The sequence below is a fragment of the Streptomyces sp. NPDC021100 genome (assembly GCF_044333095.1).
Lineage (GTDB): Bacteria > Actinomycetota > Actinomycetes > Streptomycetales > Streptomycetaceae > Streptomyces.
This window is the reverse complement of the sequence record NZ_JBIRQH010000031.1, coordinates 1-57,506: the sequence shown is the minus strand read 5'-3', so window position 1 is coordinate 57,506 and position 57,506 is coordinate 1. Positions and strand designations below refer to the sequence as shown.

General features: G+C 70.4%; 49 protein-coding genes (1 of these 49 running past the window's edge). 21 read left to right on the top strand and 28 right to left on the bottom strand.

Features of this window, described 5'->3' with window-relative positions; genetic code table 11:
- The 3 genes from ACH4PU_RS34305 to ACH4PU_RS34295 form a co-directional block, all read right to left on the bottom strand.
- Positions 1–2,314, bottom strand: part of the annotated coding region (locus ACH4PU_RS34305) for an amino acid adenylation domain-containing protein (protein WP_398281293.1) (this coding region is incomplete at its 3' end). The annotated region extends 5,773 nt beyond the left edge of the window; 2,314 of its 8,087 annotated nt are in view.
- Positions 2,315–2,328: 14 nt separating this feature from the next.
- Positions 2,329–5,619 (bottom strand): amino acid adenylation domain-containing protein, encoded by a 3,291-nt coding sequence (locus ACH4PU_RS34300; protein WP_398281289.1) that lies wholly within the window; start codon positions 5,617–5,619, stop codon positions 2,329–2,331.
- A 103-nt stretch (positions 5,620–5,722) separates the two neighbouring features.
- Positions 5,723–5,941, bottom strand: coding sequence for an MbtH family protein (locus ACH4PU_RS34295; protein WP_398281286.1), 219 nt, complete (start codon positions 5,939–5,941; stop codon positions 5,723–5,725).
- A 1,152-nt stretch (positions 5,942–7,093) separates the two neighbouring features.
- Between ACH4PU_RS34295 and pabB the strand changes: the two genes are divergently transcribed.
- From pabB to ACH4PU_RS34280, 3 genes are all read left to right on the top strand, one after another.
- Entirely contained in the window at positions 7,094–9,226 is a 2,133-nt protein-coding gene (pabB, locus tag ACH4PU_RS34290) for an aminodeoxychorismate synthase component I (protein WP_398281283.1), read from the top strand.
- A gap of 56 nt (positions 9,227–9,282) precedes the next feature.
- Entirely contained in the window at positions 9,283–10,158 is an 876-nt protein-coding gene (locus ACH4PU_RS34285) for a prephenate dehydrogenase dimerization domain-containing protein (RefSeq protein ID WP_398281280.1), read from the top strand.
- 70 nt (positions 10,159–10,228) lie between these two features.
- Positions 10,229–10,534, top strand: coding sequence for a chorismate mutase family protein (locus tag ACH4PU_RS34280; protein ID WP_398281277.1), 306 nt, complete (start codon positions 10,229–10,231; stop codon positions 10,532–10,534).
- Positions 10,535–10,564: 30 nt separating this feature from the next.
- Here ACH4PU_RS34280 and ACH4PU_RS34275 read toward each other — a convergent pair whose 3' ends face one another.
- The gene (locus ACH4PU_RS34275; RefSeq protein ID WP_398281274.1) at positions 10,565–11,095 is read right to left on the bottom strand and encodes an aldo/keto reductase; all 531 of its coding nucleotides are present in this window, start codon (positions 11,093–11,095) and stop codon (positions 10,565–10,567) included.
- A gap of 161 nt (positions 11,096–11,256) precedes the next feature.
- On the opposite strand from ACH4PU_RS34275, the gene ACH4PU_RS34270 reads away from it, so the two are divergent.
- Positions 11,257–11,394 (top strand): hypothetical protein, encoded by a 138-nt coding sequence (locus tag ACH4PU_RS34270; protein ID WP_398281271.1) that lies wholly within the window; start codon positions 11,257–11,259, stop codon positions 11,392–11,394.
- A gap of 1,226 nt (positions 11,395–12,620) precedes the next feature.
- Here ACH4PU_RS34270 and ACH4PU_RS34265 read toward each other — a convergent pair.
- The 3 genes from ACH4PU_RS34265 to ACH4PU_RS34255 are packed head-to-tail and all read right to left on the bottom strand — an operon-like array spanning position 12,621 to position 16,380.
- Positions 12,621–14,288: an ADP-ribosylglycohydrolase family protein gene (locus ACH4PU_RS34265; RefSeq protein WP_398281299.1), complete on the bottom strand. Its 1,668-nt coding sequence runs from the start codon at positions 14,286–14,288 to the stop codon at positions 12,621–12,623.
- Between the two features lie 17 nt (positions 14,289–14,305).
- Complete coding sequence (locus tag ACH4PU_RS34260; RefSeq protein WP_398281268.1) at positions 14,306–14,989, bottom strand: DarT ssDNA thymidine ADP-ribosyltransferase family protein; 684 nt, start codon at positions 14,987–14,989, stop codon at positions 14,306–14,308.
- Positions 14,986–16,380, bottom strand: coding sequence for a 3'-5' exonuclease (locus ACH4PU_RS34255; RefSeq protein WP_398281265.1), 1,395 nt, complete (start codon positions 16,378–16,380; stop codon positions 14,986–14,988). The genes ACH4PU_RS34260 and ACH4PU_RS34255 overlap by 4 nt, the downstream gene beginning before the upstream one ends.
- A gap of 583 nt (positions 16,381–16,963) precedes the next feature.
- Here ACH4PU_RS34255 and ACH4PU_RS34250 point away from each other — a divergent pair.
- Positions 16,964–17,245 (top strand): hypothetical protein, encoded by a 282-nt coding sequence (locus ACH4PU_RS34250; protein WP_398281262.1) that lies wholly within the window; start codon positions 16,964–16,966, stop codon positions 17,243–17,245.
- An 86-nt stretch (positions 17,246–17,331) separates the two neighbouring features.
- Here ACH4PU_RS34250 and ACH4PU_RS34245 read toward each other — a convergent pair whose 3' ends face one another.
- Positions 17,332–18,429: a GNAT family N-acetyltransferase gene (locus ACH4PU_RS34245; RefSeq protein ID WP_398281259.1), complete on the bottom strand. Its 1,098-nt coding sequence runs from the start codon at positions 18,427–18,429 to the stop codon at positions 17,332–17,334.
- 56 nt (positions 18,430–18,485) lie between these two features.
- On the bottom strand, positions 18,486–19,001 hold the full coding sequence (locus ACH4PU_RS34240; RefSeq protein WP_398281256.1) for a type II toxin-antitoxin system RatA family toxin: 516 nt from the start codon (positions 18,999–19,001) through the stop codon (positions 18,486–18,488).
- 579 nt (positions 19,002–19,580) lie between these two features.
- Here ACH4PU_RS34240 and ACH4PU_RS34235 point away from each other — a divergent pair.
- The 4 genes from ACH4PU_RS34235 to ACH4PU_RS34220 all read left to right on the top strand — a co-directional run bounded on the left by ACH4PU_RS34235 (position 19,581) and on the right by ACH4PU_RS34220 (position 26,115).
- Complete coding sequence (locus ACH4PU_RS34235; RefSeq protein ID WP_398281253.1) at positions 19,581–20,564, top strand: SDR family oxidoreductase; 984 nt, start codon at positions 19,581–19,583, stop codon at positions 20,562–20,564.
- Entirely contained in the window at positions 20,561–21,814 is a 1,254-nt protein-coding gene (locus tag ACH4PU_RS34230; RefSeq protein ID WP_398281250.1) for an aspartate aminotransferase family protein, read from the top strand. The genes ACH4PU_RS34235 and ACH4PU_RS34230 overlap by 4 nt, the downstream gene beginning before the upstream one ends.
- Positions 21,815–23,052: 1,238 nt before the next feature.
- A complete protein-coding gene (locus tag ACH4PU_RS34225; RefSeq protein WP_398281247.1) occupies positions 23,053–24,258 on the top strand; it encodes a PP2C family protein-serine/threonine phosphatase in 1,206 nt (401 codons plus the stop codon).
- Between the two features lie 582 nt (positions 24,259–24,840).
- Positions 24,841–26,115, top strand: coding sequence for a phosphatase PAP2 family protein (locus ACH4PU_RS34220; protein WP_398281296.1), 1,275 nt, complete (start codon positions 24,841–24,843; stop codon positions 26,113–26,115).
- A gap of 692 nt (positions 26,116–26,807) precedes the next feature.
- Here the strand turns inward: ACH4PU_RS34220 and ACH4PU_RS34215 are convergent.
- The 6 genes from ACH4PU_RS34215 to ACH4PU_RS34190 form a co-directional block, all read right to left on the bottom strand.
- A complete protein-coding gene (locus ACH4PU_RS34215) occupies positions 26,808–27,146 on the bottom strand; it encodes a hypothetical protein (RefSeq protein WP_398281244.1) in 339 nt (112 codons plus the stop codon).
- 547 nt (positions 27,147–27,693) lie between these two features.
- Positions 27,694–29,052, bottom strand: a complete 1,359-nt coding sequence (locus tag ACH4PU_RS34210; RefSeq protein ID WP_398281241.1) for a cytochrome P450 — start codon at positions 29,050–29,052, stop codon at positions 27,694–27,696.
- Positions 29,053–29,113: 61 nt separating this feature from the next.
- Positions 29,114–30,160, bottom strand: a complete 1,047-nt coding sequence (locus tag ACH4PU_RS34205) for a terpene synthase family protein (protein ID WP_398281238.1) — start codon at positions 30,158–30,160, stop codon at positions 29,114–29,116.
- Positions 30,161–30,912: 752 nt separating this feature from the next.
- The gene (locus tag ACH4PU_RS34200) at positions 30,913–31,962 is read right to left on the bottom strand and encodes a MalY/PatB family protein (RefSeq protein WP_398281235.1); all 1,050 of its coding nucleotides are present in this window, start codon (positions 31,960–31,962) and stop codon (positions 30,913–30,915) included.
- A 294-nt stretch (positions 31,963–32,256) separates the two neighbouring features.
- Complete coding sequence (locus tag ACH4PU_RS34195; RefSeq protein WP_398281232.1) at positions 32,257–33,234, bottom strand: aldo/keto reductase; 978 nt, start codon at positions 33,232–33,234, stop codon at positions 32,257–32,259.
- A gap of 10 nt (positions 33,235–33,244) precedes the next feature.
- Positions 33,245–34,207: an alpha/beta hydrolase fold domain-containing protein gene (locus ACH4PU_RS34190; protein ID WP_398281229.1), complete on the bottom strand. Its 963-nt coding sequence runs from the start codon at positions 34,205–34,207 to the stop codon at positions 33,245–33,247.
- Between the two features lie 132 nt (positions 34,208–34,339).
- Here ACH4PU_RS34190 and ACH4PU_RS34185 point away from each other — a divergent pair, with 132 nt between their 5' ends.
- Both ACH4PU_RS34185 and ACH4PU_RS34180 read left to right on the top strand, forming a co-directional pair.
- Positions 34,340–34,993, top strand: coding sequence for a TetR/AcrR family transcriptional regulator (locus ACH4PU_RS34185; RefSeq protein ID WP_398281226.1), 654 nt, complete (start codon positions 34,340–34,342; stop codon positions 34,991–34,993).
- A gap of 1,084 nt (positions 34,994–36,077) precedes the next feature.
- Positions 36,078–36,974 (top strand): hypothetical protein, encoded by an 897-nt coding sequence (locus tag ACH4PU_RS34180; RefSeq protein ID WP_398281223.1) that lies wholly within the window; start codon positions 36,078–36,080, stop codon positions 36,972–36,974.
- Positions 36,975–37,302: 328 nt separating this feature from the next.
- Here ACH4PU_RS34180 and ACH4PU_RS34175 read toward each other — a convergent pair whose 3' ends face one another.
- The 3 genes from ACH4PU_RS34175 to ACH4PU_RS34165 all read right to left on the bottom strand — a co-directional run bounded on the left by ACH4PU_RS34175 (position 37,303) and on the right by ACH4PU_RS34165 (position 39,882).
- The gene (locus tag ACH4PU_RS34175; RefSeq protein WP_398281220.1) at positions 37,303–37,845 is read right to left on the bottom strand and encodes a hypothetical protein; all 543 of its coding nucleotides are present in this window, start codon (positions 37,843–37,845) and stop codon (positions 37,303–37,305) included.
- Positions 37,842–38,432, bottom strand: a complete 591-nt coding sequence (locus ACH4PU_RS34170; protein WP_398281217.1) for a hypothetical protein — start codon at positions 38,430–38,432, stop codon at positions 37,842–37,844. The genes ACH4PU_RS34175 and ACH4PU_RS34170 overlap by 4 nt, the downstream gene beginning before the upstream one ends.
- A gap of 73 nt (positions 38,433–38,505) precedes the next feature.
- Positions 38,506–39,882, bottom strand: a complete 1,377-nt coding sequence (locus ACH4PU_RS34165; RefSeq protein WP_398281214.1) for a hypothetical protein — start codon at positions 39,880–39,882, stop codon at positions 38,506–38,508.
- Between the two features lie 149 nt (positions 39,883–40,031).
- Here ACH4PU_RS34165 and ACH4PU_RS34160 point away from each other — a divergent pair, with 149 nt between their 5' ends.
- On the top strand, positions 40,032–40,166 hold the full coding sequence (locus tag ACH4PU_RS34160) for a lasso RiPP family leader peptide-containing protein (RefSeq protein ID WP_398281211.1): 135 nt from the start codon (positions 40,032–40,034) through the stop codon (positions 40,164–40,166).
- A 225-nt stretch (positions 40,167–40,391) separates the two neighbouring features.
- Positions 40,392–41,519, top strand: coding sequence for a hypothetical protein (locus ACH4PU_RS34155; protein ID WP_398281208.1), 1,128 nt, complete (start codon positions 40,392–40,394; stop codon positions 41,517–41,519).
- Positions 41,520–41,568: 49 nt separating this feature from the next.
- Here ACH4PU_RS34155 and ACH4PU_RS34150 read toward each other — a convergent pair whose 3' ends face one another.
- The gene (locus tag ACH4PU_RS34150; RefSeq protein ID WP_398281205.1) at positions 41,569–42,366 is read right to left on the bottom strand and encodes a hypothetical protein; all 798 of its coding nucleotides are present in this window, start codon (positions 42,364–42,366) and stop codon (positions 41,569–41,571) included.
- A gap of 114 nt (positions 42,367–42,480) precedes the next feature.
- Entirely contained in the window at positions 42,481–43,416 is a 936-nt protein-coding gene (locus ACH4PU_RS34145) for a hypothetical protein (protein WP_398281202.1), read from the bottom strand.
- Between the two features lie 992 nt (positions 43,417–44,408).
- Between ACH4PU_RS34145 and ACH4PU_RS34140 the strand changes: the two genes are divergently transcribed.
- The 4 genes from ACH4PU_RS34140 (at position 44,409) to ACH4PU_RS34125 (ending at position 47,099) form a co-directional block, all read left to right on the top strand.
- The gene (locus tag ACH4PU_RS34140) at positions 44,409–45,044 is read left to right on the top strand and encodes a LysE family translocator (RefSeq protein ID WP_398281199.1); all 636 of its coding nucleotides are present in this window, start codon (positions 44,409–44,411) and stop codon (positions 45,042–45,044) included.
- 588 nt (positions 45,045–45,632) lie between these two features.
- Entirely contained in the window at positions 45,633–45,890 is a 258-nt protein-coding gene (locus tag ACH4PU_RS34135) for a hypothetical protein (RefSeq protein ID WP_398281196.1), read from the top strand.
- Between the two features lie 623 nt (positions 45,891–46,513).
- Complete coding sequence (locus tag ACH4PU_RS34130) at positions 46,514–46,711, top strand: helix-turn-helix transcriptional regulator (protein ID WP_398281193.1); 198 nt, start codon at positions 46,514–46,516, stop codon at positions 46,709–46,711.
- A complete protein-coding gene (locus ACH4PU_RS34125) occupies positions 46,695–47,099 on the top strand; it encodes a hypothetical protein (RefSeq protein WP_398281190.1) in 405 nt (134 codons plus the stop codon). The genes ACH4PU_RS34130 and ACH4PU_RS34125 overlap by 17 nt, the downstream gene beginning before the upstream one ends.
- 482 nt (positions 47,100–47,581) lie before the next feature.
- Here ACH4PU_RS34125 and ACH4PU_RS34120 read toward each other — a convergent pair whose 3' ends face one another.
- The 5 genes from ACH4PU_RS34120 to ACH4PU_RS34100 all read right to left on the bottom strand — a co-directional run bounded on the left by ACH4PU_RS34120 (position 47,582) and on the right by ACH4PU_RS34100 (position 52,506).
- Positions 47,582–48,253, bottom strand: a complete 672-nt coding sequence (locus ACH4PU_RS34120) for a hypothetical protein (RefSeq protein WP_398281187.1) — start codon at positions 48,251–48,253, stop codon at positions 47,582–47,584.
- Positions 48,254–48,534: 281 nt separating this feature from the next.
- Positions 48,535–49,002, bottom strand: coding sequence for a hypothetical protein (locus ACH4PU_RS34115; protein ID WP_398281184.1), 468 nt, complete (start codon positions 49,000–49,002; stop codon positions 48,535–48,537).
- Positions 49,003–49,103: 101 nt separating this feature from the next.
- Entirely contained in the window at positions 49,104–51,143 is a 2,040-nt protein-coding gene (locus tag ACH4PU_RS34110) for a hypothetical protein (RefSeq protein ID WP_398281181.1), read from the bottom strand.
- Positions 51,140–52,300 (bottom strand): hypothetical protein, encoded by a 1,161-nt coding sequence (locus ACH4PU_RS34105; RefSeq protein ID WP_398281178.1) that lies wholly within the window; start codon positions 52,298–52,300, stop codon positions 51,140–51,142. The genes ACH4PU_RS34110 and ACH4PU_RS34105 overlap by 4 nt, the downstream gene beginning before the upstream one ends.
- Positions 52,297–52,506 carry a hypothetical protein gene (locus ACH4PU_RS34100; RefSeq protein ID WP_398281175.1) on the bottom strand — a complete coding sequence of 70 codons (210 nt, stop codon included), beginning with the start codon at positions 52,504–52,506 and terminating at the stop codon, positions 52,297–52,299. The genes ACH4PU_RS34105 and ACH4PU_RS34100 overlap by 4 nt, the downstream gene beginning before the upstream one ends.
- Before the next feature lie 207 nt (positions 52,507–52,713).
- On the opposite strand from ACH4PU_RS34100, the gene ACH4PU_RS34095 reads away from it, so the two are divergent.
- Entirely contained in the window at positions 52,714–54,036 is a 1,323-nt protein-coding gene (locus ACH4PU_RS34095; protein WP_398281172.1) for a tetratricopeptide repeat protein, read from the top strand.
- A 13-nt stretch (positions 54,037–54,049) separates the two neighbouring features.
- Here the strand turns inward: ACH4PU_RS34095 and ACH4PU_RS34090 are convergent, their stop codons facing one another.
- From ACH4PU_RS34090 to ACH4PU_RS34080, 3 genes are read right to left on the bottom strand one after another with little or no spacing between them, the layout of a single operon-like run.
- Positions 54,050–54,466: an arsenate reductase ArsC gene (locus ACH4PU_RS34090; protein WP_398281169.1), complete on the bottom strand. Its 417-nt coding sequence runs from the start codon at positions 54,464–54,466 to the stop codon at positions 54,050–54,052.
- A complete protein-coding gene (arsB, locus tag ACH4PU_RS34085) occupies positions 54,459–55,559 on the bottom strand; it encodes an ACR3 family arsenite efflux transporter (RefSeq protein ID WP_398281166.1) in 1,101 nt (366 codons plus the stop codon). Before arsB ends, ACH4PU_RS34090 begins: the two co-directional genes overlap by 8 nt.
- Positions 55,556–55,951, bottom strand: a complete 396-nt coding sequence (locus tag ACH4PU_RS34080) for an ArsR/SmtB family transcription factor (protein WP_398281163.1) — start codon at positions 55,949–55,951, stop codon at positions 55,556–55,558. The genes arsB and ACH4PU_RS34080 overlap by 4 nt, the downstream gene beginning before the upstream one ends.
- Before the next feature lie 80 nt (positions 55,952–56,031).
- On the opposite strand from ACH4PU_RS34080, the gene ACH4PU_RS34075 reads away from it, so the two are divergent.
- From ACH4PU_RS34075 to ACH4PU_RS34065, 3 genes are read left to right on the top strand one after another with little or no spacing between them, the layout of a single operon-like run.
- The gene (locus ACH4PU_RS34075; protein ID WP_398281160.1) at positions 56,032–56,535 is read left to right on the top strand and encodes an ArsI/CadI family heavy metal resistance metalloenzyme; all 504 of its coding nucleotides are present in this window, start codon (positions 56,032–56,034) and stop codon (positions 56,533–56,535) included.
- A 47-nt stretch (positions 56,536–56,582) separates the two neighbouring features.
- Positions 56,583–56,909: a hypothetical protein gene (locus tag ACH4PU_RS34070; RefSeq protein WP_398281157.1), complete on the top strand. Its 327-nt coding sequence runs from the start codon at positions 56,583–56,585 to the stop codon at positions 56,907–56,909.
- Between the two features lie 42 nt (positions 56,910–56,951).
- A complete protein-coding gene (locus tag ACH4PU_RS34065) occupies positions 56,952–57,398 on the top strand; it encodes a hypothetical protein (RefSeq protein ID WP_398281154.1) in 447 nt (148 codons plus the stop codon).
- Positions 57,399–57,506 lie beyond the last annotated feature (108 nt).

Here is a 57,506-nt window from a genome sequence, read left to right as displayed (position 1 = left end):
GCGGACCACTGTGCGACACAAACACGGTCGACTCGGTCGGCCCATAGCCATTGATGACCCGACGACCGCCCACCGCCCACCGCGCCACCAACTCCGGAGGACACGCCTCCCCTGCCAGCTCCACCGTCAGAAGATCCGGCAGCCGGTCCTCCACACCAGCCGGCACCGACGCCAGCACCGACGCCGGCATCAGCACATGCGAAACCCGCTCTTCAAGCAGCACACGGCCGAGTCCCTCACCGGCCAACTGGTCCGGACGCGGGACGACGAGCGTCGCGCCACTGCTGAAAGCCATCACCAGTTCCGATACCGCCGCGTCAAAACTCGGCGACGAGAACTGCAGGATCCGACTCTCCGCGGTTGCCTTGAGCCCCTCCCGCATGGCCACGGCCAGACTCGCCACTCCACGGTGCGAAACCACCACGCCTTTGGGCCGGCCTGTCGAACCGGAGGTATAGATCACATACGCCGGATGATCCAGATGCAGGGGGCCGGTCCGTTCGGCATCCGCGAGTGCGTGCTGCGGCAGGGCGGCGATCGCGGCGATGGTCTGCTCATCATCGAGTGTGAATGTGCCCCGTACGGCGTCCCCGACGGGCAGTGCGGCGCGGGTACGACTGTCGGTGAGCAAGACGGCAGCCCGGGCGTCGGCGAGCAGGAATCGGATCCGTTCGGCGGGATAGCCGGGGTCCACGGGAAGATAGGCGCCGCCTGCCTTGAGGACCGCGAGGAGCGCCACCAGCAGCTCCGGGGAGCGGGGCAGCACCAACGCCACCACCGACTCCGGGCCGACGCCTTGTCGGATCAGCCATCGCGCCATCTGGTTGGCCCGCGCGTCCAGCTCCGCATAGGTCAGGCTCGCGTCCTCGCTCGCGACCGCGATCCGGTCCGGAACGCGGGCGGCGCGGAGCTCGAACAGCTCCGGCAGCGTGGTGTTCGGCGGTTGCGCCACGGTCGCCATCCCTGCGGCCAGGAGGCGTTCCCGCTCGCCGGGCAGAAGGATCCCCGTGTCGCCCACCGCGGTGTGAGGGTCGGCGGCGATCTGCTCCAGTACCCGTACCAGCCGCTCGGCGATCTCCGCTACGGCGGCCCGGTCGAAGACGTCCGGCCGGAAGAAGAAGCGCAGCGTCAGGAGGTCTCCCGGCTGTACGTCCAGGGAGAGGGGATAGTGAACGGCTTCCCGGACGGTGATGCCGATGTCGAGCTCGCCCCGCGCCGGATCCGATGGTGTGAGGCTGTCCATGGGGAAATTGCCGAACACCACGCTCGTGTCGAACTGGCCGCCGTCCGAATCATGGAGGCTCTGGATTTCGGCCAGCCCGAGGTGGTCGTGGTCCAGAAGCCCGAAGCGCTGCTGCTGAATGCGCTCGAAAAGATCTCGCAGAGAATCGTCGCACCGCAGCCGCGCCCGCACCGGCACCGTGTTGATCAGCATCCCGATCGCGGATTCGGCGCCTGGCAGTTCCGCCGGCCGCCCGCTGACCGTGGCGCCGAAGACCACGTCGTCGCGGCCGGTCAGCCGGCCGAGCAGCAGAGCCCAGGCCCCCTGGAAGACGGTGTTGAGGGTGACATCGCTCTGCCGGGCCTGTTGTTTCAGACGTGCGGTGAGCTCCGGTGCCAGCTCGAGGGTGATGTCCTGGGAGGCGGAGCCGGAACGCCTCGGGGCGCCTGGTGCGAGCAGGGTGGGCTCGTCCACGCCGTCCATGACGGCGCGCCAGGCGTCCCGGGCGGCGGCGCGGTCCCGGGCCGCCAGCCAGGCCAGGTAGGAGCGGTACGGGAGCGTGTCCGGCAGGACAGAGCTGTCACCGTCGTGCGCGTGGAGCAGGAACAGCTCACGCAGAAGAAGGGTCATGGACCAGCCGTCCAACACGAGGTGGTGGTGGGTCACCACCAGCCGGTGCCGTCGCGGACTCCGCCGGATCAGGGTGAAGCGCAGCAGGGACGACGCCTCGGCGTCGACGCCCTGGGCCCAGTCCTCGTCGGTCAGTTCGGAGCATCGGGCCTCGGCCGCCGTCGGTGGCAGCCCGCCCAGGTCGTACTCGTTCCACTGGAGCGGCACATCGCGCCGGATCACCTGGATGGGCTCGCCGGTCTTCCGGCTCCGGAAACCGGCGCGCAGATTCGCGTGGCGGTCCAGCAGGGCGGCCGCGGCCGCGCGGAGCGCCTTCGCGTCCAGCTCCCCGCGGAGCTCGATGGTGTACTGCGCCACGTAAAGGTTCTTCGACGCGTTCTCGAGCCGTGCGTGGAAGAGCAGTCCCTCCTGCAGCGGGGAGAGCGGCAGGATGTCTTCGATGATCGAGGGGGTATCCGTCATGATCTTCTAACTCCCTACCGGGCCTTCAACTCGGCTTCGAGATCGTCGATCTCGCTCTGGCTGATGGAGGACAAGGTCACGTCGGACGGCGTGAGCCCGATGGATTCCGGCCGTTTCGCACAGGCGGTGAGCGCCCTGAGCATGAACAGCCATGAATCGGCCAGTTCATGCGCCTCGGATGCGGCCGGATCGCCGTCCGCCGCCCAGGTCCAGGTGGTGCGCAGCACTGGTCCGCCGGGGCCGTCACAGGCCGCCGCGTGGACCTCGACGCGCTGGGTCATGGCCGTACCGCCGGCTTCGTCCGGTCCGATGTCGTATGCGGGGTCGACGGACCAGGGGCCGTGCTGCCCGTCCGTGAAGCGGCCGAGGTAGCCGAACTTCAGCTCCGGACGGTGGTATGCGGCCGGTTCGGCGGCGGTTCGCGCGTTCGGCTGGTGCGGGAGGCCGTGGCCGAAGCCGTGCCGCAGCCAGTGTCGCACCTGTCGCAGTGCTCTGCCCGCGGCCGGCCCGCCCCTGCGGATGTCCTTCCAGTCCAGGCGGCCCATGGGGAAGGGGACGGGGAAGGAGGTGGCGAATCGGCCGAGGGTGCGGGAGAGGTCCGCGTCCTCGCCGATGACCGGCCGGCCGCTGTCTTCGAGGTCGATGACGACGGTTTCGCCGCCGTCCCGGCCGTGTCGCTGTCGCCGCTCCGCGATCGCGAGTACCAGCCCCGTCAGCAGCAGGTCGCCGGTATCGGCGCCGAGTGCCGCGGGCGCGGTGGTCAGCAGTGCCTCGGTGAGATCGGCGGGCACGGTGAGCCGGTGTATCCCGCCACGGGCCTGGCTCTGTCCGTGGGCCGGTGCCGCGGCCACCGTCCCGCCAGCCGCCCGTGTCCGGTCCGGCAGGTCGGCGATCCGTCGCGTCGCTCGTGCCTCCGACGCCCGCAGCCGCGACCAGCGCCGGTAGGAAACGCGGCCGCCGGAGAGCCTCGGCCGGTCGTCCCCGGCGGCCGCCGCGTCCCAGACGGTCCGCAGGTCGGCGAGGAGGATGCGCCATGAGGCGCCGTCGATCGCCAGTTGGTTCACGACGAGCGCCAGGTAACCGGAGGATTGCGCGCCGCGGTCGAACCACACCGCTTGGACGACCACTCCGTCCTTGAGGGACAGCCGGTCCCTGGCGGCATCGATGCCCTCGGCGACGAGCGGCGCCATGTCCGCATCGTCGACGCCCCGCGCGTCGGCCCGTGTGAGACACGCGTCCGCGTCCGCGGCGCCGACCGACAGGACGGTCGGATTCCACGGCTCGGCGCCGGTGGTCTCCATGCGCAGCCGCAGCGCGTCGTGGCCGTCCAGCAGCGCCTGCAGTACGGCCAGGAGGGCGGACCGGGTGAGCCCGGCGGGCGCCCTCAGCACCAGGGACTGGCTGAGCCGGTCGAGGGGGCCGCCTCGACCGCACACCTCCCGCATGGCCGGCGTCAGGTGAAGGGGGCCGCCGGCCTGGTCGTCGCACTCGTCCGGTGCCGTGTCGAGCGGTGCGGAGACGGCGGCCAGGTCGGCCAGGCTGCGCTGTCCGAGCACGTCGCGGGTGGTGAGTGACAGACCGGCCCGGCGGGCCCGGCCCACCAGTCGGACCGCGGTGATGCTGTCGCCGCCCAGGCTCACAAAGCCGTGATCGGTGCCCACCGCCGGTACGCCGAGCAGTTCGGCGACCACTCCGCAGAGGATCTCCTCCTGCCGGGTGCGCGGTGCACGGCCGGCGGCGACGGCGCTCAGATCGGGCGCGGGCAACGCACGCCGGTCCAGCTTGCCGTTCACGGTCAGGGGAAGGGCGTCCACGGTGACGAACGCGGACGGCACCATGTGCTCCGGCAGGCTCCTGCCCAGGTGATCGCGCCATCCGTGCGGGTCGCCGGCGCCGCGTCCCCCCGACGCGACGACGTAGGCGACCAGCCGCGTACCGCCCGAGCCGGGCTCCCACGGCAGTACGACCGCCTGGTCGACACCGGGGTGAGCGGTCAACGCGGCCTCGATCTCGCCCGGTTCGACGCGGAAGCCGCGTACCTGGATCTGCGCGTCGGCGCGGCCCACGAACTCCAACTGGCCGGCGGCGGTCCGGCAAGCGAGATCACCGGTCCGGTACATCCGCCGGCCAGGCTCGTGGGGAGAGGCCACGAAGCGCTCCGCGGTCAGGCCCGGGCGGCCCAGATAACCGCGGGCCAGCCCCGGGCCGGACACGTACATCTCGCCGACGCTCCCGGCGGGCAGGCGCTCGAGGCCGGGCCCCAGGACATCGATGGTGAGGTCGGACAGGGCTTTCCCGATGGGACTGCGGTCGACCGATCCGGGTGTACGGCTGTCCAGCTCGGCGTAGGTGGCGTGTACGGCGGCCTCGGTGACGCCGTACATGTTCACCATCACCGGCGCGTCGTCGGGATGCCGCTCGTACCATTCGGCCAGACGCCGCATGTCGAGGATCTCACCGTCGAACACCACCACACGCAGGCTGAGCGCACGCCCTGCCTCCGGGTTCTCTCTTTCCGCCTGTATCAGCTGGTAGAAGGCCGACGGAGTCTGGCTCAGCACCGTGACGCGTTCCGCCGCGAGCAGCTCGAGGAATTCCCAGGGCGACCTGGAGACCTCATGGCTGACGACCACCAGGCGTCCGCCGTACAGAAGCGGACCCCACATTTCCCACACCGAGAAATCGAAGGAGAAGGAATGGAACATCGTCCAGACGTCGTCGGGCCCGAACGCGAAATGGTTCTCGGTCGCGGAGAACAACCGCACCGCACCGTGGTGCGCCATCACCACGCCCTTGGGCTTGCCCGTGGAACCCGAGGTGTAGATCACATACGCCGGGTGGGCCGCCGAGGCCGGCCGTCTCCGGTCGGCGTCCGTTGGATCGGTGTCGGGCCGCAGGCGCAGGGCCGCGACGGTCCCCGGCGCACCCAGGTCCAGCCGGAGCGGATGGGCCGCCCGCACATCGCTGCCGGTGTCGCCGGTCACCAGCACAGCCGTGGGCCGGGCGTCGGCGAGCAGGTAGTCGATGCGCTCGGCGGGGTAGTTCGGGTCGACGGGGAGGTAGGCGGCCCCGGCCTTGGCCACGGCGACGATCGCCACGACCATCTCCGGCGATCGCGGCAGGACGACGGCGACGATGTCCTCCGTGCCGAGGCCCTGGCCGATCAGATGGTGTGCGAGGCGGTTCGCCGCCCGGTTGAGCTCGTCGTACGTCATGCGTTCGCCGCCATGGACAATCGCCACACTGTCCGGCGCTGACCTCGCCTGGAACTCGAACAATTGAGGAAGGGTGTGGTGCACAGTCATGCGGTCCCCGTAGTGACGGATGCTCTGGATACATCGAGCGGAAAATGAGGCCGAGGCCCCGGATCAGGCGAGCTCCATCACGGCAAGCCCACTCGCGTCTCTCTCAGTCACGACTGTTCATGGCGTTTTGCAGACTGACCGGCCGCATGTCAGTCCAGTGCGTCTCGACATAGTCGAGGCATTCCTGCCGGCCCGCACCTTCCAGGGCGACCGCCCATCCCTCCGGGACGTCGATCGAAGCGGGCCACAGTGAATGCTGGCCTTCGTCGTTGACCAGCACCGAGTAGATGCCGTCAGGGTTTTCGAACGGATTTGATGCCACGGAGATCTCCCCCTTGCTCGATTCGGGATGCGCGAACGCTCGGGATTACACACATGGTTGGGCCAGGGCTGATACCGCTACTCGGTTCGGACAGGCCGTCACGGTCCGCGAAACGGCGGTCCACCAGGGCGACGGGGCGAGCAGCCCGCACCCCCGCACTGCACAGCCGTGCATGCCGTGCGGACGCATAAGAGCGCAGCGCGTCGCGACGGTGTGCGCTCGGCGCCTCGGCCTCGGGGGGATTCCCGACGACGGGGACGTGAAGACTGGTTTCCGTACAGCGATGGCCGACACGGCGGCAAAGGCCATACACCCGGCGGTGAGCCCGTGGGCTCACTACGCCACGCGGCTCTCGCAGCGTGCCGCCTTACCGTTCGGCGCCGCCAGAGCCCGGTCGGCCCGAGCGGGGCGTCACGTCGCCCGTACGGCCTGAAGCCCGCTCACCCTGGAGATCAGGACGGCGGCGGCGTTCACCTGCCGTGCCGGCGGTACCGGTCGCCGCGTAATGTGCGCATGTTCACGTGCTGTTCCTCGTTCTTGGTCGATGTCGACGTCCCTCGTGGACCGCACGACCCAACCGTGCCGTCGCGTCCACGAAAGTGACACCTCGATGCCTCGTCGCACTCTGCCGTCTCACACCGGCGAGCGCCCTCTTCACGATGCCGGAACGTGACGGCGAGGTCATGAGCACTGAGTCCACAACCGCCTTGGCAATGCCTCCACTTGCGCCGTAAAGGGTCTGGTCCGGTGATTCTTGGGCGCCGTGCCGTACGCGGTCCGGGCGGCTCGGCCGAAGTCGGTCGCACGGGGCGCACGGGTCACACGGTGCGCTGGATGCACTGAACGCACTGGGGAACTGGGGCACTGGGACCACGACCGCCGGAGCGCCCACGCGGTGTCAAAGGCACCCACACACCACGCTCCCGCCGCTCGCGACGGCCAGCAGTGAACTCATTGCCAACACAGTTGTGGACTCAGCGCTCATGACGTCGCGTCATATTCCGGCATCGTGGAAGGGCGTTCGCCGGATGCCCATCAGCGCGTGCGGAATCAGTGCTGCGCGTTCCCGTACACCGGCGCACCGCGACCCGTGAGGCCGAGCACTCCCTCGACGCCCCTCCAGTAACTCCTCATCAGAAGGTGCCGGTCGCCATGCGCACTCTCCTCATCGACAACCACGACTCCTTCACTTACAACCTGTTCCAGATCATCGGCGAGGTGAACGGCCGGCCGCCGGTGGTGATCCGCAACGACGACGACTGGTCGCGGATCACGGTCGAGGACTTCGACGGGATCGTCATCTCGCCCGGCCCCGGGCACCCCGGCCGCCCCCGCGACTTCGGCATCAGCCGACAGGCCATCATGGAGAGCGGCCTTCCCCTCCTGGGTGTCTGCCTCGGACACCAAGGCATAGCCCGGCTCTTCGGCGCGAGCGTCGGCCTGGCGCCCACTCCCATGCACGGACGAGTCTCCGACATCCGGCACACCGGTACCGGACTGTTCAAAGGGCTGCCCTCACCACTGCCTGTCGTGCGCTACCACTCGCTGGCCGTCTCGGACCTGCCGCCGGAGCTCGAAGTGGTCGCCTGGACCGATGACGGTGTGGTGATGGGACTGCGGCACCGTGAGAGACCCCTCTGGGGCGTGCAGTTCCATCCCGAATCCATCGGCAGCGAGGGCGGCAGGGAACTACTGGCCAACTTCCGGGACCTGGCCCTCGCCACCGCGCGGCGCTCCGCGCCGACCGCCTCCACCGCATCCTGTGACGCCGAGCCGTATCCGTACGAGGTGCACGTCCGCCGGATACCCGGGATACCCGACGCCGAACTGGTCTACCGCACCTTTGCCGCGGACTCCGACTCAGCCTTCTGGCTCGACAGCAGCGCGGTTCTCGACGGGCTCTCACGCTTCTCCTTCTTCGGCGACGGAGACGGCCCGCTGGGCGAATACCTCACCTATCGTGTCGCCGACGAGGCTGTGACCGTGCGCCACTCCGACGGCCGGTGCGTCGAGATCCGCCAATCGTTCTTCTCGTACCTGGAGGAACAACTGGGCCGGCGCCGCGTTCCCGTCCCGGACGGGCTGCCCTTCGAGTTCAACCTCGGCTACGTCGGGTATCTGGGATACGAACTGAAGGCCGAGACGATCGGTGACGCCGCACACCGCTCCGACAGCCCGGACGCCGCCCTCGTGTTCGCCGACCGGCTGATCGTCCTGGACCATCAGGAACGGCAGGCGTTCGCTCTCTGCCTCGGCCTGCGGGGCCAGGACGAAGCACCCCGGGCCTGGCTGGACGACACCGCACAGCGGCTGACCGCACTCGTGAACCGGGATGTCCCGACCCCGGCCACCCCCGCGTTGTCCGGCGGCGACCTCGGATTCGGCAGCACCGTGACCGTACGCCACGACAAGGACGCCTACCTCAAGCGCATCGACGAGTGCCTGGCGGAGATCCGGAACGGCGAGTCGTACGAGATCTGCCTGACCAACATGGCCTCCGTGCCCACCGAAACCGCCCCACTGCCGCTGTATGCGTCGCTGCGCCGCATCAGTCCGGTGCCCTACGGCGCGCTCCTCGAATTCCCCGGCATGGCTGTGCTCAGCGCCTCCCCCGAGCGGTTCCTGACCATCGACTCGTTCGGCGGCGTGGAATCCAGACCCATCAAGGGCACCCGGCCACGCGGTGCCACCCGCGAGGAGGACGAAGCGCTCCGGCAGGACCTCCTCACCCGGGAGAAGGACCGCGCCGAGAACCTGATGATCGTCGACCTGATGCGCAACGACCTCAACATGGTCTGCGAGGTCGGCTCCGTCCACGTGCCCCGGCTGTTCGACGTCGAGACCTACGCCCCGGTGCACCAGCTGGTCTCGACCATTCGCGGCACGCTCCGTCGGGGTCAGTCCGCCGTCGGCTGCGTCCGCGCGGCCTTCCCCGGCGGTTCGATGACGGGTGCGCCCAAGAAGCGCACCATGGAGATCCTCGACCGGCTGGAATGCGGCCCGCGAGGAGTCTACGCGGGGGCGCTCGGCTGGTTCTCCCTCAGCGGCGCGGTGGACCTCAGCATCGTGATCCGTACCCTGGTGGTGAAGTCCGGGACGGCGGAGTTCGGTGTCGGCGGCGCCATCACCGCGCTCTCCGATCACGAGGAGGAGTTCACCGAGACCCTCGTCAAGGCGCGTGCGCTGCTGGCCGCGATCGACGCGGCCGCGGAGGCGGCCGACACGGCCGGAAGCGCCGTGCCGGTCCCGGCGACTGCCGGAGCCACCGCGGGCGGGCTCATATGACGGCCCCTGGATTCCGGCGCTGTGTCGTGGTCGGCGGCGCCGGCGCCGTGGGAGACATGTTCCTCCGGCTGCTGCGCTCCACGGCCCATGAGCTGTGCGCGATCGACAGCGGTGCGCCCCGCACGGGCATGGCGGACGGGGCCGTCACCTGGCTGCTCGCGGACATCACCGCCCTGGACCCCGGCGGCGAAGCCGCTCGGCGCATCGCCGCGGCCGATCTGGTGCTGCTCGCGGTCCCCGAACCCGTGGCCCTCGCGGCGGCCGGACCGCTCACCGCCCTGATGCGGCCCGGCTCCGTCCTCGTCGACACGCTCTCGGTCAAGGGCCGCCTGATCGCCGAACTCGCCGATTGCCCCGACGGGACCGAGCAGGTGAGCATCAACCCGATGTTCAAGCCCTCGCTGGGCATCGCCGGACGGACGGTCGCCGCGGTGGTGCTGCGCGACGGGCCCGGCGTCGCCGCCTTCCTCGGCCTGATCGAGGAGTGGGGCGGGCGACTGCTGCGCCTCGCCCCGGACCGGCATGACCGGACCACCGCGGTCACCCAGGCACTGACCCACGCCGCGGTCCTCTGCTTCGGGTTCGCCCTCGCCGAAGCCCCTGTCGACATCGGACAGCTGACGGCGGCAGCGCCCCCGCCGCACACCACGCTGCTCTCGCTGCTCGCCCGGATGGCCGGGGGTGCCCCCGAGGTGTACTGGGACATCCAGTCGGCCAACCCCCATGCCACACGGGCGCGTGACGACTTGGCGAACGCGCTGCGGCGCCTCGCCGACCTGGTAGCCGACGGGCAGGAGCAGGAGATGGCGAACGCTTTCCACCGCATACGGGCCTTCCTGGGCCCGGAGCTCTCGCACTACCAGACGCGCTGCGAGCGGATGTTCGCTGCGCTCCAGGACACGCCGCGCGACGATGCCGGCCTCACCGCCTGAAGACGGCTCCTGCCGGCTCCGTAGACCTTGCGACGCATGACAGACGAAAGTGGTGTCCCCCATGACCAGCGTGACGGATCAGCGTAACGGCGAGCAGCAGCTGGCGCGCTTGCGGGCCGAACTCGACGATATCGACGCGGAACTCCTCGACACACTGCGGCGACGGATCGATTGCTGTGTCCGCATCGCCCGGCACAAATCGACGCATGAGGTCCCGATGATGCAGCCGGCCCGGATAGAGCTGGTCAAAGGCCGGGCGGCGGAGTACGGGGAGACCCACGGCATCGACACCGGATTCCTGGAGAACCTCTACGACCTCATCATCGGCGAGACCTGCCGGGTGGAAGACCTCGTCATGGGGAACGGCACCCCGTGACGCCGACCTCACCGAGGGGCCCGTATCCCGTCACCGCTCCTCGGTGTCGACAGGGAGCAGTAGAGCGAGCCGGGCGTGTTCGCCATGGCCGGCTTCGCGGGGCGCGCCTGGAAACGGACGCGGTCCCTTCCTCGGTCCCTGCTTCAATTCCATCCACTGCTGCATTTCGCACTCCCACCACCCACGCGTATCGACGTCCGCGGTATCCGCCGGCGCCTCCAGCTCCGTGATCTCCTCGTCGGCAAGCTCGATGCCTCGAGCCCGAACCACCCTGTCGACATAACCCACCTGCGTGACCCCGGTGATCGGGGTGGTCCCCTTGGCGATGGCCCAGGCGGTGGCGACATCGGCGGCGGACGCACCTCGGTTCTCGCCGATCGCCCCCATCCGGCCCGTCAGCGCGCGCAGTCGGAGCGGGATGCCGTTGTACACCGCCGCCCGGCTGCTCCCCTTCGGCAACGGATGCGCCGGGCCGTACCTGCCGGTCAGCGCTCCTTGCCCGACGACCATGTAGGAGAAGAACCGCAGGCGCGCGACGGCCGCTTCGGCTCCCTCACCCACGTCAAGTCCTACCCCTTGGTCGAGGTGCACGGCACGCGGTGGATCCTCAGCACAAGCTGCTGTGGGCCATCGCCGCACCGAGATCTGCCGCTTCCGGCTCGTCGGCGGCAGCGCCGGTGTCCGGCTGCGAGAGGAGGGCAACCGGCTCCACATCGACGGCAATGACCAAGGCCTCCAGCCCCGACTTCACCGATAGCCGCCGGCTGCTACTCACCGACACCCACCACGTCTACTCCCTGGACAAGCGCATCCTGAGGCCCACCCGGCTTCCCGGCCCGCTGGCCACACCGGGCGAGTGAAGCCGATCGTCCGCCACCACTCCGGCGAGCGGGCCGGCGTATCGAAGAACAGAAGCAGTCACTTCAGCGGCCTCGGCATTCACTTCCACCCGCCCGCCGGCAGCCGCGCCTGCGGCACGAACACCCTCACGTACAAGGCACGCATCGCCATCCCGTCTACCGGTGCCGAACGGGCGGGCCGTGGCCTCGTGGGCGACGGGACGAACCGCCGCTCCTCATGTACCACGACCGGGAGAACGAACGCGCTGGCTGGCCCGCGGAGGTCTCTCCGCAGCCCGATACCCAGTCGACTTCGGCCCGGGACCTGTGCTGGGTCATTGACGCCGCGCCGACACGAACCATGCTTCGTCTCCGAACGGCGGCGAAGGCCCGGTTAGCGCCCACGTCCTCCAGCAGGCACTCAAGCCGCCGGCCCACCCGACGGCTCGTCTCATCCACCGACCGACGCCCGGCCCTGCAGCCCACTGTTGTTGGGTCGCATCCGTCCAACGCCGTTCTCGACGAGCTCATCCGCGGGCCGACCGCCGGATCGGCGTCAGCCCGGCATGCTGTGTCAGCAGCGGCTCTTGAGCGGAAGGCGGCGTACTGCGCAGCCGTCGGGTGAATGGTGATAAGCCCCCACTTCGGAGCCGACGAACGCGGCCCTGCTGACATGTCTGGAGCTCCTTCGCCGGGAAGCAGGATTTCCAGCCTGGTCCATAAGGGCCGGGAGGCGTGTTGCGTTGAGGCCCGTGCCGCAGAGCGAACAGCTCAAAGCTCTACTACGGCGGCTGCACCACGGCCTGCCGAGCACCCGGTCTCCTGGTCGAGCACGGTTCATCGCCATACTGACGGTAGTGCTCAACAGTCCGGCGCGGCCCGGCGAGCTGACAGCTCAGCGCATCGGTCAGCTCTCGCTGAGCCGAGAAAGCACTCCCTTGTCCCTGCTGAGTCGAAATGCTCCCGACTGCTAGCCGCTCATGCGCGTCGAGCCGAACGAGACCTTGAGGGCAGCGCCCGGGCGCCGTGATCTCGCTCGCCCGCCATCACGCCGGACGCTGCGACACCATCGAAACGATGTCAGTCAGGCCGTCCGTGAGCAAGTATCCGAGGCCGTCAACGAGGAGCTCGGCGACGGCATAGGTCGCTCGACGTACGAGAACAGGATGAATCACCGCCTGCGGCCCGGCGATTCGGCCTGGCATGACGACCCGGCCGACAGACGGCCGGCTGACCGGGCCGGACTGCTACTGATCGCCCTGCTGGTAGGCGTGGGCGAGGAGCCCGGCGAACGCGGCGGCCCGTTCCACGCTGTACCGGCCACCTCGGATCTGCTGGAGCATGGCCCGACCCACTTGTTCCGGAGCGAATCCGTTCCTTGCCAGCTCTTCGACGATCTCCTCAAGGGCTGGGGGTGCGTGCCTGTGAACACGCTCGCTCGCGGCACCGGGTGCGGTTACGGGGAATGCAGGCCGTTGTTGGGCTGGTGCGGAAGGCTGGGGTGGGCTTTCGAAGAGGAGTTGCTGTTCTTTCGGGGCGTCCCTGACAGGCCGGCGCCGCGGTGCTCTCGCGTCTCTCGGGAGCAGGCTCTCATCCAGCGCCCTGAGAGCCGTCCTGGCGCGCACCAGGACCCTCTGGCCGAACGGCAAGGTACCCCACACGTAGGTGGTGGCCGGGTTGACCGATGCCGGCGCGTCCGTGGGCGCGAGGGGCCCCAGTCCGGCCAGTGCCGGCCCCAGGGGCGTGTGGCCTACGAGGTCGAGCGTGGCCTTGGGAGGGCTCCAGCGCAACAGGTCCGGATAGGCGAAGGTGGCGGCTTCACGGCCCTGGGAAATGTCCCACATGCGGCGTGCCTCGGAGTCGATGACCGCTGCGTCTTGCACAGGACCGGGCGGCGGGCACGCCGTGACGGCGCCCAGGAGCGCGCCGGCCATGGTGGCGATGGTGTCGGTATCGGAGCCGAGAGTATTGGCGGCGAGGAGCAGACCGGCTCCGGGCGAGTCGGCACTGGCATGTGCGAGGACCGCGGCCAGCAGGGCGGTGACCGTACCCGATCCGCGCGTGGCTTCCCTGAAGCCGCCCCACCGCTCCACCAGGTCGGCATAGGTCTCCGCGGTCAGTGGGTACGTGGGGTGGAAGGCGTCGAGCGCTGTACGGCATTCATCAGCGACGTCGATCGCGGCTGAGCGGAATTCGACGCCTGCCGCGGCGCTCCACGCGGGGAGCCAGAGGTAGGCGAGTTCTTCGTCCTTCGCGATGACGTCGGGCACCTGCTCGAGCCAGTCGATCGCGAGGCGCCACTGCTTGGGGCCGGGGAGTTCGTTGGTGTCCAGGACGTGGGCCAGCAGCAGGGCGTGCAGGACCGCTCCAAGGATGCCCCGGGGGTGACCATGGGTGCTCACGGCGTTGCGTACGACGTCGCGAGTGATGCCGTCCAGGTCGGTGAGGTCGCGCGCGGACCAGACATGGGGCTGGACGCGCATGGCGGCCCCATTGCCGCCGAGGTCGATGTAGCGGGCGGTTTTGGTGGCGAACATGTTCTGCGACCACTTGGCTTCGACTCTCATCAGGCCCGTGGCCGCGGCTTTGGTCCCACGGCCGGCTCCCAGGGCGTAGGCCTGCCAGGCAACGACCTCGATCTTCGCAAAGGCTTCGGCGTCGAATTCACCGTCTCCGCGGATGGCGCGTGAGGTGGCCAGGCGCAGCTGAGTGTCATCGGAGTACGCGCCTGCGGGAAGAGGTATGTCGCGCCCGTAGCGCCCCCCGATGCGTCTCTTCCAAGGCACGGTGGTGGTCACTTCATCCTGTCCGACGCGCCGGTGTACGCCGGCGGTGTCGGTCAGTTCGGTGATGAAGCCTAGCGCGTCTCCGTACGCGGCCCACTGCGCCGAGGCGCGTACTGCCTCCCATTGCATGGCGTTCACCGTAGTCCTTACCTGCCGAACATGACTGGGTCGACGATGATGTCGACTCCATCATGTCCGCTGACACTGACAATGGCCTCGGCCTTCGCCGCGTCCTCGTCGGTAAGGACGTGGATGCGCTGCAGGTGTCGAGTGGATACGGCCTGCGGGTAGAGCACTTCGGCCTGGGGGTTCGTCGGGAGGTGGCACGCTCGGTCCCCGCGCAGCACCGTCTTGCCGTAACCCTCGGGGACGCGGTCGGCGAAGAGGGCCGCCACTCCGGGCAGGCCCTCGACGGGGGTGATTCCGGCGTATCCCATGTTGCCCGGGGCGAACAGGACGCTTGGATGCGTCATGATCACTGGGTCGAAGCCCAGAACCACCCAGAACAGGTCTTCGCCTGCCCACCAGCCCTCTCTACTAATGCGCAGGAAACGGTGGTTGGGCTCACTGATGCTCAGGTTGACGTAGGACCAGTACTGCCGAGCTTCTCTCCGGACCTTGGTGTTCTGGTGATAGATGCTCTCGAGGTACTGGTCGCGTGCCAAGAGCGCCCGGGCCTTGCACCGCCCCTGCACGAGAATGCCGAGCAGGCCGCGATTGGTGGTGAAGTGCACTACCTGGGTGATTTTCCGATCCTGGATGAGGGCGCCTATCCCTAGGACAGGTCTGTCGCCGTCCGGTATGGACGGGCTGGGCTCGGTGGTGGTCATATGGACTTCACCTCGTACGTGTCCGGGTCCATGCAGGCGATGAGGTCACTGGCCTCGGAAGGCTTGTAGGTGATGGTCAGCGTCTTACGCGCGCGTCCGGCGGACATGGCCAACAGGCGCAGGTGAGCGTCCCGCTCGCTGTCACCCGGCTCGGTGGCGTGTGGCATGACCTCACTGTTGAGGCCAACAATGATCACGTGATCGAACTCCAGCCCTTTGACGGAGTGCATCGTCGACAGCGCTACATTCACCGGCCCCGCCGGCCACTCGGCGTTCCGAGTGAGTTCGACGTAGGCCAGCCCGGCCGCGTCCAGGCGGTTCTTGACCTCAGCGAACCATCCCTTGGCGTGAAGGATGGCGACGGACTCGTCGTTGTCGGGACCGAGGTCGTCGAGGAACCGCACCACGTGGTCCATCTGCCGGGTGAAACTACCCTGGACCAGCACAGGCTTGGCGCCTTCCGCCTTGCAGGAGGTGAGGTCCGGAACCGCGGCGTCGTCGGTCTTCTCCACGTCACGGAGCAGCGGTGCGGCAAAGGCCGCGATCTGCCGGGTATTGCGGAAGTTCTTGGACAGAAGCTTGCTGTTGTGCGGACCCACGCTCAGCCCGACCTCGCTCCAGGTGAAGCGCTGAGGGTATATGCGCTGCGCGGCGTCGAGGACGAAGGTCAGCGTGTACTCGTCGGTGAGGTGGTTGAGGACCGCCCGGACCTGGTTGGCCGAGAAGTCCTGTGCCTCGTCGACCACCACCACGTGGTACGGGTCGCCGGTACGCTTGGTCGCCATGGCGTTCGCCAGATCGGACCAGTCCCACACCTGCTGCTGCTTCTTCCATTTCTGGAAGGGATCTATTACCTCCTCCGAAAGCCGGCGGCGCAACGGTGCCGGCATCCGCGGAGAGCGGCCACGCCCTTGCCGTTCACACGCGATGTACTCGGTGAGGTGTTCCGGCGCGAAGCGGCCTAGTACGTAGTCCACCTCGGAGCGTATGAAGTCGGTCGACAGCGGCAGGGAAGCCGCCAAAGCCGCCAGTTTCCGGCTCCGCTCGTGCTCCTGGAGAATGCGCTCGTAGGCCACGCGGTCAGTGGCCCATTTCGCGAAGGTGGAAACCGTCAGCTCGATGTCGTTGCCCTTGAGCTGCTCCTGGGTGAGTTCCTCGATGTAGCCGCGCAGCGTGCGGTTGTAGGTGAGAACCAGGACACGCACGGGACCGCTGACGAAGCCGTCACGGCGGCGGCGTTGCCAGAAGCCGGCCGTGAACTTCAGACGGTACAGGGCAGTAGTGGTCTTTCCGCTGCCGGCGGCGCCCCGCACGACGAACACCCCCGGCTTGTGGTTGTTGATCACCGTGAGCTGTTCGCTCGTCGGCTGCGTCGGTCTGAGAACCTTCATCCGCGGTCCCTCCCCAAGACACGCTCCCCCAACTCGAAGCCATATTAGGGGCGGTCGGCACCGTACAGGGTGAAGATCGGTCGGGCGGGAGCACGGTGGCAACTGCCAGAACCTGGGAGGGCGCGTGCCGCCGGGCGTTCGAGGACGGAAGTAAGGCAGGCCTCTGGTTCACGCCGCGCGTACCCGGACCGGCAGGCTCCGCAGCCTGCACATCGTGCTTCCCGGCCGTAGTACCGCAGGCCCGGCGGGTTGGATCCGGCCCCAGGTGGCCGGCAGCAGGCTGAAGGCGGTCTCCGTTTGCAGGCGCGCCAGGTGGGAGCCGAGGCAGTAGTGAGCGCCGTCGGCGAAGGAGAGGTGGGGGCCTTCGTCGCGGGAGATATCGAAGCGGTCCCGGTCGGTGAAGCGGTCGGGGTCGCGGTCACCGGCCGGCCGGCGGGGGACCGACGCAGCGTCCTGACCTCCTCGGCCTCACGGTCGGCCAACTCGGCGTACAGCGCCTCGAGTCGCTCGCCGTAGCGCCTCGTCAGCGCCGGCCGCAACGGCTTGCGCACCCCCGAGAGCAGCCCTGCGCGGCGCCGCCGAGTTGGCGTCCGCCCTCCGGGCCGCCGGCGCGCCGGGCGACACCGCCCGGGTGTCCGCCGCGCTGACCGCCTTCGAGCGGGCCATGCGCCCCGGGGCCGCCTCGGCCCAGCGGCTCCCGCCCGGCCGCGTCGCCTCCGTGGCCCCGAAGTCCGCGCTGGGAATCCGGGTCAACGCGCCGGCGATGCGCGCGCTCCGGTCGAGGGCCGCGCGACCGCTCGTCGACCGTGCCTTCGCGGCCTCCGAGCATGGCCGCCGCACCCCCACCGCGGCCGGTCGGCCATGACACCGCCCACCGTCTCAGCCGCATCGACCGAAAGCACCGACGACCGGCCGGTCGCGGTCGCTCCGGCGGGGGCGGGCGTGCGTCGGTCAGGACCGTTGCCGGCCGGAGCGGTTGACGGCCAGGGGAAAGAAGATCCTGAGGATCGTCGTGCAGAACGGATTGCGGTGGGTCACGGCGTGTTCGAGGGGGACGAGGTGGCAGCCCATTTTGCGTTTCGCCTCGTAGGCGGTTTGCGTCAGGTTCATCCTCTCCATGCCCAGGCGCATCGCCTCTTCGATGCCGCGGTAGTAGACGACCTGGTAGAGCCGCAGTTCATAAGCGCGGTCGTAGTCGAAACCGATGCGGATCGCCACTGAATTCCTCTTCCCGAACAGGCAGATCAGGAATCCCACCAGGCGGTCGCGCTCCCAGCAGACGACCGCCTTGGCCGGAATCCCCGGGTCGCGGGAGAGCGTGGCGACGAACCGCGGTGTCCACACGTCCAGCCGCGACTCCGCGCGGTTCAGGACCGCCTGGTAGAGCGGCATCATGGCGGGCAGGAGATCGTCGAAGCGGTCGCGCACTTCGATCGACACGTCCTGATGGGCGGAGAACCTGGCGAGGTTGCGGCGGGCGGTGCTCCGGCCGTTCTTCGACAGAGCCGCGATGTACCGGTCGAATCCCCCGGCGGGGAGGGACAGCCACGCGTCGGGAAGCGCCGGTGCGCGAAAGTATCCGGCTTTCCTCAAGGCCGGTTCCAGCCACTCCAGTTCCGACGGCGAGAAGTCCTTGAAGACGGTCCACCGAACGCCCAGCGAGGTGGACAGCCGCCGCACGCCGTCCAGCAGGACGTACGGGGCGGCCCCATGGACCCCGGCCCCGCGCACGACCCTTCCTTCTCCCAGGAGGTGCCCGCATACCAGGATGTCGATGCGCAGCGGCCTCCCCATGACGCGTCGCAGCGGCCGCAGCGCCCGCCGCCCCTGGGCTCCCAGGGTCTCTTCCAGGGCCAGCCCGCGGAAGACACACGCCGGCAGCACGGCTTCGATCCGCTGACCCCGGCTGAGCAGGAGGTAGCGGTAGGCAGCCGGGCCGATCCCGGCCCCCTCCATGGCCTGGAGGAACGCGTACTCGTAGATCGGGTCGTCGAGCGCCGCGAGTTCGCCCCACACCTCCGGCGGGATGTCCGAGACGCTGTCGGCCACCGTGGTGTGCCACCCGGATCGCGGGTCCTGAGCCGTTCGTCGCGGGCCGCCCACTGTCACCCTCCGGAGGCCGCGTGGGGCATGTCACCGCATGCCGTGACGTCCGCGCTCGGGCCGAAGACCCCGCGCAGCATTTCGGACACGGTGCTCGTCATGGCCCGTCCGGCGACGGGTTCCAGGAGATCCGCCATACCGGGCACCCCGAGGTCGAACCGGGCGTCGAACCGGACCGTGCTGCCCTCCCCGAGCGGCGCGACCGACCAATGGCCGGCGAGGTCGAGCAGGTCACCGTCGATGAGTTCGAACTCGATGCGCAGCCGCTGTTCGTCCAGGCGGTCGCGTTCCCGCCATTTGAGGATGCCGCCGGCGAAGTCGACCTCCCATGAGGAGATCCGGTCGCTTGAGGAGTCCGGGTCGCTTGGGGAGTTTTGGTCTCCGTCCGCGCTCTCCTCGAGGAGAACGGAGTGCACCACGTCCGTGTACCGCGGAAAGCTGGCGAAGTCCGAGAGCGAGTCGAATACCTCCCCCGGCGGTGCACCCGGGACGAAAAGAGCGACATGGACCTGGTGCATGGAAACTCCAACTCCCCGAGCCGGAGGCCGAAACCGCCTGTCACCAGCGGGGGTGAGGCAAGCCGGCCACGACGGACCGGGCGCGGCGGAATCCCTCTGTTCTCGCTCGCGCGGCCGGTGACGGCCGCTCACCTATCCTGTCCGGCGGGAATTGCCCCGCCGGCGCCGGAAGGACGGTGCCGGGCGATGCCGTACCACAATGCCCTCAATGCTACGGCCCGTAGGAGCGCGCACGCCCGTCGAATGCCGCGGAGTTCCGCCATTCGGGCGGACGCTCACGGTCGGCGGAAGCGGAAAGCGCGCGCCGCTCGCGGTACGGCCGCCCGTCCGGGCGACTCCTGGGGCACCCGGCGGTCGCGGGCTCACTCTCCGGTGGTGGACCGTCGCGTCCCCCCATAGCATTGGTCCTGCGTTCGAGTCACGGCACAGTGCCTGTCGGCAGTGCGGGCGAATCGCCTCGGCGGGACACGCGAGAGGTGAGATGTGAACAGCCCCTCCCCTGTGGATCCCCCTTCATTTCGGCGCCGCGGCCCGGCCCCGCAGGCGCGCTTTTCCGCCGCGCATTCCTGGGGGAAGAAGGTGAACGTTCTCCTCACCGGCGCGACGGGCGTGGTGGGGAGAGCGCTGCTGCCGAAACTCGCCGGGCACGATGTCACCTGCCTCATCCACTCCGACCCGATGAGTGGGCACAAAACCCTGCGCGGGGACGTCCGGCTTCCCCGTCTCGGCCTGTCCCGCGGGGATCTCAAGGAACTCGCCGCGACGATCGACGTCATCGTGCACGCCGCGGCCGACACCAGCCTCGGTACCGAATCCGTCATGGCGGAGACCAATGTGACGGGTACGGCCCGGATCGTCGAACTGGCCCGGGAAGCCGAAGCGAGACTGATCCACGTCAGTACCGCGTTCTCGGCGATGAGCACCGAAGGAGACGCGCCGGCCCTGGCCTACGCCAGAACCAAGGCGCACGCCGAGGAAGTCGTCCGCGCGAGCGGCCTGCCGGCGGTCGTCGTGCGGCCCTCGATCATCGTCGGCGACTCCCGTACCGGCCGGATCGCCAGGCACCAGGGATTCCACAAGCTGCTCGAAGCGTTTCTGCGCGGTCTGCTGCCCATCATCCCGATGGACCCGTCCCGGCTCCTCGACTTCGTGCCCCAGGACGTCGTGGCGGACGGCATCGCGGGCCTCCTCGACCGGGACGCCGACACCACGGAGCTGTGGCTGACGGCCGGAACCCGTGCCCTGCCACTGGGCACGACGGTGGACGAGGTCCGCGCCGCGGCGGCGGAACTGGGCCGGCCCGTCGCGCCCGTCCGCTTCGCCGACCCCGACCTGTACGAGCGGCTCATCGTGCCGGTGTTCCTCCAGGCCGTACCGGCGCCGACGCGCAGGCTGATGAGTGCCCTCGTGGAGCAACTCGCCCCGTACATGGCCGTGCGGGAACCGTTCCCCAGCGACGTGGACGAGTTGCCCGACCAGGCGCTGACGCTGCGTGCCACCGTGCGCGGGTGGGCACGGACCAGCGGTTTCCGGCCACATCACACCTCGGGAGCGGTACAGTGAGCCCGACCGCCGGCGCCGGCCGGGTCCGGGCGACCGTGCTGGAGCACCTCCGCGACCACGTGAACCGCGGCCACTCCCGCGTCGCGTCCCTGCTCGGACTGCCGCTGGAGGTGCGTTCGTCGGGCGCCCTGGTGTACGACGAAGAGGACACCCCCCACCTCGACTGCGGCGGATACGGGGTGTTCCTCCTGGGGCACCGCCACCCGGATGTCGTCGGCGCGGTCACACGGCAGTTGGGCAGGCACCCGCTGTCGACCCGTGCGCTGGTCGAACCGAACGTGGTACAAGCGGCACGGGAGTTGACCTCGGTGGCGCCTGCCGGCCTGCCGTACGCCTTCTTCGTGAACTCGGGCGCGGAAGCGGTCGAGCTGGCCGTCAAGCTCGCCCGCGCGAACGGCTGCCGGGAAGTGATCGCCGCCCACGGCGGGTTCCACGGGAAGACGCTGGGCGCGCTCAGCGCGACCGGGAACGACAGGTACCGCACCGGTCTCGGCCCGCTGCTGCCCGGGGTGCGGTTCGTCCCGTTCGGTGACGGCGAGGCCCTGAGGACCGTCCTGGCGAACGCCACGGAACGCGCGTGCGTGCTGCTGGAACCGGTTCAGGCCGAGGGCGGGGTGCGGATCCCTCCGCCGGGCTATCTCCGGCAGGTGCGGGAGCTCTGCTCGGAGTTCCGCGCCCTCCTCGTCATGGACGAGATCCAGTCCGGCCTCGGGCGCCTCGGCCGCTGGTGGGGCTGCGACGAGGAGGACGTACGCCCGGACGTCCTGACGACGGGGAAGGCACTCAGCGGCGGCGTCGTACCGGTGGCCGCGACGCTGGCGACCGCCGAGGTCTACGAGGTACTCAACCGGGACCCCTTGTTCCACTCCTCGACCTACGGCGGGAACCCCCTCGCGGCCGTCGCCGCGGCCACGACGATCGACGTCCTGCGGCGGGACCGGCTCGTCGAGCAGGCCGGAGCACTCGGCGGGCAACTGCTGCCGCGGGTCTCCGAGGCGCTCTCCGCCGCCGGCCCACGGGCCGTCCGGGAGGTCCGCGGTCGCGGACTGCTCATCGGGATCGAGTTCGCCTCCGAGGCACTGGCCGGACTGTTCCTGACCCACATGCTCCGGGAACGGGTGCTGACCTCCTACACGCTCAACGCCAGCACGACCATCCGGCTGACGCCGCCGGCCACCCTGGACCCCGGCCACATCGACTGGCTGCTGCGCTCCCTGGAACGATCCGCCGCGGCACTGGCCGGCGTGTGAACCGGACCGGGCACTCGTCCCGTCGGTCGGCCACGGCATGGGCGCCGAGCAAAGGTTCCGTCACGTACCGAAGCGGCCTACCGGCAAGGGTCGCGAGGTCGGAGGCGGGAAGGAACAGGACGGCGGCCTCCGGGCCGCCTCCCCGGCCTTGCCCCGGCGTCAGGTCCCACAGCGGTCCGTCACCCAGGGCCCTCATGGCCGGAACGTTCCCCTCCCCCACCCGTCCGCCGCCTTCACCCTCGTCGCTCCTTCGCAGGAATGCCCGGGTGTGTCCTTTCCTCACCAACCCGACCTGGCAGGGCGGCGGCCGAGCGGCCTCCGAGGATCTCGACCTTCTTGGCAGGGACGTGGCGGGTGGCCGCCGGTCCGGAGGCCGTCGGCCACTCGCTCACATGTCATCGCCGTACAGGGTGTTCAGCCGGTGAAACCCTGATCGTGCGGCGCCTTCTCGACGCGTGCCCGGTGGTTCGCCTCCCAGGCGTCCTCCGGTGCCCGGAGTGGCGAGGGCCCGGATCTTGCCGCCGTCGCGGAACCGTCTCCGGGCCCCGCCGCGCCGGGGTACGGGCGGCGGGCAGTGGACAGCACCCTCGCCGGCCGGGACGGAGCCCTCCCGGCCTTCGACGCCCGCGCCTCCCCCGTCGGCGGATCCCGCATCGGCCCGCACCCCGCCCACCGAACCGACGGAGGTCCACCTGCCGCACCCGCGCACCCCCTGCCCCGGCAGCCGGCCCCGGAGGACCGTGCCGAAGGACCGCACCGCCCGCTACGAGACGTTCGATCCCCCCGACCGGCCCCGCCACGACGGAGCCGGCTGCGGCGGGCGCTATCTCTCCGTACCGATGCCGGGCAAGGCCGACCGGGACGACAGGAACCGGGCCGAGCCGGGTCGACGGGCACTCGACGTTCTCCACGGTGCGCGACGGCACGGACGGCTCCTACCCGGTACCCGGCCCACCGGATCGCCATCCGCGCCGCGGCACCTGAAACCCCGGTGGCACCTCCCGCGCCACCGGAGGCCACCTCCCCGTCAACCCCATACGGGCGAGGCGTCGACTGGAGCGACAAGCGGGGCATCGCGTCGCTACCACGCGATGCCCGGTCCCCCGGGAGAACCGGCTCCCGGGGCCCGTTCCACCACCCGGAAGGCTGTCGCACAACAGCACATCGCGGGGGGCGGCAGAGTGGCGTCGGCCGGTCGGGGGAAAAAGGGGGCGAACGACTGGGGAGGTGTGTGCGCAGTGGACGACGGACGATTCGGGTTGGACGAGGTGCTGCGTGCGGCGGAGGAGGCCGCGCCGGTGGAGTCGGTCGACGTGGTCGCCCGGAACTTGGAGAAGCGGTTCGGCGCGCGCGTGGTGTCCTTCCTGTTCGTGGACCTGGTGGGCAGAGAGATGGTCCGGCTGCCACGAGCCGGTGATCCTCCCAGAGACGGCGGACCTGAGCGCAGCGAGTTGCGCGGCAGCGTGTACGAGCGGGTTCTGCGCGACCAGCGTCTGCACGAGGAGGCGGACGGCGAGGGCGGGGTCTGCCTCATCGCACCGGTCACCAACCGGGGGGACTGCATCGGCGTCCTGGAGCTGTCGGTGTCCTGCGTGGACGACGAGGTGCGGGAACAGGTGGTGCAGGCCGCTCACGCGCTGGCGTACATCGTGGTCACCGACCGGCGCTTCACCGACCTGTACCACCGGGGCAGACGAACCACCCGGACCAGCCTGGCCGCCGAGATCCAGCACCAGCTGCTGCCGTCGGCGCCCTGTTGTGAGGCGGCCCAGTTCACTCTGGCCGGCGGGCTGGTACCGGCTGACGACATCGGCGGCGACACCTACGACTACGCCCTCGACCGCAACACCCTGCACCTGTCCATCACCGACGCCATGGGCCACGACACCGATTCGGCGTTGCTGGCCACCCTCACCGTCAACGCGCTGCGCTGCGCACGCCGCGCCGGAAGCGACATCGCCGAACAGGCGCGGGCCGCGCACGAGGCCGTGCACACCTACGGCCGGGGCATGACCACCGGCCAACTGCTGCGCATCACCTTGGACACAGGCACCTGCCAGTTGGTCAACGCGGGCCACCCCTGGCCGCTGCGGCTGCGGCGAGGCCGGGTGGAAGAGATGCCGCTGAAGGTCAACTTGCCGTTCGGCATCCACGCCCCTGTCAGGTACGAGCCCCAGGAACTGGAGCTGCTGCCCGGTGACCGTCTGGTGCTGCTGACCGACGGAATGCAGGAACGCGGCGCCGGCGCCGTGGACCTGCCCGCCCTCGTCCGCGCCACCCGAGAAGAGCATCCACGCGAAGTGGTACGGGCCTTGGCCGAAGCGATACACGACGCCTGCGCAGGCCGTATGTCCGACGACGCGACCACACTGGTACTGGACTGGCACGGCACCGACTCCTGGGACCGCGCCGCCGCCGAGCTCCGGCCGCCATCGGCTGGTTGAGGCACGGGGACGGCGCCGGGCGTCAGGAGCCATAGAGCACCACGACCGTACGCGAACCTCCGGCGCCTCGCCCCTCGGCTCCGGACACGCGGCGACCCGGACGCCCCGGCGGCCGGCCGCGAGGAGGGCAGGGCCACCACCGCGACGCTGATCGACAGAGGAAATGCCAGCTGCTTGCGCCCCCGATTTTTCTGGCGCAGCACACTAGCGCGGCACCGCCCTGACCGGCCTTGCCGGTGTTCCGGCGAGGCGGGGGCGCCTCGGGGCGGGTGGGGTGCCGGGGGGGCGACGGGGCGGTGCGGAGGCGGGTGGTCTTCGTGGCATCGCAACCGGGGGGACCGCCCCGCGGAGGGTCTCCGCTAGCATGTTCGGACCTTACGATGATCGCCGCGATCAGGTGATCACCCCGAACGCCCGCCCTCGACTGGGCAGCCACGCTGTTCAGCGCACAGCACGTAGCGGCCCTGTCCACGGAACACCGCATCGGCCGCTCAAGTGAAATTCATGACATCGCGAATAACAGGCAGAAACGCGCTCTCCGCTCTGCGTCGACCGCGGGCGATCCTCTGGGCCGCGGCGGGAGTGGTGGCCCTCGGCTTCCTCGTCGCGCTGGAGATCGCCGCGCGTGACTACGGGCTTCCCGGGCCGATCACCAACCAGGCGAAAGAGGTGATCTTCGCTCCCAAATCGGGGCCGCTGCTCTACGGCAGCATGGCACTGATGATGGTGGTGCTCACCTGGCGGCAGCGGTTCCTCGCGATCGGTGCCGCGATCGGCATCGACCTCGTCTTCATCCTCGTGCGGTGGGCGGTCGACGCCCGGGTGGAGCCGGGCCACGGCCACGCCTTCGGCAACGGCGCGCTCTGGGTGATCCTGGGCTGTGCGGTCATCGCCCTCACGCGCCGCACCGGCCGGGAACGCACCCTGCTGCTGAAGGGCGTCGGGCTGGGCCTGCTGCTGGTGGCCGGCCGCAAGACCGGTGACACCTGGCTGCTGATCACCTCGAAGACCCGTCCGACCGTGCTCGACCAGTACGTGGCGGTCGCCGATCACGCGCTGGGCGACCCCTCCTGGGTCGCGGGCCGGATCGTCGAGGCGGCCGGTCCGGTCGGTGAGCACGTCCTGGACTGGGTCTACATCCAGCTCGCGGTGGCCGCGGTCGTCGTCGCGCTGTACCAGCTGCGGCACGTGGCGGCAGAGCGTCGCTTCCCCCGCCACCACCTGGTGCGCACCTTCCTGGTGATCGGCCTCCTCGGACCGGGCATCTACATGCTCTTCCCGGTGGTCGGACCGATCTTCGCCTACGGCGCCGACGGCGGACACTGGGCGGTGGCCGACCTCTGGCCGAACACACCGCCACCGGTCGACATCCCGCACGGAATGCCGTTCAACGACACCACCCCGCGCAACTGCATGCCCAGCCTGCACACGGCGTGGGCCACCGCGATCTTCATCCACTCCCGCAAGGGCCCGTGGCTCCTGCGGTTCGCGGGCGTCTTCTGGCTCGTCGCCACCCTCGGCGCGACGCTGGGCTTCGGCTACCACTACGGCACGGACATCATCGCCGGCGTGGTGTTCACGCTCACGATCGAGGCGGCCCTGCGCCAGCTCGACCGCGGCTGGGACCGGTCGGGAATCCGGTTCGTCGCCCACGGCACGACGGTCTTCGTCGCGTACCTGGTGGCCTACCGCTACCTGTCGATGCCCATGGCCGAGCACGCGTGGCTGGCCGGACCGCTCCTCGTCCTGGCGATGGTCTCGGTGATCTACGGCTACGTACGCACCACCAGGCGCTGGGAGCCGAAGACCGCCCCGGCACTCCGGCCGGAATCGGAACCGGAACCGCAACTGGTCTGAGGGGCGCTGAACCGGGTTCCCGGCGTGAGGGCCGCTGCGCCGGGAACCCGGCGTTCTCGGCGGCTGACGCCCGGAGCGGCGCAAGCGTCAGGGGCGCCCCCGTCGGAGGCGCCCCGCGGGTCCTGCGCCCTTGGTGGGTTTTGACGGTCACCTGCGTGCGCTGCCGGCGGCCGTTGCACTGGGGGCGGAGCCACCCGATACCCGAGGTGAGGGATTTCTCCTGCCTGTGCTGGTTCAGGACGACATCCAGGTAGTTCCAGCTGTCCTTTTTCTCGCAGCTGTACACGACGGTGGCGGTCACCGTCGACGAGGAGTGGGTTTGGGGGTCACCGCCGGTCAGGTGGAGGCGGGTGAAGTTGATGTCGGGCCAGGATGCGGCGGCGTGCGCGGCCCGGAGGGGGTCAGCGCGAGGACCGCGGCCGCCAGGGCCACGGCCGTGCGGCGGGCCGGGTTCGGTGCGTGAAGGCGTCGGGCGCTGTCCGCGAGACCCGCTTGCGTTCGGCCGCGACGCCTGGCGCGGCGGCGGGGATTGCAGAAGCCATGAGGGCACTCCTCTTCGGAAGAAGGGGCGAAACAGGGTCCGGCGGCGCTCGCTTCAGGGCAGGGCCGGCGGTGCTGTCCGCGCCGGAGTCCCGGGTCCGGCGCGGACGGCGTCGGTGGCTGTCGGTCCCGGCCCGAGCGCCGGGCAGGCGTCACCATTCGAGGATCAGGACCCCGCCGCCGCCGTCCTTGCCGCTTTCACCAACGTTGCCGGGTTTGCCGTCCTCACCCTTGTCGCCCTTGCGGCTGCCCTCGTAGCGGCCGCCGTCGCCGCCCTTACCGCCGTCGCCGGCGTTGGAGCCGACGGCACCGTCCCCGCCCGCGCTCGCGGTCCTGCCGGAGGTGTGGATGCCGGCGCCATACTTGCCCTTGGTGCCGCCCCACCCGCCGCGGCCGCGTCCGCCGCCGGCCTGGCTGTCGGTGCCGAGTCCCGCGGTTCCGGGGCCGGCGTCACCGCCCGGGGTGCCGGCGTTGCCCTGCCGGGCTTCCACGGTCCTGCCCTTGCACTCCGGCGCGTCCACGGTGCCCGCGGCCCCGCCCCGGGCCGCGGGGTAGGGGTTGACGTCGTGCGAGATGTCACCGGTTCCGGCCGAACCGCCGTCCCCGCGCCTGCCGTTCCGCCCCCCGTACCCGGCGCGCCCTTCACGGGCACGGCCCCGGACCCGTTGCTCCTGAAAAGGAGAACCTCGGTCGTCCCGCCGTCCTTTCCCCCGAGATACCCGTCGTCGACGCCATCACCACCGTTACCACCGCGGTGACCGGCGACGTGGCTGCGGGACGATCCGCCCGGGGCACCGCCCTTGCCGCCTTTCGCCTTGTGGTAGTAGCCGGCCGCGGAGCCGGAGAGGTCGCCCGCGCCCACCCGGATCAACAGCGCATCCCTGGTCTGCACGGCCACCGTGCACTTGATGTAGCTGCCGGAGGCCCCACCCCCACCCCCCGCGCTGGTGGCGTGGAGCCCGGAACCGAGACGCCCTGCGGTGCCAGCCCGCTTGGTCCGGGTGCACGGGCCGGGCCGGACGGTTCTCCTCTCACGGGTCAGGGCGTGGGCGTCGCGGGGCGGGGGTGGGCTCGCATGCGGAGGTTGCGGGGCCTGAGGATCATGCCCGCTGCGGGGCGTACTTCTCGTCGGCCGGGGGCGTGTTCCATGCGCCAGCGGGCGGCGATGGTGGCGAGAGCGAGGGGGGCCTCGGTCAGGGCGAAGGTGTCGCCGATGCATTTGCGGGCGCCCGCGCCGAAGGGGATGTGGGTGTGGCGGGAGGGCTGCGGGCTGCTGGGCTTCCAGCGGTCGGGGTCGAAGGCTTCGGGGCGGTGGTGGAGGTCGGGTCGGTGCTGGAGGAGGTAGGAGCTGTAAGCGATGGTGGTGCCGGCGGGCAGCAGGTGTTCGCCGAGGCGGGTGTCGGTGGTGACGGTGCGGGTGAAGAGCCATCCGGGCGGGTGCAGGCGGAGCGTCTCGTCGATGATGCGGCCGGTCAGTTCCAGGCGGGGCAGATCGGCGTGGGTGGCCGCGCGGCCACCCACCAGGACACTGTCCACTTCGGTGTGGAGGCGCTGCTCGATGTCGGGATGGCGGGCGAGTTGGTGCAGTGCCCAGGCCACGACGCTGGCGGTGGTGTCGGTGCCGCCCAGGAAGATGGTGACGATCGTGTCGCTGATCTCAGCGTCGCTCATGCCGCGGCCCTGGTCTTCGGGGTCGCGGGCGGCCAGGAGGGCGGAGAGGAGGTCGCCGTGGTCACTCCCGTCGGCGCGGCGCCGGCTGATGATCTTGTTGCACGTGTCGTGCAGGCGGGTGCGGGCGCGGTTGTAGGCGCGGTTGGCGGGGGTGGGCAGCCGGTCGAGCGGGGGGAAGAGGAACATGCGCAGGTAGAAGCCGTCGAAGACGGTCTTGACGTCCTCGACCAGCCGGCCCAGCTGGCCGGGCGGCAGTCCGCCGGAGAACAGGGTGGTGGCCGTGACCTCGCAGGCGATTCCCATCATCTCGGTGGGCACGTCCAGGATCTGTCCCGGGTGCCAGGAGGCGGTCGCCTCGTCGATGCGGGCGGTCATGGTCTGGGCGTAGCCGGGGAGCCGGGCGGGGTGGAAGGCGGGCTGAGCCAGGCGGCGCAGGCGGCGGTGTGCGCTGTGGGGGCAGGTGCCCAGGCCGTCGCCGGCTACTTCCCTGGCGCGGTCGAACATCGGGCCGCCCTTGTCGAAGACGCGGTCGTTGACCAGGGCCTGCCGGGTCAGTTCCGGATCGCAGATCACGATCAGCGGGAAGGGCCCCAGGTTGAGGCGGACCAGGTCCCCGTGGGCGGGCAGCGAGGTGAGCAGTGCCAGCGGGTCGCGCAGCAGCGGCACCAGGTGGCCGAGCAGTGGCAGGGCGCGGGGCGCGGCCGGGATGGTACGCAGGGCTCTCATCGTCACTCCGGGGCGGGTGTGGTCGGCGAGGGTGCTTTGCTTCTCGTTTCCACGGCGGGGCTCACAGGCGCCACCACCAGGCGATGGACGGGTAGGGCAGCGGTCGCTCGCGTACGGCCGTGGTGTGGGTGATCTCCACGCTCACCTCGCCGCCGGGGAAATGCTGCGCGTAGCGGGGCGCGGTGGTCTCCCACGGAATGTTCCCGGCCACGAAGTTGTGCAGCGCCGCGACGAACCGCCGCAGGGGGGCGCCGCCGCCTGGCGGGGGAGTCTTCGCCAGCCGCAGATAACGCAGCATGATCTGGTCACGCAACTCGACGGCTTCGTCCAGGGCCCGGGCGAGAGGGATCCCGTTCTGATGGGCGATCACGTTGATGAGGTTCTGCTGGTTGTCCATCGTGGTGCGCTCAAGGGGGTAGGACAGGAAGTCGTTGTCGATGGAGACCAGCAGACTCGTCATCTCGGTCATCGCCTGCGTCCACGGCAGCGCCATCGCCCGCGCGGGGATCTCCTCGCCATGGACGACCTCGACGGGGGCCATGGCCGCGGGCAGGGCGCTCGCGTACATGCGATGGGACAGGTACTCGTCCACGCCGGGAAGCCGCCCCTGGTCGCCGACCGCTACCTGGTGGATGGTGAACAGGTGCATGTCCCGGGCGGCCTGCTGGATCCGCTGCACCTGCAGCGGGGTGGCGTTGCGCTCGAAGTCCGCCATGCACGCCGAGCCCACCTGCGCCACCGGGTCCGTCTGGGGCGGCCGGTGAGGCGTGCTGAGCAGGCGGGCGAGTCCCCCGACCCAGCGCGCGTAGCCGGCCGTGTGCCCCACCGCGGGCTCCTGGTCGGCGACCGGGTCGAACAGCCACAGCCAGTAGAACCAGTTCGTGAACCACTGCAGCCGCTCCGTCTCCCCCTCGGGCACGATGAAGCCGCAGATCTTCGCCGCATGGCTGTCCCGCAGCATCGCGAGCGTCCCCGCGTCCAGATCGGCACCCAGGCGTTCGAGCCAGGCGAAGAAGCCCGGCTCCGCGTCCATCGCCTTCGGATGCAGCTTCGCCTCGAACGGGCAGAACAACGGCGGGATACGGAAATCCGGCTGAAGCGAACGCATACGGGACCCCACGATCGACACGCGACACTCACACGGACAGACGGACAGCGTGCGAGAGATCATTGGGCAGGCAGGCAGGGCGGCAAACCGACCGCCCCGGCACCCCGGCCGTTTCCGGCCACCCTCACCCCACGACCCACGACCCTCACGTAGTCGGGGCGACCCCACCCCCCTCAGGCGACATCACCATCCCTGCACAGCGACAGCTGCCGACCCCGGGACACACCCGCAATCCGCTTCACAGACGGCCGACCCGCCCGCCCACCTCGACGGAACGGACCCCTGCACCCACGGGCCCGTACCGATCCGCCGCTACCGGCGGCAGGGCGGCCCGGCCGCTGTCCGGCCCAAGAGCGAACGGATTTCAGGGCTTCAAGATCACCCATGGCCCCCTTGGGGATCAGTTCGATACCCCGGGCCGGCCTGGTCGAGTTGCCGGCCACGGGGGCATGGATCACTCCCAGGGGAGGTCGCTGGGAGGACGCCCCTGCCCGTACGCCCGATGACGGAGCCTGAGGTGCCGACGGCCCTCGACGACCAGGCCCCGACCGGCCAAGAAACAGTCAACGAAACGGCCGGCTACGAAACGTGACGAGCTCGCGAGCGGCAACGACCGGTGGAGCGGTGGCCGGCTATCCGTCAAGGTCACAGATGTCCGCAGCCCCCTAGGGCGGCCGCACGGGCTCGCCGCCGCCCCCCATGCTCCGGGTTGCGCCACTCAAGGCGTTGTCACGCTCGCCCGAAGGGCTCGGTCAGCCCACGGCCTCGCGGATACGGCCCAGGATGTCCCGCAGGAGGTCTGGTGACGTACCGAAGTTGAGCCTGACGAAGCCCTCGCCGCCGGGACCGAAGGTCCGGCCGTCATTGAGCAGGACACGGGCCTTCTCCAAAAAGAATGTGTGCGGGTCGGTGGGGAGATCGAGGGCGCGGCAGTCCAGCCAGGCGAGAAAGCCGGCCTCCGGGACGCGGTATCCGATGCCGCGCGGCAGCCCCTCACGCACCAGCGCGGCGTTCCGCTCCAGGACCGGCCGCAGCTGTGACAGCCAGGAGTCACCGTCCCGCCAGGCCGCCAAGGTGGCGGCCACGCCGAAGGTGTTGGGCTCGCCGTACAGATGGGACGGGCTCGAAAGGGCCGCCCGCACCTCGGCCACGCCGATGTGCGCGACGGCGCAGCGTACCCCCGGCACGTTGAACGCCTTGGTCGCAGAGGTCAGAGTCACCGTCCGGGCGGCCGCCTCGGACGACAGGGAGGCAAAGGGGATGTGCCGGTGCGGGCTGTGCACGAGGTCGGAATGGATCTCGTCGGATATGACCAGCAGGTCGTGGCGCCAGGCCAGTTCGGCGACCGTCTCCAGCTCCTCGCGGCGCAGCACGCGCCCGGTCGGGTTGTGCGGGTTCACCAGCAGCAGCACCCGGCAGCCGCCATCGGCCAGCTCCCGGTCGAGCCGCTCGGCGTCGAAGACCCGGCCTTCGCCCTGAAGCAGGTACGGGATGGGGTGCAGGCGCCGCTCCATGCCCGTCACCGTTTCCAGGAAGGGCGGATACGCCGGCGTGTGCAGGGCGACGCCGTCGCCGGGGCGCGTGGCGACGCGCAGGACGGCCTGGAGACCCTGGTTGACGTCGGTGAACTCCCGGACGTGGCCGGGGTCGAGCACCCAGCCGTGGCGTTCACGCATGCGCTCGGCGAAGGCGGCCCGCAGGGGGATCTGCTCGGAGCGCCCGTCCCACGAGGGGTATCCCAGGTCCTCCCGCACACACCGCATGAGGGCCTCCTGCACGACGGGGGCCGGCGGAAAGTCCATCTCCGCGATCCATGCCGGCAGCACACCCGGCGCGGCCCGGCTCCACTTCGCTCCGGGGCGACGGGCCAACGATGAAAGGTCAAGGTCGTCAAACATGGCTTCTCCTGTCCCTCAGGAGCCGATGAAGGTGAGTCTGGTCAGCAACCACGCGACACGATGCGGTCGGCCGGCAGGTGGGTGGTGCCCGCGGTCGACGTACGTGGCGATCGTCGCGAGGACAGTGAGCGCAAAGCCCGCGACACCGTTTCGAGCAGCCCACGTGCAGGTGGTTTCGTCATCAGGGCGCTTCTCCTTTCATCGGTCGATCAGAGCGATGCCGTGGTCGCCGTATCGGGCTCCCTGAGCCCCGGTGTCGGGGACGGCGGCGTCGATGGCGGCGAGGTCGCCGGCGGTCAGGTGCAGGTCGAGGGCGGCCAGGTTGTCGCGCAGATGGGGGCGGCGGGAGCTGCCGGGGATGGGGATGACGTCGCTGCCTCGGGTGAGGAGCCAGGCGAGGGCGATCTGGGCGGGGGTGGCGCTCTTGGCGGCGGCGAGGTGAGTGATGGCGTCGACGATGGCCAGATTGGCCTTGAGGGCATCGCCGTTGTAGCGGGGAGCCGTGGCGCGGAAGTCGCCGGGCTCGTAGCGAGTGGTGGCGCGGACGGCCCCGGTGAGCAGGCCGCGGCCGAGCGGGCTGTAGGCGACCAGGGTGGCGCCGAGACTGCGGATCGTGGGCAGGATGTCGTTTTCGACATGGCGTTCCCACAGCGAGTACTCGGTCTGGACGGCGCTGATCGGATGGATGGCGTGGGCGCGGCGGAGGGTGGCGGCCGAGACTTCGGACAGGCCGATGCGGCCCACCTTGCCCTGGGCGACCAGGTCGGTCAGCGCGCCGACGGACTCCTCGACGGGGACGGCGGGGTCGATGCGGGCGAGGTAGTACAGGTCGATGTGATCGGTGCGCAGCCGGCGCAGCGAGGCTTCGCAGGCACGCCGCAGGTCTTCGGGGGAGCCGGCGGGGACCAGGCCCTCGGCGGTGCGGCGGACTCCGGTCTTGGTGGCCAGCACGGCGCGGCCGCGGTGCGGTGCGAGGGTCCGGCCGAGGAGTTCCTCGTTCGCTCCGGCACCGTAGAAGTCGCCGGTGTCGAACATGGTGACGCCCGAATCGAGGGCCTCCAGCACGGTGGCCGCGGCCTCGTCCGGGTCAGTGGGGCCGTAGGTGCCGGTCATGCTCATGCAGCCGAGGCCGAGTCGGGAGACCGCCTGGCCGTCAGGTCCAAGGGTGGGGTGCATCGTTCCTCCGTCACTTTGCCAGGGCTGCGCGGAGGAACCCGAGGATCTCCGCCTGGGCGGCTTTGGCCTGTGGTTCCACGCCGGGCAGGGTGAGGAACGCGTGCCGCGCTCCCGGGTATTCGGTGAGCCGTACGGGGGTCCCTGCCGCGCGCAGCCGCTCGGCGTAGCGGCGGCCGTGGTCGGCGACCGCGTCCTGGGTGGGCACCACCACGAGCGCCGGGGCGAGCCCGCTCAGGTCGTCCGCGTACAGCGGCGAGACGGGGCCGGCGTCGCCTCCCGGCGGGACGGCGAGCCGCTGGATGAGCCGCAGTTGCGGTAGGGCCCGGGCCGGGCTGTATGCGTACTCGACGGCCGAGGGGTAGTCGGACATCGTCTCTGTCACGTCGACCACAGGGTTGACCAGCACCTGCGCCGTGAGCTCCAGGCCGGCCTCCCTGGCCCGGAGGGCCGCCAGCGCGCTGATCAACGCGCCGCAGCTCTCACCGAAGACGGCCGTGCGCGCCGGGTCGATGCCCCACCGCGCGGCGTGCCGCACCACGTGCCGGAGCACGTCCCAGCCGTCGTCGGCGGCGTTCGCGAGCGGGCTGCCGGGGGCGAGGAGGCGGTGCTCGACCGAGACCACGAGCGCGGGCAGTCCCGCGGCGAGGTGACTGTTGGTCCAGTCGCACTGCACCGCCGTGCCCACGAAGCCGCCTCCGTGCACATGGACCACGAGTGGCAGGGCGGTTGTGGTGCCGGCTTCGCCGTCTCCCGTCGGCACCGGCCGGTACACCCGGACCGGGAGGTCGCGGCCGGGTAGTGCCACCCGCTGCCAGACGATCGCGGCGCCGGGATTCGGTTCCCCGAGGATTGCCCGAGCCGTGCCGGACGCCCGCCAGCGGTTCTCCGCGTCGCGGTAGGCGAGCAGTTCCTCGCTCGTGATTGCCGAGAAGTCCGGCTCCGGCGGCCGTATCGCGGTAATGGCCTCACTCATGTGTCCTTCTCCCCCTCCCGGCCGGATGCCGGGTGTGCCGTTGTGGCTGGACAGTGCGTTGCCCCCATTATGCACGCGGTGCGTGCATCGCCAAGTGCACCAGTTGGGCTGAGTTCGGACGAGAGGGGCGAGATGACGGGCCGACGGCGATGGTCGACCGAGGAGATCCTGGACACGGCGGCGGAACTGCTGCGCACGGGCGACGCCGAGTCGTTCAGCGTGCGCCGGCTCGCCGCAGCGCTCGAAACCGATTCCTCCAGCCTCTACCGGCACTTCCGCAACAAGACCGAGCTGATGCGCGCGGTCGCCGACCGGATCCTGCTGGCCGCCATGGACGGCCACCGCCCCGAGGGCGACTGGAAGCAGCGCATCACCGCCCTGGCCCTGCGCCTGCGCGAGGCGTTCGGCGAGCAGCTCCAGATCGCCACGGTGTGGGGCCGCTACGGGTCCGGCGGCGCCGGATCCCGGCTGGTCATGGAGGAACTGCTGCAGGCCCTGCGCGCGTCCGGCCTGCCCGACGACGAGATCCCGGGGCACTACCACCGCATCGTGATCCTCCTCTCCGCGCTGATCACCTCCGAGGCCGGCATCAGCGCCACCACCTCCAAGGAGTACGAACAGGCCATGGAGCAGTTCCGCGTCGCCGTGCTCGGCGCCGACCCCGAACGCTTCCCCGCCCTGGCCCACTTCGCCCGCGACATCCGCCCCCTCGCAGCAGACCGCCGCGCCGCGTTCGAAGAGACCCTCGCCGCCCACCTCGCCCACATCGAGGCCCAGATCCCCTGACGCGCCGGACGATGCGTGCCATGCGGTCGTACCGGCGCGAGGAGAGCCAGGCGGCCGTTCGGACCGAGCCTGCCCGGCCGCCGGGCGACGCCCTCGTCGCGGCCTTCACGTCAGGAACAACAGCCCTGGTCAGCGGCGGCCTCTTCTGCGTCGGCGTGGTCGCTCCGATCGGAGCCGGGACACCAGAGCTGCGCCGACCGCCGACAGTGCCACCCCCAGCACAGCACCCAGCCGCTTGAAGAACGGCCCGTCAGGCGGTCCACGCCCAGGCGCTCAGGGGCCAACAAGCTGACGACGGCGTCACGGGGTGGGAAACAGGGTTCGTCCGGCTGCCCGCGACCTACTTTGCGGCTGGCGTCCGAGCCAGGACGCCGGGGCCTCTACCCTGCGTGTCACCGCCGCGCCCGCGGCCCACCGCCGGCTTCTCGACCTCGCCCAGCCTCTCGACGGCGCCCCTGGAACCGCTGTGATCCCGGCCCAGCGCAAGACCCGCCGCGAGCACGCGAACCGCGTCACCGCTCTCGGGGCCCCCGCCTGACCATGATCACCGGCTTGGCGTCAACCGCTGTACCGATGTCCCCCGAGGCCGAAGCGGTCCCCAAGCACCTGACGGCCCATCAGGCGACCTGGTCGCCAGACCATTAAAAAGGCCCTCTGACCTGTGGTTTCCGCAGATCAGAGGGCGTTTTCCCGGTCGGGACGGCGGGATTTGAACCTGCGACCCCTTGACCCCCAGCAAGTGACAGGACGCCATACCCTCGACAGTCAGGACAAAACGACCCGACAGTTCGTTCACTTCGGTTCACATTGCCCGTTCGCGGGCGCAGCGTGTGGTCTCCAAGTGGTCCCCAGCCTTCGCATGGTGCGGTCGGCGACCGCCGACCGGAACACTGTCAAACTGCGACAAGACCAGCGTAGCCCCACAGAGAAGTCGCGCTCCGCAACATCCGTACAACGGCCACGGGGCCCTCTCCTCCCCCAGCTGCTGGTTTTCTCTCTCGCCCCGTTAGGGGCGGCTGCTTGCACGATCGCACGGGGCCTGTTATTGGCGGCGTGCAAGGCTTCGGTATCGCACAATGGCGGAGTGCCCCATTCATCCATCGCGGCTCTCGACGAGCTCATCGGCACCCTGTCGGTCGGCCCGTCCCGTCAGCGTCAACTCGGCATGGTGCGTCAAGAGCTGACCACCGCGCTTGAACAGGGCGCACTGCCCGACGGAACCCGGCGCAGCCTCCTGAAGCTCCTCGACGAGGCCGTGCTGGGACGTTACGTCGAGACAGCGGAGACCGGCGCGTTGCGCAGCCGCTTGGTCAACGGGGAGAAGCCACCGACCTCGCAATCGACCAACGCCGCCCGGCTGGTCTGCCTGGAGATCATCCGACAGGCGGCAGGCCTTCCTGCCCTCGTCACCCGCCCGACGGCGGCCGTCGAACTGAGGCCCGTCCCCCACGGTGAAGCGCTGCGAGCCCTACGACGACGCCTCCGCCAAGACGTACACCGAACCGCAGCGCCGGGCCACGCGCGCTTCATCGCCCTGCTGGCCGTCGTGCTCGACACCCAGGCACGGGCCGGCGAACTCGTGGCTCAGCGCATCGATCACCTCGCCTCGGACGGCAGCAGCATCCAGGTCACCCGCTACCCACAGCACGGCACCCACGCCGAAGCCCAGCTGGAGGCCGTTCCTCTTTCGCCTCTGGGTACGGCTGCTCTAGCGCGGTGGCTCGCCGCCCGTGCGGTACTGACCGAGACGTTGGAAGGCAGTTGCACAGCCCTATGGGTCTCACTCGCCCACAACCACACCGGAGCCTCGAGCGGCGACGACAACTCGTTCACCCACCGCCGCGCCGGCATGCCACTCCAGCAGCGCGGACTGATCCGCAGCTACAACACCGGACGCCACCGCTACGGGCTCTCGCACCTCCTGCCACCAAAACTCGAACAACTACGTCGCGCTCTGGTGCACGAACCCGCTACCTCCTGAACAGACCCGCAGGCGGATCCCTCGCGGTTGTCCCCGGCGCCCGCTCCGGGCGAGTCAGTACGCCCCGCACGCAGGCTCCCGGTCGTCGATGTTCGCGCAGGCATCAGAGGCCCTGATGGCCGTCGTCAGAGCCTGGACGGACCGGCTGGCTGACGCCTGCGGCGAGGCGTCGTACGATCTGGCGGACATCGCGTGCCGCCGCCGTACTCGCCCCCGACGAGACTCAGTGTGATCACGGACAACAGTGGGCGGCACGGATGACGAGTACACCCGCAAGCAGCCGATACCGACCACCCGCAGCCTTCGGGACTACCTCGGCAGGACCCCATCAGGGCACGGCTGTCCAGGTCCACGGGCGTGGCCCCTTCCGGCCGCGCAGGCAGTCGACGCGGTGCTGTGCCTCGGCACGCGCGTGTGCGTGCTCGTCGGCGATCTGGAGTGCGAAGCTGACCATGCGTAGTTCACGAATGCCGGCCAACACCGGGTAGCCGGACCACAAGGTCACGTCCACCCCGTAGGCGCGGCGAAAGGCGCCGTACTGTTCCCTGGCCTCCGGTATGGCGCGGTGTCGATATGCGAAGGTGGCGAGTTCACGAAGCCCCTCCGCCGCACGCCGGGAACGCATCTGGCCGACGTCCTCCAGGGCGAGTTCCGCCATGCCGACGGCCTCACGCGGATCACCGACGGCCATGTGCAGAGCGGCGAGTTTGGTTCGGGACATCGCCCGGGACCGCACGTAGGCGTCGGTGTGCAGTCGCACCGCGGTGCTGAAGCGATGCACGGCCGCCGGCTGGTGGTGGCCGACGAGGGCGAGGTCGTACAGGGCGTGTCCGGTATCACCCTGGTGCTGAGCTTCGTCGTAGTAGGTCATCCAGGGCGGATCGTGGGAACGCGGCGGGAGAATGCTTCGTCTGCTTCCCCAACGGCCCTTAGGGCGGCCTCGACATCGCCGCCGAGTTTCGCGAAGGCGCGGGCGGTGTGGAGCATGGCGAGTTCGGTGGCGGTGAGCCGCTCGGGACGCGCGAGGCCCAGTTCCGCGTGGGTGAGCCCGGTGTCCGCGTCACCGAGCCAGACGGCCTGCCGTGCCCGGAAGCTGTAGACCTTCGCACGCAGGCGCCACTCCCCCGCCTCCTCGGCGCAAGCGGCGGCGAGGGCGAACACGCGGCGCGCGTCGTCGTGGGCGTAGGCATCGAAGTCGGTGGCGCCGACGACCATGCCCAATCGCGCCGCAGCCGCGAGGAGTTGGTGGCGGATTTTCTCGGGGCAGCGGCATTCGAGCAGGGCGGAGGCCCATTTCAGCTGAGCCGTCGCGACTTGGCGGACGATGCCGCCTCCGCCGTAGGCGTTGTCCCAGCCGGAGACGACGTTCGCGGCGTCCAGGATCTGCTCGATGTTCTGAAGGCGGACGACGGAGGGGAGCTGGGCAGGCTCGGTGGGAGCGAGCAGGTGGGAGAACACGGAGAAGCCGCTATCGCGGCAACGCCTCCTGCGGTGAAAAGAGTCCGGCACCGTGCCCGCAGGCCGGCCCCTGTCAGCGGGCCTGGGTGAGGAAGAGGCGGGCGCGCTCGTCCAGCTCGGCAGCGCAACGCAGGCCGCGGGCCCGGTAGGGGCGCAGGTCGGAGCGCATGGAGCGGACGGCCTTGCGGGTGCGGGTGGATCGGACGCCGTCCATGGTCTCGATCGCGCGGTGCCAGGTGGCGCATGCCTGCTCGAAGCTGCCTTGCTGGGCCTGCTGCTCGGCCTGGGCGACGAGGTCGAGGGCGATGATGCGCGCGTAGGTGGCGCCGGGGCGGCTCGCGGCGGCCGTGGCGTACTCCTTCGCGGCGTTGGGCCGGTCGCCGACGGTCTCGAAGACCTTGGCGGTGCGGGAGTGGACGGTGGCGGCGGGCGGGCCCCAGGCCAGGGCCCAGAACGGCACGTCCGCATCCTGCCCGGCCGCGAGGGCGGCGTGGGCACGGTCAACGTCGGCGAACGCGGCCTTGTGCTGGCCGGTCTTGGCGGGCGCGTGGGCGTGGGTGATGGCGAACAGGGCCTCCGTGCGCGGGTCCACCTTCCCTTTGGCCTTAGCCCAGCCGGTTTCGGCGAGGGCGAGGCAGTGCTCGGGCCGGTGCAGCTTCATGCCCTGCTGGGACATGGTGCGCATCACGAACCCGTCCTGGCCGGGGATGCCGGAGGCGCGGGCCAGGGCCGGGGACTGGAGGTAGTACCGCTGGGCGAGCCCCTGTGCGCCGTAGTCGTATGCCTTCCACCCGGCGAGGTGGGCGCCGGCGGCGGCGACAGATAGTGCCTCGGCGCGGATGGCGTCGCTGGCGAAGCGGCCCCGGCACAGCTCGGCGACGTCGGTGACCAGGTACTGCACGAACGCGGAACGGCCGTGCTGGCCGCCGTGGCGCTCGTCCATCTCCATGAACAGCCGCACCATCTCGCGCACCGCGGCGACATCCGCGTGCCCGGCGACCCTGCCAGTGGCGGCGGCGGGGGTGCGGGCCGCAGCCTCCTGGACGGTCTGGTGGGACAGGACGGCAGCGGCCATGGAGTACGCCGAGGCGGCGAGGAATCGGCGGCGGTTCACATCGGCCCTTCCGATCGTGGTGAGAGCTTCGACGGGGTCCACGTCCAGCGTCAGCCCGATGCTGTCATCTTCACCGGCCCCGAGGGAGGGCAGGCCGAGGTCTTCGAGCGTGACGCGGCGGCCCAGGCGCCGGGAGAACACCTCGGCCAGGTACTGGGGCGTCGGCTCGGCGGGGACGGCGCCCTGGGTCCAGTGGTGGACGGCCGACTTGTTGGTCGCCAGGCGCTGGCCGCTCTCCGTGGCGACGGCCCGCACCGCCCGGGCGACGCCCTCGTAGGGAAGCCCAGACTCGTCGATCAGTGCCTTGAGCTGGTGGTTCGGTGTGCGTGAGGTCATGGGGCCCTGCCCTCGTATACCCGATATACCGCTTGGCCCGGCTCGGACTCTACTGCCGGTGCGCGTACCGGCGTTGACTTCTTGTCACAAGCCCGGCGGCATCAACTCCCCGTCGGCCGGGCGGCCGAACCGGAGAGAAGGAGAAGATCATGGAGCAGACGATGCAGACCACCGCCCCCGTCTACGAGGCACCCCTCGTGCTGGACGCGGGCGAGGTCGTCGCGGTGACGCTCGGCACCGACAACTTCGACACCTCCGACGACACCGAGTACAAGAACGCCTAACCGCGATCTGCCGGGGCCAGGCCGTCGTGAAGCGCCGCGGCGTTCCCGGCCGATACTGTCGCCGCCTCCCTGAGCCCGCCCCGGCCCCGGTTGCGCCGCGCGTACGGACTCGCATGCTGGAACAAGGGGACACAACGAGCGAGGCGCCGTCTATATCGCAGGTCGTCGCAGGTGTCGTCCGGGCTGTCGCGACGAGGTGGCGCCCCCGCGGGAAGGAGCGGCGCCATGCCGCACGAGGACACTCCCTACGCGGAGGTTCCGCCGCGGATCCTGGCCGGGCGTGATGCGCTGGCCGAGGCGATGGCCGCGGAGGCGGTCGGCGTGGACGCCCGGGCGGGCAGTCCGGCGAACATCGTCGCCGTGGGGCTGACCCGTGACCCCTTCCCGGACGGTCAATGGGCGGTGTCCGTCCACGTGGTGAACGCCGCGACCACGGCCGACCTCCGTGCCCTGTTGGCCCCCCTGGTGGGGGAGGCGACCGCACAGGAGCTTCCGCTGGTCGTGCACGTCACCGGGATGGTCCGGCAGCAGCGGGCGTCGGCGCAACGGGTCGCCCTGCCCGACCGGACGAAGAAACGGCGTCCGTACTGTGCCGGGATCTCCACCGGTCATATCCGGGTGGGCGGTTCGGGAACCCTGGGCTGTCTGGCGGTCCGGCAGACGACGGGAGAGACCGTCGTCCTGAGCAACAACCATGTCATCGCCCTGCGCACCCGGATCTCCCCCACGGATCAACCGGGCAAGGACGACCCCAAGATCGGTGATCAGATCCTCCAGCCGGGGCCCGGCGACGGAGGCGTGAAGGCCGACAACTCCGTGGCGTTTTTGGAGAGTTGGGTACCGTTGGTCGAGGCGAGCCAGCCTGAGGGCACCTGGGCACTGGTGGACGCGGCCGTTGCCCGCTGCGCCGTTCTGGCGCCCAAAAGCCGTCTCGTGCTGGACGATCAGGATTCCCTGATCCCCTTCCACGGCAGACATCGGTCAGCCACGGTAGGGCTGGAGGTGCGCAAGTACGGGCGCACCACCGGCCTGACCCGGGGCCGGGTCACCGAAATCGGTGTGAAGGTGAGACTGCACCCGCCGGACGGAAGCGCGGGGTTCGTCGCGGGAATGCGCGAGCAGATCACCGTCGCCGAGAACAAGGGCCCGAAGGAATTCATCTCTCTGGGGGGAGATTCCGGCTCGCTGTGGATCGCGGATACCGGCGACAATCTGGACGGCTGGCCGGTCGCCCTGCTGTGCGGCGGTAACGACGAGAAGGGTCCGGCAGGCAAGTGCTTCGCCAGCCGCATCGAAACGGTGAAGAGGATGCTGGACATCCAGCTCCTCACCGAGTACGACCCGCCCGCCTGAAGGACGGCCCGCGCCGCGAGCGGCCGTCCCCCGGGCGGCGGTGGACGGCTCAGCCTCCGATGTCCAGGTCGTCGACGAACTGCTTGGCGCGGGTGCCGAGCTTCTTCACGATCTGGTCGCGCACCTGCGGGTACCCGCTGGAAGCGCGGTTGAGGACCATTTCCTGAGTGCCCTTGTACAGCGACGTCTCACTGCTGGTGAACTCTGCCCACAGCAGCCGCGTCACCTCTGTATTGGTGGTGAAGTAGAACGCGCCGATCCGCAGCACCACGTCGTTCTTGTCGTCCTTGGCAACCGCGGCCTGGAAGTTGCCCTTGGTCGATTTCACGCTCTCCTGGTTGAAGATCGTCACGCGGCGGTCGTCGTCGGCCAGGGCCTTCAGCGATTGGATGGTCGCCTCCAACAGCGCCTTCTCGTTGTCGGTGAGAAGGCTCTCCAGGACCTTGATGATGACCTCGTCCATCTTGAACGTCTTGGTGCCGGACCCGAACGTCTCGAAGCTGAAGGACTGGATCGTCCAGAAAATATTGCCCAGCACCCACTTGTAGTAGTCGTACCAGTCCCTGGTGTCCGACTCCCGCTTGAACTTCACGTCGGCCGCGAGCTGGGCCAGCAGGGTCGAGTTGAGGGTGTCCTCGCGGGCCTGGCCGCTGACTCCCGACACGAACGACACGAGACTCCCGGCGTCGACGTTCGCGGACGGTTTGTCGTCGCTGACCGGCTTCCTGTCCTTCGGCGGGTATTTCGCCTGCCTGAGCGGGCGCGTGGCGATGAACTCCAGGCGCTCGTCGTCGGTCAGGACGCGCCGCTGCGCGAACCATTTGTCGTACTTGCTCTCGTCGGCCATGTCCACTGTTTCCTTCCTTGAGGGTGCCGCCCGCTGCCTGCGAGAACCCCGCGGCCGGCTCGGCCGGCGGCGGACGCGGCCGGCAGCGGACGGCGGCGTGGGTGATCCGGTCGCTCAGTCCATGAGGTAGACGCAGTAGACGTTGCCGTTGTACGCGGCCAGCGCCGGGGCGTACGCATTGCTGTCTGACGTCAGCGTCTGGGAGGTGTCCCAGTACGCCTGGTCCCACTGGGCGCCGCCGCCGGAGTCCGTCGGTACGTGCATCACGCTCCAGCCCAGCCCCCCGGTACCGGGCGAGTAGACGCAGAACAGCCTGTCCCGGTATCCGACCGCCGCCACCCGGTAGGTGTCCACGATCTTGTTGCCGGCTTTGTCCACGGCGGGGCGCCCGCCACTCCAGCCGTCACCGTCGTACGTCGTCCACGACAGCCAGTAGCCGCCCTGGCCCGTGAAGTCCGCGTACACGCACACCAAGCGGTCCTTCACCAGGGCTTGCGCGTTGTTCTTGGCGGAGCGCTGGCCGCTGCCGAGTTGCTGCTGGGCGCTCCACTTCGGCTTCAGCGCCCCCGTGTCGTAGACCCGGTAGGCCAGCGAGTTTTGGGTACCGCCGCCATCGACGTACACCGACACCAGGCTCGACCCCAGGGACGCCAGCGACGTCGCGGCCGGGCTGTCCGGCTTCGGGCCGATCAGGGTCTCGTCCGACCAGGTCAGACCCGATCCCTGGCCCTTCCCAGCGATCCAGTATTGCTGGGCCGCCCGGTTGTAGACGGCGCACAGCGAACCGCCGAAGGGCGCGAGTCCGACGGAGTCGTCCGCGGTGCCCTGGCTGGTGTTCCGCAGAGGCTGCCAGACGATTCCGTCCTCGCTGCACGTCCACTGGATACTTCCCGAGGCCTTTCCCGGGCCCATGCAGTACAGCAGCTCGTTCCCCTTGGGCGGGTAGTACGCCGCGAGAGCCGGCTGGGCGCCCATCGCGAGCTTCGCCCCGCCACTGGTCTGGAGCGGCCGCTCCGCCGACCAGTCATTGCCGTCCCATCTCCTGCACATGAGCTGGGGCACCACGCATCACCTCCACCTCCGTCTGCCTCATGGACCACCACACTGGATGCCTTGGCTTCCGGACGGCCATCACCACGCGGCAAAGCCCGTCGTCGGATCGGTGAATCACCCGGCCGCGCCACTGGATCACATGGATTGGCGGAGCGGTGGGGGCGTGGACCGGCGGCGGCGATGGGCCGTCGGCGTCAGGGGTGCGGGTGCGGGCTTGTGCGGGCTGCCCCCGAGAGCAGGGTCAGCTGTCACGCGCCGCCCGGGACGACCCACGAGACCGGCTAGACCCTCATCTGCGCATCTGCGGGTTTCCCGGTGGTGGGGCCGGGGTGTGCGCCGCGCCCCTCGCAGGGGTGGCCGCCGTGGTCGCACGAAGCGCGACGGACAGCGCAGTCGTGCCCGGAGGGCACGCCCTTCGGCCCGGCTGCGAGCCGGGCCAGGCTGAGCCGTCCCCCGCGGGGACGTCCTTGTTGCGCTTTAGGGAGGCGCGGTCGTTCGGCTGTCATTTCCCGCTCCATGGAGACCGCGGGAACACATTGAACTCACTGAACGCTTCTTTATAGATGACGTACTCCAAGTGGTCCTCGGTGAAGCCTTCCCAGATTTCTACGCGACCGGCTAGCGCCTGCGCCTTGAGCCAGGCTGTGGGAACCTGCACTTTGAAGCCGACTCCGTGAGTATCACCGTGATCGCGCGCCCATTCACTGGCTGTTTAATTGGCCCCTGAACGGCTCCGTGTGCTGGCACAGCCGTAATGGCGGCGTAGTGCCCGGCAATTCGGAACTGCAGTCCACTTCGCGACTGGCTGAGCGCCCACATCACCGGTTCCTGGCTTTCGCACTCACGGCACGGTCGTGACGTGACGGCTTCGCAGCCTCGGCCGCCGTCGGATGGTTGAGCGTGGGGGTACGGGACGTTCAGCACGCTTGACCGATCGGCCGGGAACGAGGTTCTTGAGCCGCCGGCGAACGGCACGATGTAATGCGCCCATGTCGTCGATACCTGCCTTCTGCGCCCTGTCCGTGGTCATGGTCGTCATCCCCGGTCCCGCGGTGATGCTGGTCCTCAAGAGCGCGGTGGCGCGGGGCCGCGCTCCGGCGCTCCTGACTGCCCTGGGTGTGCTGGCCGCGGACATGGTGTGGGCGGGGGCGTCGGCTGCGGGCCTGACCGCTCTGCTGGTCTCTTCGCAGATCGCGTTCGACGCGGTCCGCTACCTCGGCGCCGCCTACCTCCTCTACCTCGGCATCAAGCTCCTGATCACCCGTGTTACCGCCGACTCTCCCGAGCCCGCGCCGCCGGCCCCGGCCGGCGGCAAGCCCGTCGGCCGGGGGCGCGCCTTTCGGGAAGGGCTCATCAGCGACCTGTCCAACCCCAAGACCGTGATCGTCTTCACCAGCGTCATCCCCCAGTTCCTCGACCACGGCGCCCGCCCCGCCGACACCCTGGTCCTCGGCGCCTTGTTCGCGGTCATCGGCTTCCTGTCCCTCGTCGCCTACGCCCTGGTCTTCAGCGCCGCCGCGAAGATGCTGCGCAGCGCCCGCGTCACCCGCGCGATCCTCCGTGCGGGCGGGGCGATTCTGGCCGCCTTCGGCGTCGGACTCGCCGTCGAACGCCCCGCCGTGTGAGCCGGCTTCGCGGAACAGGCCCGCCCGCGGGCGGGCGGTCGGCCTGCGGCGGGCGGAGCCCGGTAGGCGCGCTCGTCGGTTGCGACCCTGCGGTCGCGTCAGGAGACGCTGATCCGTTGTCACCTCCGTGTGGCTGGCAGAGCCGGCACCGGCTGGACACGGTCGGTCCGTTCCCCGGCAAGGCGCTTGAGAGCTCGCGCTCGGTCGTTGCCGACCGACGGACGGCACCTTGTGACGGGCGGGTCGGCACGTCTTGCACGAACGGGCCTCACCGGCCTTGGGGAACATCGGTACAGCAGTGGCGCCCGACCCTGCAGCCGGGCGAGGCCGACTCCCTCGTCCTCACCGGCTGCGCGGGCACCGTCGCCGCAGCCGGCTCCAGGGCAGTGCCGGGCTCAAGCGCGGGAACGGGGCCGGAGGCCAGGCCACGGGCCGAGCGGGCTGCCGGCCTGCCCGCGGCCTAGTCCGCGTCGCGGTTGATGCGGGCCTGCCCCAGACGGGGCCTTGGCCACCCAGGCCGCCGACTCCGAGGGTTTTAGCGCGTCGGCAGGTCTCAAAAGCTCAGACTCCTCGTCGTCGAAGGACAGCTTGAGGTCGGCGGCGGGCCCGACCGATGCCGCCGAGAAAGCCCGCATCGAGCTGACCTGGAGAGAGCGGGCCGCCGTCGACAGTGTCCGCGCGGCCCTGGAGGCCGATCCCCGGCAGGGCCACCCCATGCCCGACAGCGACCTGCAGGTGGTCGACCTGCTGCCGGAGGAGACCGGCGGCCGCGGCATCTCGGTGGTGTACCGCTACAGCGAGGAACTCGACGCCGTGCTGATCCTGTGGCTGGTGGCAGGTCCCTGACCGATGCGGCTCGGGGAACGTCGCGGGGGCCGTCCAGCGACTGCGGCCGTTTCCACTGGAAACGCTGCCTGACCCCACCGGAGGCTTCCCAGGTCGCGGCCAACGCCCAGTCGAATCGCGCGAAAGCCGACAAAAACACTGCGGAACGACTCCCGCCCCGCCACCGGCTACGTCTGCCGGTACATCGCCGACTGGGCCACCGTAAGGACTCGCTGACGCCTGGCCGTCGACCCGCAGAAGAATGACGCGCTCCACCGCCTCGCGGCGGCATGCCCCAACGAGTTCCTCACCCTCGAACTCGCCCACGGAACCGCCGGTAGGTGCTCGGAGCCGGACGGCTGTTCACCGCCTATGGGGGGGTGAGCGCGGTCTGGAGCTCCAGGACCGCTTGCCGGTCCAGCCCGTCCCCGGCCGTGCCCACGCATAGGCGGGGTCAGTCCGCGGCGGTGGTCAGCGTACGGGCCGGGGGTGCGGGGCCGTGTGCGGTCGGCGAGCCGGTCCGCGGCTGTGCGCAGGACGGTCGGGCCGCTCTGAGCCCTCAACCGGCCGCCGGCTCCGTCGAGGACCCTCTTCCCTGTAAAGCTAGCTTGACACCTCCGACGGGTGACAAGCATGCTTGACAGGTGAGAAACAGGGTCAGAGAACTGCGGTCGGCGCGCGGGCTCTCCCAGGGGCAGCTGGGGGTCGCTCTCGGAGTCTCGCGGCAGACGGTCAACGCCATCGAGACGGAGCGGTACACGCCGTCACTGCCGCTCGCCTTCGCCCTGGGCAGGTTCTTCGGGGTCAGCATTGAGGAGATGTTCCATGCCGATGACGACTGAGCAGCTGGTTGAGAAGGCGGCGCACCGGTCGATACCACTGTTCTTCCTCGGGGCCGGCGTTGTCTGTCTGGTGGCCGCCGCCGTCGGCGGGCGCCCCGGCCTCGGGCTGGTGATGCTGGGCATCATGGCGGCCTGCGGTCTCGTCCTGGTTCTGCTCGGCCGCCGCAGTGAGACCTATCGAGGGGTCGCCGGGGAATCCGACGAGCGCTTCGCCCTGATGGGCCGGTCCGCCTGGGCGGCCACGGGCGTGGTGCTGACCCTGGCGAACCTCGGCAGCTTCATCGGCGAGCTGGCCGGCGGACGAAGCGGTTCGCCGTTCTACTGGCTGATGGCCCTCGGCGCCGCCACCTACGTCTTGCGCCTGAGCCTGCTGCACCGGCGGATGTGAGGGGCCCGGGCCCATGCCGTGACGACGGACCACAGCCGGGCAGGAGGGCTCGCTCCCGCCCGGCGAGCACGCCACCCACCAGGGCCCCTCCGTTCTCGCCGACCATCATCAGCTCAAGCGACCAGGAACTGGGAAACGATCTCCGTGCATTCGGGAAGCGATCTCTGGCGAACGCCATCGCAGCACGTCAGACCCACTCGTGAACACCCGCGTCGTGGACCGGGCACGGGAGATCGTCGCCGAGTACCAGGGCAGCGTCACGCTGCGCCAGGTCCACTACCGCCTGGTCGCGGCCGGCCTCATCCCGAACACCCCGCCGATATACCGCCGGCTGAAGCTCTCGGCTCGCGGCGGCCCGGCGCGAAGGCCGCTTCCCCGACCTGGTGGACACCCTCCGCGCGGCCGATGCTGGCGCCTTGTCGGGGGCACAGCTCGCCAGCCGCCGGGCTTGCGGGCGGGACAGTTGCGGGACGGCCGGAGCGTCAGCCGGCCTCACGGGTCAGCGCGTCGCGGACCTCAGCGATCCGCACCTCGAGGTCGCGGTAGAGGTCGGTGACCTTGCGGCCCTCCGCGTCCACGAGGCCGGCGTCCAGGTCGCGCAGCCGGTCCTCGGCGGCGTGCAACTGAGCCTCCAGGGTGAACCGGCCCGCCGCGCCGCCGGGCTGGGCGAATTCGGCGCGGGCGGCGGCGAGGGAGGCGCGGATGCGCTCGCGTATCGGAGCGATCTTCCCGGGAAGGGCCACCAGTTTGTCCCGCAGGCCGACGAAGGCGTCGTTCGTGGACGTGAGGGAGTCGAGTAGTTCCTCGGCGGCCTCGGCGAGCCCGTGGAACTGCGCGGTCGCTTCGTCGAGCGCCGAGGCGTCCTCGGTTTCGGGGCGACGCCAGAGGTCGCGCGTCTCCTCGTAGTGGATCCGCGCCTCCCGGCAGGGCTCCAGCACCTGCTGGGCCGGTGCGAGCTGGGTCTGCAAGGTGCGCACCGGTACGCCGTCACCGCGACCGAGCAGGGAGTGGATCTCCGCCAGGGTCCCCTCGAAGCGCGCGAGTTCGCGGTCGAGCCGTGCGTACGTCTGCCCCGTCAGCTCCATCGCGTCCATCAGCTCCGCGAGGGCCGCTCCCTCGAGCCGACCGTCCGCCTTGCGCCGCCGCCCCCACATAACCGTCTCCTTTTGACCCGACAGGGAATCAGGAACTCATGAATAGCGCTCTTGAGTTCGACTATTGCAAGAGCGTACGGCGTGGGGGGGATCACCTGAGGCGACGGGGTGTCGGGGTCACGCCGGTATCGGTGCTGGAGTCGCGCGGCGGGCCGAGAGGCGTGCGCGCCGGTGGCGGCGGCGAACGGCGATCGCTGTCCACCGTTCGTGCAGGGTCGCGCCGGCCGTTGGGGGTTTCCAGGCCCGTTCGTCGACCAGCGCCGCGAGCGCGCCGGCCAGGTTCATCGGATCGCGACTGTCGCGGCGGGCCGGTGCGGCGGTGCGGGTCTTGGGCTGGAGGGGGCGGCCGCCGGTGCTGCAGGCGGCTTGTCGTGCGGCGCGGAGCGCGACACGGGCGAGGTCCACGCCGAGCCCGGGCGGGTGCCGTGCTCCGGGCACAGGTCCTGGGCACTGCGCCAGGCACGCTGGCGGGAGGCGGCCTGGTCGACCGCGTCACCGGTCGTCTCCGGCACGCTGGCCGGGCGCGGCCCGGGCAGGTCCGGCAGCACGAGCGGGACACCGAAGACCTCGGTCGCCGGGCATGCGGTGTCGGGGCGGGCGGCAGCAACGGCGGCGGCCCGGGCGGCCCGGACCTCCTCCCGCCGGCGCAACGACTCCCACTCCCGTACCTTCGCCCGCGCCTGGGCCGTCACGGCCTCGTGCATCCGCCAGGCGATGGCCTCCCGACACTGCTCCGGCCATGGGCTCATGATGGCGGCGGGGCGTGACAACCGGCCGTGCTGCTGGCGGAGTTGTGGCGGAAGCAAGCGCGGGCCGGGCGCCCCTGCGGGGGCGCCCGGCTTCAGCCTGGTCAGGCGGCGATCTGCTGGAGGAAGTCGGTGTTGGCCTTCACGTCGTGCCCGAGCACCATCGCATGGCGGGGAAGCTCGCCGAGGAGTTCGAGCAGGGGCTGGGTGCCGGGCAGGTCGGCCGGGAGGAGGCCGAAGACGTCGGGGTAGCGGTCTTCGGTCCCGACGGTGAAGAAGTCACTAGCCGCCACGGTGCGGTCTTCGTCCAGGAGCGCGGGCTCGGCCCCGGGGGTGATCTGGGGGAAGAGGATGCGGGCGGCGTGGCCTTCGGTGGCCAGGGTCAGGCCGAGCCAGGAGTGGAGCTGGTCGGGGAAGAACTGCGGTTTGAGCTCCTTGCCGGACTCCTTCCACAAGGGTGTGCGGCTGCCGGCGTGAAGGGCGTCGGTGACCTTCTGATGCTGGGTGGGGTGGAGCTGTTCGCCGCGCTGGACGCGGTCGCGGACCTGGTCGTACCAGCCGAGGGCGTCCAGCAGGCCGAGGCCGATGGCGGCGGCCGAGGGCCAGGGCAGGACCCGCAGCCGGTCGTTCTCGCGGCGGATGAAGACGCGGTCGTTGGCCAGCAGCTGCCAGTCGGCCCGGGCCAGGAGAAGGGCGGTGGTGGTCTTCCCGGCGCCCTTGTCGCCCAGGGTCAGCACGGTTTGGCCGTCGCGGACGACGGCGGAGGCGTGCAGGATGGACCAGCCGTCGGCCACCAGCTGGCCGCGGACCACCTCGCGGGCGAGGCGGGCGGCGGCCAGGGCGACGGGGACGTCCTCGCCGCCGTAGATGCGCAAGGGGCCGCCGGGCTCGGCCCGGTAGGCGAGCTTGTTGTCGGGCTGAGAGGCGAGCACGGTGCCGTCGTCCTCCCGGTCGAAGAGCATGCTCGTGTTCGCGTAGACGGTCTCCTCATGCGCGTGGTCGGCCACGCGCTGAGCAATCTCGGTGACGCGGTCGGGGTTGACGTCGGCGATCACCTGCGGGCCGTCGGCGGCGGCGGTAGTGCTGGTGGCGTTCCACCAGGGGCCGAAGTAGCGGATGGCCCATTCGGTGACCACCGGCGTGTTGCTGGTGACGGTCACGGCCTGGGCGGCCGTGGCGATGCGGGTAGCGGTCCTGGTCACTGCGGTCTTCTCCTTCCATTTCCATGAGGGACGTGCGGGAACGTGCAGGCGGGCCAGCGGCTCGTAGGCGTCACGGAGCTTGACGTCCGCGGCCACCAGCTGACGGGCCTCGGCGGCATCGAGCCGGGGGAGGCACACGCTTGGCCTTCCGGCGGTGAAGCGCAACGGGATTCCCATCCACCGCCTCTCGTGGTTGACGGACAGCTCCACCACCCGGTCGTCCAGGCCCAGGCCCGCGCGGAGGGCGGCGATGACGGCGCCGGCCGGGCCGCAGCGCGCGCGGCCGAGACCGGCGTTGATCCGGGCCGGGCGGTTGGCCAGCTCGCGGCGGACCTGTCCGACCGGCACTTCGATGGGGCGGTCGTTCACGCGGGTGGCCGACGCGCAGACCACCGCCTGGTCGCCGTGCTCGCCGACCACATGCCCCTCCACTTCCTCCACCGGCACGTCGAGGAGGTGGGCGAGGGTGAGGCGGTAGCGGGCGGTGTCGGTGTTCGAGCCGACCCCGTAGACCCGGGGGCAGCCGGAGACCTCGGTAAACAGGCGGGTCATGACGTCGACGGGGTTGGTCACCATGACCACCAGCCCCTGGTAGTGGGCCAGCGCGGCCGCCAGGGCGGCGATGACGGGGGCGTTCGCGTTCAGCCCGGCCATCCGCACGTTGGTACGGCTGGTGTTGATGAACTCGGCACGCGGGCAGACCACCACCGCCTCGCAGGAGGCCAGCGTGCCCGGGCCGGCGGCGTGAACCGCCCGGACGGGGGAGCCGATGACCTGGCACATGTCCTCCAAGTCGGTCACCAGGGCCCGGGCCGACAGGCCCGTTCGGGAGACGACGCGGAGGGACTCGCACCAGCTGCCGGCCGCCAGCAGCATGGCGACGCTCTGGCCGACGGCCCCGGCGCCGATCACCCCGATCGCACCGGCCTTCGCCGCCGTCACCGGTTCGCCGCCTTCACGACGTCGGCCAGCGCGAGCCGCCACACCGCCCGCGGGTCCATCCCGGCGACCAGGCCGGCGGTCGTGCTCTCCAGCAGGCCGCACACCGTCTCCGCCCGGGCGGTGAGCTTCCCGGCGTGCTCGGGCAGGGGCAGGTCGGGCGGGCAGGTCAGGTAGGTGCTGACGATGTTGGTGGTGTCCATCAGCCACAGCACCACCAGGTGCCGCAGCCACTCGGCCCGCTCGTCCGGGGCGAGGTCGGCCGTGAGGGCATCGGCGAACTCCTCGATCCCCCTCGCTGTCGCGTCGGCCGTCACCAGGTCCGGTGAGGAGGAGATCAGGCCGAGTACGGTCCGGGAGATCAGCTTGGCCGCATCGGTCTGCGCCCGTCCCCGGCCCAGGCCCGGGTCGAGGAAGACCGGCCGCCCGTCGGCACCGTCGGGGAAGACGACGTGATCCGGCTTGAGGTCGCCGTAGACCACCGGCCGGTGCCCGGCCATCGGGGCGGGCCGCAGCCGCCTCAGCCGCAGGACCACCGTTGCCAGCACATCCCCGGCCTGTCCGGCTTTGCGCAGGTAGGTGGGGCCGCTGATGCCGTTGAACTTCCGGTCGAACGTCGAGCCGATGCCCCGCTCGGTGATGGCCGCCTCATCGACGGCCCGGGCGACGGCGGGCTGCTGGAGGCCGGCGAGCTCGACTACCGCGCGGGTCATCAGCTCGCCGGTCTGGTGCGGGGCCTTGGCCAGCAGGTCGGCCAGCGTCGGCCCCGTCACCGGCTCGGTGAACAGCACCCCGCCGTGTAGACCTGCCACCGGGCAGGCCCGGGCTCCGGCTTCCTGGAGGATGGCCAGGCCCCTAGCCTCCCGCTCCAGCAGGGCACCGGGCGAGCCCTGGTAGGCGGCCTGGGCCGCGCGGACCTGGGCCCAGTCCCCGGCCGTGCCCCGCAGCACGGAGACCAGCGACAGGCCCAGCAGGGAGACCTTCGCGTACAGCGGGTGGCCGTCCACGGTCAGGCGGCGGACGTAGGCCGTGACGCTTGGCGTGTGCTGGCCGAGCCGCGCGGTGCCGCCCGGCCACAGTCCGGCGGCGGCCTGCTTGATCTTCTCGTCCGCGTAGGTGAAGACCTCGGCGGCGGCGATGGTGCTCGAACTGGCGGTCATCGCCAGCCTCCCGTCGCCGTGGTCGCCGTGTCCGGCAGGGAGAGGGTGGCCGGGGCCTGCCCGGGGTGGTCGAGGTCGTGGTGGACGGCGGCGGCCAGGCTGCCGGCCGCGGCGAGGGTGCCCAGGGCCCAGATCCAGCCGAGCATGGGCCCCAGCCGGTCGCTGCGGGCCGTCCTGCCGCCAGTCGTACGGCACGTGTACGTCACCGTCGTCTCCTTCTCGTCCCAGGGGTGGAGGCAGCGGGCCGCCGACGTGGAGAGGAGACGGTGATCAGGCGCCGAGGGCCGGCTGCCGCTTCATCCGCCCACGCATCTCGGGCGGTGAGCTTCAGTCAACGGCCGTATGGACAGGGCGAGGAGGGGCCAGGATGTAGGGCAGCTGTAGGCCCGTGTAGGCCAGGAGGCGACGGCGTCGTGCCGACCAAAGAGGAACTCGCCCAGCTCATCCGACAGGCGTGCGAGAAACACGGCTGGGGCCCCACCAAGCTCGCCCGCGAAGTCAGCGTCGCCGCCGGGCGCCCCCCGGGCACGATCGAGCGCCAGTACGCCCGCCGGTGGCTGAAGGGCGAGCGGGCCCCGACGCACTGGCTCCCGTACGTCGTCCAGGTTCTCGACCTGGACTTAGAGCCCTCCGGACAGGCTCGAACCGCCGCGTGTGAGGCGGAGGCCACCGATACCGTGGCTTCAGTCATCCAGCTGGGGAGGCGAGACGTGCACCGCCGGAACTTCCTGGCCGCCACGAGCGGTTACGCCCTAAGCGCCCTCGCGCTGCCCGACCTCGACAGCATCACCCGCCGCACCAAAACCGCCCCGGCCGGAGCCGTCCGCGTCGGCGCCGGCGAGGTCACCGCCGTCCAACAGATGGTCAAAGCCCTCGGCGACGCCGCCGCCGAACTCGGCGGCGGACACGCCCGCCACCTCGCCGTGCGCTACCTCACCGACGACGTCGCCCCCTGGCTCAACGGCAAGTACACCGAGGCCACTGGCCGCGAGCTGTTCGCCGCCACCTCCCAGCTCGTCCACCTCGCCGGCTGGATGGCCCAGGACGAAGGCAACGACCCCGAACACCAAGGGCGAGCCCAGCAGTACTACGCGCACGCCTACCGCCTCGCCGCCGAAGCCCGCGACCCCGAACTCTCCGCCACCGCCCTGCGTGGCCTGGCCGTCCAGGCCACCGACCTCGGATTCAAGGCCGAAGCCGTCCAGCTCGCCGAAGCATGCGTCCGCTATGGCAAGGACCTCGACAACCCCCGCGCCGTCGCCTACTACCAAGCGACCCTCGCCAATGCCGCCGCCCAGGACGACGACCGCAAGCTCGCCACCCGCCACCTCACCCTCTCCGAGACCGCCATCGGCCACTCAGGCACCACCGCAGGCGAATCCTGGGCCGCCCACTACTCACCCGGCCGGTGGGCCCACGAATCCGGCATGATCCTCGCCCGCCTCGGCGACCTCGACGCCGCCGAAGAACACCTCCGCCTCGCCCTCGACATCCACGGCCTTGACCGCCGCCGCACCCGCGCGATCGTCCTGGCCGACCTCGGCGGCGTCCGGCTCCGGCAAGGCGACGTGGACGGCGCACTCGCGACCTGGAGCGAATTCGTCGAATGCGCGGACGGCATCCGCTCGGTGAAGGTCCACACCGCTGCCGGGGACATGCGGACCCGGCTCAACCGCTTCCGGGGCATGCCCGAGGCAGAGCTTCTCCGCCAGCAGGCAGCCCGGCTCCTCGTCTAAGCAACCACCGTGGTCAGGCACGAACCTCGATGCCGAGGTCGGTGAGCAGGCCGCGGACGCGCTGTTCGATCTCGTCGCGGATCGGCCGGACGGCATCGACGCCCTGCCCGGCGGGATCGTCGAGCTTCCAGTCGAGGTAGCGCTTGCCGGGGAAGACGGGGCAGGCGTCGCCGCAGCCCATGGTGATGACGACATCGGACGCCTGGACGGCCTCGCGGGTCAGCAGCTTCGGCGTCTGGGCGGAGAGGTCGATGCCGACCTCGCACATCGCCTCGACCACGGCCGGGTTGACCGTCTCGGCCGGGGCCGAGCCGGCGGAGCGGACCTCGACGCCGTCGCCACCGAGGTGGGTGAGGAAGGCGGCGCCCATCTGGGAGCGTCCGGCGTTGTGGACGCACACGAACAGCACCGACGGCTTGGACTCAGACACGGGCGGAACCTTCCGGGACGGCCGACCGGTCGTCGGCGGGTGAGGGAAAGAAGCGCCGCGCGGCGAGCGCGACGTAGACGAGGCCGATGAGGACGGGAACCTCGATCAGGGGGCCGACGACCCCGGCGAGGGCCTGGCCGCTGGTGGCGCCGAAGGTGGCGATGGCGACCGCGATGGCCAGCTCGAAGTTGTTGCCCGCGGCGGTGAACGCCAGCGTCGTCGCCCGCGGGTAGTCCAGACCGGCGGCCCGGCCGACCGCCATGGAACCGGCCCACATCACGGCGAAGTACACCAGCAGCGGCAGCGCGATTCGCGCGACGTCGAGCGGCTGGGAGGTGATGGCGTCGCCCTGGAGGGCGAACAGCACGACGATCGTGAACAGCAGCCCGTACAGGGCGAACGGGCCGATGCGCGGGATCAGCTTCGTCTCGTACCAGGTGCGGCCCTTGGCCTTCTCGCCCAGGCGGCGGGTGAGATAGCCGGCGGCGAGCGGGATGCCCAGGAAGATCAGCACGCTGCGGGCGATCTCCCACACCGACCCGTCGAGCGCGGTCTGTTCGAGGCCGAACCAGCCGGGCAGGACGGAGAGGTAGAACCAGCCGAGGCCAGCGAAGGCGATCACCTGGAACACCGAGTTCAGGGCCACGAGGACGGCTGCGGCTTCTCGGTCGCCGCAGGCGAGGTCGTTCCAGATGATGACCATGGCGATGCAGCGGGCGAGCCCGACGATGATCAACCCGGTGCGGTAGGCGGGCAGGTCCGGCAGGAACAGCCAGGCCAGGGCGAACATCACCGCAGGTCCCAGCACCCAGTTCAGCACCAGCGACGGGATGAGGAGACGGCGGTCGCGGGTGACGGTGTCGAGGCGGTCGTAGCGGACCTTGGCCAGCACCGGGTACATCATCACCAGCAGCCCGAGGGCGATCGGCAGCGAGACCCCGGTGACGGTGACCTTCGCCAGCGCGTTCCCCAGCCCGGGCACGAGGCGGCCAAGTCCGAGGCCGGCGCCCATCGCGGCGAGGATCCACACGGCCAGGTAGCGGTCGAGGAAGGACAGCCGGGCCGCCACCGGAGCCGTGGCCGGGCCGGTCACGAGGGAGCCTCGGCCGGCTCGGGCAGGGGCTGCCCGGCGGGGCGGGTGAGGATCCCGGCGAGCCGGTCGGTCATCTCCGGCAGCAGCCGGTAGTACACCCACGTCCCCCGGCGCTCGGAGGCGATCAGCCCGGCCTCGCGCAGGAGCTTGAGGTGGTGGGAGATCGTCGGCTGCGACTGGTCGAACGCCGGAGTCAGGTCGCACACGCACACCTCGCCGCCCGCGCGCGAGGCGATCATCGACAGCAGCCGCAGCCGCACCGGGTCCCCCAGAGCCTTGAAGACTCTCGCCAACTCGGTCGCCTGGTCCTCGGCGAGCGGTGCGGTCAGCAGCCCGGGACAGCAGCCGTCCGGGCCGTCCTGCCCGAACATCATGAACTCTTGATTCGACATACGTCTATGTTGACGTTCTTCGATCCAAGGCGCAATCTTGCATCGAAGTCGATCGATACAAGCTGATCGAGGAGATCGCCATGTCCCGAGTCCAGCTCGCCCTCAACGTCGCCGACCTCGACGCGTCGGTGGCCTTCTACTCCAAGCTCTTCGACGTCGAACCGGCCAAGCGCCACCCCGGCTACGCGAACTTCGCGATCACCGAACCCGCGCTCAAGCTCGTGCTCATCGAGGGCGAGCCCGGCCAGGACACCCGAATGGACCACCTCGGCGTCGAGGTCGAGAGCACCGACCACGTCACGGCCGCCACCGACCGCCTCAAGGACGCCGGCCTGGCCACCTTCGAGGAGAACGACACCTCCTGCTGCTACGCGCTCCAGGACAAGGTCTGGGTCCACGGCCCCGGCCGCGAGCCCTGGGAGGTCTACGTCGTCAAGGCCGACGCCGACACCCTCGGCAAGAGCCCCGTCCAGACCGGCGACGCCTGCTGTACGGCCACCCCGTCCGCCCCCGACGACCAGGCCCCCGCCACCCGGCCCTGGAGTCCTAGCTCAGACACCAGCCGCAAAGTGGGCCGCGGGTAGCCGGACGAGCCCCGTTTCTCCGTCCTCAGGACCGAAAAGAGCTGATCATGACCGACACGATGGTGGAGTCCGCCACGACTCACCGGCAGCAGGACGAGGCCGCTCGGGCCCTGCTCGATGCGCTGCACGACGGCATCCAGTTCAACCTGCCCGCGGTGAGCTGGACCGTGACGTACGGCGGCGTCCTGATGGCGGAGATCCGCAAGCAGGACCACTTCCGTGAGGACTTCCGTCTGTGGGCCGAGCACCTGAAGGCCGAGGTCGAGGATCTGTCCAGGAACGGACGGACGGTGTTGCGGGCCATCACCGAGACCGGTGTCCCGGGCAGGGGGCGGCGGGTGCGGATCATTGTGATCGCCAAGGTCTACGAGTAGACCGCCCTTGGTGCTGCCGCTCCCCTGTCCGTACAGCCGCTCATGGGCGACAGCGGCCCCGAGGGCCCGTGCTGCTGGTGGTGCGGCCGGCCGCTCGGCGAGGGCTCTGTACGACGACGGTACTGCGCACGGCCGCAGCTGTGCCGGGACCGGGCGTACCGCGACCGGCGCCGCGCGAGGGCGGCGGCGCCCGAGCGTCTGGCGCTCGCCACTGTCGGCCACCGCGTCGATGAGCAGGTGCAGGCCATCCGCGAGGTGTTGCTGGCCGCTGTGCTGCAGGAGGACCGGTGGCCCGGCGTCTTCGCCCTGGCGGCCGCCGTCCTGGAAGACCTCACGCGGGACCTGGTGCGCGTGTGCGTCATCGAGGAGCGGGCCGCCGGGGCGACCTGGGAGCAGATCGCCGAACCGTTCGGGATCAGCGCTGATGCGGCCCGTAAGCGCTGGGGCCGCTGGAGGCTCACTCGCCGGGAGGAACTCTCCGAGGCGTAGAGCTGAGCCTGCGCCGGTCAGAACTGGGGGCAGAGGTAGTAGTCCGGGGCCTTTGCGGCGCAACGGTGCACAGGTTCTACAGCTTCCTACCCTCCCATGCCGTCTGAG

Coding starts and splice junctions, on each gene's coding strand:
- ACH4PU_RS34300 (WP_398281289.1), bottom strand. CDS start 5,619: ATGACTGTGCACCACACCCTTCCTCAATTGTTCGAGTTCCAGGCGAGG.
- pabB (WP_398281283.1), top strand. CDS start 7,094: ATGCGCACTCTCCTCATCGACAACCACGACTCCTTCACTTACAACCTG.
- ACH4PU_RS34285 (WP_398281280.1), top strand. CDS start 9,283: ATGTTCCTCCGGCTGCTGCGCTCCACGGCCCATGAGCTGTGCGCGATC.
- ACH4PU_RS34270 (WP_398281271.1), top strand. CDS start 11,257: ATGACCAAGGCCTCCAGCCCCGACTTCACCGATAGCCGCCGGCTGCTA.
- ACH4PU_RS34265 (WP_398281299.1), bottom strand. CDS start 14,288: ATGCAATGGGAGGCAGTACGCGCCTCGGCGCAGTGGGCCGCGTACGGA.
- ACH4PU_RS34260 (WP_398281268.1), bottom strand. CDS start 14,989: ATGACCACCACCGAGCCCAGCCCGTCCATACCGGACGGCGACAGACCT.
- ACH4PU_RS34255 (WP_398281265.1), bottom strand. CDS start 16,380: ATGAAGGTTCTCAGACCGACGCAGCCGACGAGCGAACAGCTCACGGTG.
- ACH4PU_RS34240 (WP_398281256.1), bottom strand. CDS start 19,001: ATGCACCAGGTCCATGTCGCTCTTTTCGTCCCGGGTGCACCGCCGGGG.
- ACH4PU_RS34210 (WP_398281241.1), bottom strand. CDS start 29,052: ATGAGAGCCCTGCGTACCATCCCGGCCGCGCCCCGCGCCCTGCCACTG.
- ACH4PU_RS34205 (WP_398281238.1), bottom strand. CDS start 30,160: ATGCGTTCGCTTCAGCCGGATTTCCGTATCCCGCCGTTGTTCTGCCCG.
- ACH4PU_RS34200 (WP_398281235.1), bottom strand. CDS start 31,962: ATGGACTTTCCGCCGGCCCCCGTCGTGCAGGAGGCCCTCATGCGGTGT.
- ACH4PU_RS34195 (WP_398281232.1), bottom strand. CDS start 33,234: ATGCACCCCACCCTTGGACCTGACGGCCAGGCGGTCTCCCGACTCGGC.
- ACH4PU_RS34190 (WP_398281229.1), bottom strand. CDS start 34,207: ATGAGTGAGGCCATTACCGCGATACGGCCGCCGGAGCCGGACTTCTCG.
- ACH4PU_RS34185 (WP_398281226.1), top strand. CDS start 34,340: ATGACGGGCCGACGGCGATGGTCGACCGAGGAGATCCTGGACACGGCG.
- ACH4PU_RS34175 (WP_398281220.1), bottom strand. CDS start 37,845: ATGACCTACTACGACGAAGCTCAGCACCAGGGTGATACCGGACACGCC.
- ACH4PU_RS34165 (WP_398281214.1), bottom strand. CDS start 39,882: ATGACCTCACGCACACCGAACCACCAGCTCAAGGCACTGATCGACGAG.
- ACH4PU_RS34160 (WP_398281211.1), top strand. CDS start 40,032: ATGGAGCAGACGATGCAGACCACCGCCCCCGTCTACGAGGCACCCCTC.
- ACH4PU_RS34155 (WP_398281208.1), top strand. CDS start 40,392: ATGCCGCACGAGGACACTCCCTACGCGGAGGTTCCGCCGCGGATCCTG.
- ACH4PU_RS34150 (WP_398281205.1), bottom strand. CDS start 42,366: ATGGCCGACGAGAGCAAGTACGACAAATGGTTCGCGCAGCGGCGCGTC.
- ACH4PU_RS34145 (WP_398281202.1), bottom strand. CDS start 43,416: ATGTGCAGGAGATGGGACGGCAATGACTGGTCGGCGGAGCGGCCGCTC.
- ACH4PU_RS34140 (WP_398281199.1), top strand. CDS start 44,409: ATGTCGTCGATACCTGCCTTCTGCGCCCTGTCCGTGGTCATGGTCGTC.
- ACH4PU_RS34125 (WP_398281190.1), top strand. CDS start 46,695: ATGCCGATGACGACTGAGCAGCTGGTTGAGAAGGCGGCGCACCGGTCG.
- ACH4PU_RS34120 (WP_398281187.1), bottom strand. CDS start 48,253: ATGTGGGGGCGGCGGCGCAAGGCGGACGGTCGGCTCGAGGGAGCGGCC.
- ACH4PU_RS34115 (WP_398281184.1), bottom strand. CDS start 49,002: ATGAGCCCATGGCCGGAGCAGTGTCGGGAGGCCATCGCCTGGCGGATG.
- ACH4PU_RS34105 (WP_398281178.1), bottom strand. CDS start 52,300: ATGACCGCCAGTTCGAGCACCATCGCCGCCGCCGAGGTCTTCACCTAC.
- ACH4PU_RS34080 (WP_398281163.1), bottom strand. CDS start 55,951: ATGTCGAATCAAGAGTTCATGATGTTCGGGCAGGACGGCCCGGACGGC.
- ACH4PU_RS34075 (WP_398281160.1), top strand. CDS start 56,032: ATGTCCCGAGTCCAGCTCGCCCTCAACGTCGCCGACCTCGACGCGTCG.
- ACH4PU_RS34070 (WP_398281157.1), top strand. CDS start 56,583: ATGACCGACACGATGGTGGAGTCCGCCACGACTCACCGGCAGCAGGAC.
- ACH4PU_RS34065 (WP_398281154.1), top strand. CDS start 56,952: ATGGGCGACAGCGGCCCCGAGGGCCCGTGCTGCTGGTGGTGCGGCCGG.